Source organism: Burkholderia stagnalis (assembly GCF_039848545.1).
Lineage (GTDB): Bacteria > Pseudomonadota > Gammaproteobacteria > Burkholderiales > Burkholderiaceae > Burkholderia > Burkholderia stagnalis.
In genome coordinates this window covers 400,184-457,303 of record NZ_CP156686.1, presented here as the reverse complement: position 1 = coordinate 457,303, position 57,120 = coordinate 400,184, and the positions used below count along the sequence as shown (strand labels likewise).

47 protein-coding genes, 2 tRNA genes, 3 rRNA genes and 1 pseudogene (2 of these 53 only partly in view) are annotated in these 57,120 nt (G+C 67.2%); 23 read left to right on the top strand and 30 right to left on the bottom strand.

What is annotated here, in order from left to right; genetic code table 11:
* From ABFO07_RS18890 to ABFO07_RS18880, 3 genes are all read left to right on the top strand, one after another.
* Window positions 1-1,260 carry the 3' portion of an FAD-dependent oxidoreductase gene (locus ABFO07_RS18890; protein ID WP_347469394.1) on the top strand. It extends 357 nt beyond the left edge of the window, so the window shows 1,260 of its 1,617 coding nt (coding positions 358-1,617); its start codon lies off the left edge, out of view; its stop codon occupies window positions 1,258-1,260.
* 168 nt (window positions 1,261-1,428) lie between these two features.
* On the top strand, window positions 1,429-2,187 hold the full coding sequence (locus ABFO07_RS18885; RefSeq protein WP_059563095.1) for an N-acetylmuramoyl-L-alanine amidase family protein: 759 nt from the start codon (window positions 1,429-1,431) through the stop codon (window positions 2,185-2,187).
* A 50-nt stretch (window positions 2,188-2,237) separates the two neighbouring features.
* Entirely contained in the window at window positions 2,238-2,630 is a 393-nt protein-coding gene (locus ABFO07_RS18880; protein WP_059563096.1) for a lysozyme inhibitor LprI family protein, read from the top strand.
* A 125-nt stretch (window positions 2,631-2,755) separates the two neighbouring features.
* On the opposite strand, the gene ABFO07_RS18875 is transcribed toward ABFO07_RS18880, so the two are convergent.
* Together ABFO07_RS18875 and ABFO07_RS18870 are read right to left on the bottom strand one after the other, a co-directional pair.
* Window positions 2,756-3,694, bottom strand: a complete 939-nt coding sequence (locus tag ABFO07_RS18875) for an alpha/beta hydrolase (RefSeq protein WP_322237614.1) — start codon at window positions 3,692-3,694, stop codon at window positions 2,756-2,758.
* A gap of 87 nt (window positions 3,695-3,781) precedes the next feature.
* A complete protein-coding gene (locus ABFO07_RS18870; protein WP_059563123.1) occupies window positions 3,782-4,585 on the bottom strand; it encodes an AraC family transcriptional regulator in 804 nt (267 codons plus the stop codon).
* 240 nt (window positions 4,586-4,825) lie between these two features.
* Between ABFO07_RS18870 and ABFO07_RS18865 the strand changes: the two genes are divergently transcribed.
* The gene (locus tag ABFO07_RS18865; RefSeq protein WP_347469393.1) at window positions 4,826-5,551 is read left to right on the top strand and encodes a hypothetical protein; all 726 of its coding nucleotides are present in this window, start codon (window positions 4,826-4,828) and stop codon (window positions 5,549-5,551) included.
* Window positions 5,552-5,768: 217 nt separating this feature from the next.
* Window positions 5,769-6,242 (top strand): VOC family protein, encoded by a 474-nt coding sequence (locus ABFO07_RS18860; RefSeq protein ID WP_059957589.1) that lies wholly within the window; start codon window positions 5,769-5,771, stop codon window positions 6,240-6,242.
* 65 nt (window positions 6,243-6,307) lie between these two features.
* On the opposite strand, the gene ABFO07_RS18855 is transcribed toward ABFO07_RS18860, so the two are convergent.
* From ABFO07_RS18855 to ABFO07_RS18815, 9 genes and pseudogenes are all read right to left on the bottom strand, one after another.
* Window positions 6,308-7,654: a glutamine synthetase family protein gene (locus ABFO07_RS18855; RefSeq protein ID WP_059880184.1), complete on the bottom strand. Its 1,347-nt coding sequence runs from the start codon at window positions 7,652-7,654 to the stop codon at window positions 6,308-6,310.
* Window positions 7,655-7,803: 149 nt separating this feature from the next.
* On the bottom strand, window positions 7,804-8,361 hold the full coding sequence (locus ABFO07_RS18850; protein ID WP_059805024.1) for a helix-turn-helix domain-containing protein: 558 nt from the start codon (window positions 8,359-8,361) through the stop codon (window positions 7,804-7,806).
* Between the two features lie 18 nt (window positions 8,362-8,379).
* Window positions 8,380-9,669 carry an NAD(P)/FAD-dependent oxidoreductase gene (locus tag ABFO07_RS18845; protein WP_060015452.1) on the bottom strand — a complete coding sequence of 430 codons (1,290 nt, stop codon included), beginning with the start codon at window positions 9,667-9,669 and terminating at the stop codon, window positions 8,380-8,382.
* 186 nt (window positions 9,670-9,855) lie between these two features.
* A 5S ribosomal RNA gene (rrf, locus tag ABFO07_RS18840) occupies window positions 9,856-9,968 on the bottom strand.
* 187 nt (window positions 9,969-10,155) lie between these two features.
* Window positions 10,156-13,037 (bottom strand): 23S ribosomal RNA (locus ABFO07_RS18835).
* Between the two features lie 281 nt (window positions 13,038-13,318).
* Window positions 13,319-13,394, bottom strand: a tRNA-Ala gene (locus ABFO07_RS18830).
* A gap of 39 nt (window positions 13,395-13,433) precedes the next feature.
* A tRNA-Ile gene (locus tag ABFO07_RS18825) sits at window positions 13,434-13,510 on the bottom strand.
* A gap of 61 nt (window positions 13,511-13,571) precedes the next feature.
* Window positions 13,572-15,108: ribosomal RNA gene (locus tag ABFO07_RS18820) — 16S ribosomal RNA — on the bottom strand.
* Together the 16S, 23S and 5S rRNA genes with 2 tRNA genes alongside form the textbook arrangement of a ribosomal RNA operon.
* A gap of 451 nt (window positions 15,109-15,559) precedes the next feature.
* Window positions 15,560-16,336: pseudogene (locus tag ABFO07_RS18815) on the bottom strand (LysR substrate-binding domain-containing protein).
* Between ABFO07_RS18815 and ABFO07_RS18810 the strand changes: the two are divergent.
* The 7 genes from ABFO07_RS18810 (at window position 16,310) to ABFO07_RS18780 (ending at window position 22,772) form a co-directional block, all read left to right on the top strand.
* Window positions 16,310-16,570, top strand: a complete 261-nt coding sequence (locus ABFO07_RS18810) for a hypothetical protein (RefSeq protein ID WP_347469392.1) — start codon at window positions 16,310-16,312, stop codon at window positions 16,568-16,570. The pseudogene ABFO07_RS18815 and the gene ABFO07_RS18810 overlap by 27 nt on opposite strands.
* Before the next feature lie 424 nt (window positions 16,571-16,994).
* Window positions 16,995-17,204 (top strand): hypothetical protein, encoded by a 210-nt coding sequence (locus tag ABFO07_RS18805; RefSeq protein WP_059884757.1) that lies wholly within the window; start codon window positions 16,995-16,997, stop codon window positions 17,202-17,204.
* Window positions 17,205-17,280: 76 nt separating this feature from the next.
* Window positions 17,281-19,410 carry a hypothetical protein gene (locus ABFO07_RS18800; RefSeq protein ID WP_230948294.1) on the top strand — a complete coding sequence of 710 codons (2,130 nt, stop codon included), beginning with the start codon at window positions 17,281-17,283 and terminating at the stop codon, window positions 19,408-19,410.
* Window positions 19,411-19,540: 130 nt separating this feature from the next.
* Window positions 19,541-21,070 carry an FAD-dependent oxidoreductase gene (locus ABFO07_RS18795; protein ID WP_060148632.1) on the top strand — a complete coding sequence of 510 codons (1,530 nt, stop codon included), beginning with the start codon at window positions 19,541-19,543 and terminating at the stop codon, window positions 21,068-21,070.
* A 35-nt stretch (window positions 21,071-21,105) separates the two neighbouring features.
* Window positions 21,106-21,333 (top strand): DUF2945 domain-containing protein, encoded by a 228-nt coding sequence (locus ABFO07_RS18790; RefSeq protein ID WP_060148683.1) that lies wholly within the window; start codon window positions 21,106-21,108, stop codon window positions 21,331-21,333.
* Window positions 21,330-21,908 carry a DUF488 family protein gene (locus ABFO07_RS18785; RefSeq protein WP_059884751.1) on the top strand — a complete coding sequence of 193 codons (579 nt, stop codon included), beginning with the start codon at window positions 21,330-21,332 and terminating at the stop codon, window positions 21,906-21,908. The genes ABFO07_RS18790 and ABFO07_RS18785 overlap by 4 nt, the downstream gene beginning before the upstream one ends.
* Window positions 21,909-22,034: 126 nt before the next feature.
* Window positions 22,035-22,772, top strand: a complete 738-nt coding sequence (locus ABFO07_RS18780) for a sulfite exporter TauE/SafE family protein (protein WP_059803798.1) — start codon at window positions 22,035-22,037, stop codon at window positions 22,770-22,772.
* A gap of 39 nt (window positions 22,773-22,811) precedes the next feature.
* Here the strand turns inward: ABFO07_RS18780 and ABFO07_RS18775 are convergent, their stop codons facing one another.
* From ABFO07_RS18775 to ABFO07_RS18750, 6 genes are all read right to left on the bottom strand, one after another.
* The gene (locus tag ABFO07_RS18775) at window positions 22,812-23,390 is read right to left on the bottom strand and encodes an NnrU family protein (RefSeq protein WP_059562581.1); all 579 of its coding nucleotides are present in this window, start codon (window positions 23,388-23,390) and stop codon (window positions 22,812-22,814) included.
* 241 nt (window positions 23,391-23,631) lie between these two features.
* Window positions 23,632-24,012 (bottom strand): TfoX/Sxy family protein, encoded by a 381-nt coding sequence (locus tag ABFO07_RS18770; RefSeq protein WP_059562663.1) that lies wholly within the window; start codon window positions 24,010-24,012, stop codon window positions 23,632-23,634.
* Complete coding sequence (locus tag ABFO07_RS18765) at window positions 24,009-25,121, bottom strand: malate/lactate/ureidoglycolate dehydrogenase (RefSeq protein WP_060148633.1); 1,113 nt, start codon at window positions 25,119-25,121, stop codon at window positions 24,009-24,011. Before ABFO07_RS18765 ends, ABFO07_RS18770 begins: the two co-directional genes overlap by 4 nt.
* Before the next feature lie 47 nt (window positions 25,122-25,168).
* A complete protein-coding gene (locus ABFO07_RS18760; RefSeq protein ID WP_059803804.1) occupies window positions 25,169-26,623 on the bottom strand; it encodes a M20 family metallopeptidase in 1,455 nt (484 codons plus the stop codon).
* A 76-nt stretch (window positions 26,624-26,699) separates the two neighbouring features.
* Window positions 26,700-27,818: an NAD(P)H-dependent flavin oxidoreductase gene (locus tag ABFO07_RS18755; RefSeq protein ID WP_059562572.1), complete on the bottom strand. Its 1,119-nt coding sequence runs from the start codon at window positions 27,816-27,818 to the stop codon at window positions 26,700-26,702.
* Between the two features lie 329 nt (window positions 27,819-28,147).
* Complete coding sequence (locus tag ABFO07_RS18750; RefSeq protein WP_230941833.1) at window positions 28,148-28,339, bottom strand: hypothetical protein; 192 nt, start codon at window positions 28,337-28,339, stop codon at window positions 28,148-28,150.
* On the opposite strand from ABFO07_RS18750, the gene ABFO07_RS18745 reads away from it, so the two are divergent.
* The 3 genes from ABFO07_RS18745 to ABFO07_RS18735 all read left to right on the top strand — a co-directional run bounded on the left by ABFO07_RS18745 (window position 28,338) and on the right by ABFO07_RS18735 (window position 33,322).
* Window positions 28,338-29,051 (top strand): DUF1460 domain-containing protein, encoded by a 714-nt coding sequence (locus ABFO07_RS18745; RefSeq protein WP_230948298.1) that lies wholly within the window; start codon window positions 28,338-28,340, stop codon window positions 29,049-29,051. The two genes, ABFO07_RS18750 and ABFO07_RS18745, sit on opposite strands and share 2 nt — an antisense overlap.
* A gap of 407 nt (window positions 29,052-29,458) precedes the next feature.
* A complete protein-coding gene (gene adiC, locus ABFO07_RS18740; protein WP_059987010.1) occupies window positions 29,459-30,979 on the top strand; it encodes an arginine/agmatine antiporter in 1,521 nt (506 codons plus the stop codon).
* Between the two features lie 3 nt (window positions 30,980-30,982).
* On the top strand, window positions 30,983-33,322 hold the full coding sequence (locus tag ABFO07_RS18735; RefSeq protein ID WP_059562562.1) for an Orn/Lys/Arg decarboxylase N-terminal domain-containing protein: 2,340 nt from the start codon (window positions 30,983-30,985) through the stop codon (window positions 33,320-33,322).
* A gap of 70 nt (window positions 33,323-33,392) precedes the next feature.
* Here ABFO07_RS18735 and ABFO07_RS18730 read toward each other — a convergent pair whose 3' ends face one another.
* Entirely contained in the window at window positions 33,393-34,133 is a 741-nt protein-coding gene (locus tag ABFO07_RS18730) for a hypothetical protein (protein WP_059884799.1), read from the bottom strand.
* 71 nt (window positions 34,134-34,204) lie between these two features.
* Window positions 34,205-35,170, bottom strand: a complete 966-nt coding sequence (ftrA, locus tag ABFO07_RS18725; RefSeq protein WP_059987016.1) for a transcriptional regulator FtrA — start codon at window positions 35,168-35,170, stop codon at window positions 34,205-34,207.
* A gap of 109 nt (window positions 35,171-35,279) precedes the next feature.
* On the opposite strand from ftrA, the gene ABFO07_RS18720 reads away from it, so the two are divergent.
* Both ABFO07_RS18720 and ABFO07_RS18715 read left to right on the top strand, forming a co-directional pair.
* Window positions 35,280-35,699, top strand: a complete 420-nt coding sequence (locus ABFO07_RS18720; protein ID WP_060148634.1) for a rhodanese-like domain-containing protein — start codon at window positions 35,280-35,282, stop codon at window positions 35,697-35,699.
* Between the two features lie 90 nt (window positions 35,700-35,789).
* Window positions 35,790-36,116 carry a superinfection immunity protein gene (locus tag ABFO07_RS18715; protein WP_059562551.1) on the top strand — a complete coding sequence of 109 codons (327 nt, stop codon included), beginning with the start codon at window positions 35,790-35,792 and terminating at the stop codon, window positions 36,114-36,116.
* A gap of 13 nt (window positions 36,117-36,129) precedes the next feature.
* Here the strand turns inward: ABFO07_RS18715 and ABFO07_RS18710 are convergent, their stop codons facing one another.
* The 6 genes from ABFO07_RS18710 to ABFO07_RS18685 all read right to left on the bottom strand — a co-directional run bounded on the left by ABFO07_RS18710 (window position 36,130) and on the right by ABFO07_RS18685 (window position 41,110).
* The gene (locus ABFO07_RS18710; RefSeq protein WP_060148635.1) at window positions 36,130-37,308 is read right to left on the bottom strand and encodes a cytochrome P450; all 1,179 of its coding nucleotides are present in this window, start codon (window positions 37,306-37,308) and stop codon (window positions 36,130-36,132) included.
* Between the two features lie 100 nt (window positions 37,309-37,408).
* On the bottom strand, window positions 37,409-37,675 hold the full coding sequence (locus ABFO07_RS18705; RefSeq protein ID WP_059562543.1) for a YodC family protein: 267 nt from the start codon (window positions 37,673-37,675) through the stop codon (window positions 37,409-37,411).
* A 330-nt stretch (window positions 37,676-38,005) separates the two neighbouring features.
* Entirely contained in the window at window positions 38,006-38,866 is an 861-nt protein-coding gene (locus ABFO07_RS18700; protein ID WP_059884740.1) for an isocitrate lyase/PEP mutase family protein, read from the bottom strand.
* A 174-nt stretch (window positions 38,867-39,040) separates the two neighbouring features.
* The gene (locus ABFO07_RS18695; protein ID WP_060028160.1) at window positions 39,041-39,901 is read right to left on the bottom strand and encodes a MurR/RpiR family transcriptional regulator; all 861 of its coding nucleotides are present in this window, start codon (window positions 39,899-39,901) and stop codon (window positions 39,041-39,043) included.
* Window positions 39,902-39,956: 55 nt separating this feature from the next.
* Complete coding sequence (locus tag ABFO07_RS18690) at window positions 39,957-40,310, bottom strand: YgiW/YdeI family stress tolerance OB fold protein (RefSeq protein WP_059884738.1); 354 nt, start codon at window positions 40,308-40,310, stop codon at window positions 39,957-39,959.
* Window positions 40,311-40,480: 170 nt separating this feature from the next.
* Complete coding sequence (locus ABFO07_RS18685; RefSeq protein WP_081067734.1) at window positions 40,481-41,110, bottom strand: DJ-1/PfpI family protein; 630 nt, start codon at window positions 41,108-41,110, stop codon at window positions 40,481-40,483.
* Between the two features lie 99 nt (window positions 41,111-41,209).
* Here ABFO07_RS18685 and ABFO07_RS18680 point away from each other — a divergent pair, with 99 nt between their 5' ends.
* The 4 genes from ABFO07_RS18680 (at window position 41,210) to ABFO07_RS18665 (ending at window position 44,552) form a co-directional block, all read left to right on the top strand.
* Complete coding sequence (locus ABFO07_RS18680) at window positions 41,210-41,758, top strand: TetR/AcrR family transcriptional regulator (protein ID WP_059958965.1); 549 nt, start codon at window positions 41,210-41,212, stop codon at window positions 41,756-41,758.
* Between the two features lie 115 nt (window positions 41,759-41,873).
* Window positions 41,874-42,536 carry a response regulator gene (locus tag ABFO07_RS18675; protein WP_059562531.1) on the top strand — a complete coding sequence of 221 codons (663 nt, stop codon included), beginning with the start codon at window positions 41,874-41,876 and terminating at the stop codon, window positions 42,534-42,536.
* Window positions 42,533-43,915, top strand: a complete 1,383-nt coding sequence (locus ABFO07_RS18670) for an ATP-binding protein (protein WP_060148636.1) — start codon at window positions 42,533-42,535, stop codon at window positions 43,913-43,915. The genes ABFO07_RS18675 and ABFO07_RS18670 overlap by 4 nt, the downstream gene beginning before the upstream one ends.
* A gap of 436 nt (window positions 43,916-44,351) precedes the next feature.
* Entirely contained in the window at window positions 44,352-44,552 is a 201-nt protein-coding gene (locus tag ABFO07_RS18665; RefSeq protein WP_059801617.1) for a hypothetical protein, read from the top strand.
* A gap of 424 nt (window positions 44,553-44,976) precedes the next feature.
* On the opposite strand, the gene blaPEN-bcc is transcribed toward ABFO07_RS18665, so the two are convergent.
* Entirely contained in the window at window positions 44,977-45,870 is an 894-nt protein-coding gene (gene blaPEN-bcc, locus ABFO07_RS18660) for a PEN family class A beta-lactamase, Bcc-type (protein ID WP_060148637.1), read from the bottom strand.
* 114 nt (window positions 45,871-45,984) lie between these two features.
* Here blaPEN-bcc and penR point away from each other — a divergent pair, with 114 nt between their 5' ends.
* Window positions 45,985-46,875, top strand: coding sequence for a beta-lactamase transcriptional regulator PenR (gene penR, locus ABFO07_RS18655; protein ID WP_347469391.1), 891 nt, complete (start codon window positions 45,985-45,987; stop codon window positions 46,873-46,875).
* Window positions 46,876-47,367: 492 nt separating this feature from the next.
* Here penR and ABFO07_RS18650 read toward each other — a convergent pair whose 3' ends face one another.
* From ABFO07_RS18650 to ABFO07_RS18640, 3 genes are all read right to left on the bottom strand, one after another.
* On the bottom strand, window positions 47,368-47,619 hold the full coding sequence (locus ABFO07_RS18650) for a hypothetical protein (RefSeq protein WP_059562515.1): 252 nt from the start codon (window positions 47,617-47,619) through the stop codon (window positions 47,368-47,370).
* Window positions 47,620-47,713: 94 nt separating this feature from the next.
* Window positions 47,714-49,933, bottom strand: a complete 2,220-nt coding sequence (locus ABFO07_RS18645) for an amylo-alpha-1,6-glucosidase (protein ID WP_060028158.1) — start codon at window positions 49,931-49,933, stop codon at window positions 47,714-47,716.
* Window positions 49,934-50,104: 171 nt separating this feature from the next.
* Entirely contained in the window at window positions 50,105-55,702 is a 5,598-nt protein-coding gene (locus ABFO07_RS18640) for an autotransporter domain-containing protein (protein WP_060148639.1), read from the bottom strand.
* 139 nt (window positions 55,703-55,841) lie between these two features.
* Between ABFO07_RS18640 and ABFO07_RS18635 the strand changes: the two genes are divergently transcribed.
* The gene (locus tag ABFO07_RS18635) at window positions 55,842-56,015 is read left to right on the top strand and encodes a hypothetical protein (protein ID WP_155628691.1); all 174 of its coding nucleotides are present in this window, start codon (window positions 55,842-55,844) and stop codon (window positions 56,013-56,015) included.
* Window positions 56,016-56,448: 433 nt separating this feature from the next.
* On the opposite strand, the gene ABFO07_RS18630 is transcribed toward ABFO07_RS18635, so the two are convergent.
* A protein-coding gene (locus ABFO07_RS18630; protein WP_059562509.1) for a rod shape-determining protein crosses the window boundary here: on the bottom strand, window positions 56,449-57,120 show its 3' portion. Its footprint extends 363 nt past the window's final position; the window shows 672 of its 1,035 coding nt (coding positions 364-1,035); the start codon falls outside the window, past its right edge; its stop codon occupies window positions 56,449-56,451.

Sequence of the window (57,120 nt, the reverse complement as noted above, 5' to 3'; positions counted from 1 at the left end):
CACCTGCGCGACATGCTCGCCGATCTCGGCGTGATCGAATCCGCGCCGTATGCCGCGCGGCCCGTCTACGACGAGCGCGCGCTCGTGCACGCGCCCGACGAGCGGCTCTTCATCGCGGGCCAGTGGCAGGACGGCCTCGTGCCGGCGGCCGGCATCGGCACGGACGAACTCGCGCAGCACGCGCGCTTCTTCGCATACATGGACACGCTGCGCACCGCGCGCGGCGCCGACGGCCGCAAGGCGTTCTGCATCCCGCTTGCGGAATCGTCGCGCGATCCACGCTGGCGCGCGCTCGACACGCACACGTTCCGGCACTGGCTGCTCGACAACGGCTATACGGCGCCGTCGCTGCACTGGTATCTGAACTACTGCTGCCGCGACGATTACGGTGCAGGTTACGAGCATGTGTCCGCATGGGCCGGGCTGCACTACTTCTCGTCGCGCGCCGGCCATGCGAGCGACGCCGGCGACGGCGCGGTGCTGACCTGGCCCGATGGGCTGCATACGATGGTGACGAAGCTGTCAGCGTCGATCTCCGCGCGCACCGGCTCGAACGGCTGGTCGCAAGCCGGCTTCGCGGTGCGCGCGACCGAACGCGCGGGCGGCGTCGACGTGCTGTGTGCGCGCGTCGACAACGGCACGCTCGCCACCTTCACGGTGCGGGCGCGGCGCGTCGTCAGCGCGATGCCGCTGTTCGTCGCCGCGCGCGTGTTTCCGCAACTGCATGCGTACGGCTTCGAGCCCGCGCGCGACCTGCCGCCGCGCGCGCCGTGGCTCGTGTCGAACTTCCTGCTCGACGGCATGCCGGACGAAGCGGCCGGCGTGCCGCTCACGTGGGACAACGTCGTCTACGGCGGCGCGGGGCTCGGCTACGTCGTGTCGACGCATCAACTGATCCGGATGTCGCCGCCGACGCGCTCGGTGTTTTCCGCATACCAGGCGCTGGACACGCGCACGCCCGACGACACGCGCCGCTGGCTGGCCGCCGCAAAACCCGACGAACTGCGCGAACAGGCGGCGACCGACCTGCGCGCCGTGTACGGGCGCGAGCTGTGGAAGCATGCACGCGCGCTCGAGATCACCGTGCGCGGCCACGCGATGGCGACGCCCGACGTCGGCTTCCTGAGCCGGCCGGGGCTGCTCGCGCTGCGCGATGCCGACGGCCCGGTCGTGTTCGCGCATGCGGACCTGTCCGGGTTGTCGCTGTTCGAGGAAGCATCGTACTGGGGCGTGCGCGCCGCGCAGCGCGTACTCGCGTGACGTTCGGAATCGCGATGGCTTACGCGTTGCTTTCACGTGATGCGCCGCCCGCTGTTTCGTCGTTGCCGCACGGCCGGCAGCCGCTATAATCGCGCCACATTCCGACTGCATCATGCAGGCCGGCCGCGCCGCATCATCGCGCGGGCCCGCACCACTGCGACAACAACAATGAACCGAACCATCCGACGCCTTCGCCCGCACGCGAGCGCCATCGTCCGCGTGCTCGCCTGTGCGGCGCTGCTCGGCGCCCCGCTCGCGCTGCGCGCCGCCGACGGCACGAAAGCCATGCCCGCCAGCGCGCCCGCGCGCTACATCGTCGTCGATACCGGCCACACGCCCGCGCGCCCGGGCGCGACCGGCGCCAGCGGCCGCGTCGAATACCTGTACAACCTCGACCTGTCGGGCGCCGTCGCCGAACGGCTCGGCGCGCACGGCGACCGCGTGCTGCGCACGTCGGCGGACGGCCGCGAGATCGCGCTCGACCAGCGCGCGACGCAGGCAACGGATGCCAGCCTGTTCGTGTCGATCCATCACGACTCGATGCAGCAGCAGTTCATCGACGCCGGCCGGCAGCGCGAATTCCACGGCTTCGCGGTGTTCGTGTCGGAGCGCAACCCGCATTACGCGGAGAGCCTGCGCTGCGCGAAGGCGATCGCCGAGCGGCTGATCGCGTCCGGCGAGACGCCGTCGCTGTATCACGCGCAGCCGATCCGCGGCGAGAACCGCCCGCTGATCGATCCGCGCCTCGGCATCCATCGTTTCGACGATCTCGTCGTGCTGCGCACCGCGCCGGTTCCGGCCGTGCTCGTCGAAGCGGGCGTGATCGTCAATCCCGACGAAGAGAAGCGGCTCGCGCGGCCCGACACGATCCGGCGCCTGTCCGCCGCGATCGCGGGCGGGATCGATGCGTGCACCGCGCCCGCGTGAGCGCGCACCGTTTCGTCGTCCAAGGTTTTCACCCAGCCAGGAGCTTCCACATGAAAAAGAAAACGCTCGTCGCATCGTGCGCGCTGTTCGCGGCGCTCGCCGTTCCATTTGCCGCGCACGCCGCGGGCTGCTCGAAGCCGCGCAGCGCGTTCGACCAGGTGTACTGCAGCAGCACGCAGTTCTCGCAGCTCGACCGCGAGCTGAACGACCAGTACGGCCGCCTGCGCAAGCAGTTGAGCGGCGACCAGCAAGGCACGCTGAAGACCGGGCAGCTCGCGTGGCTGAAGCAGCGCGACGACAAGTGCAGCTATACGCGCGACGACGGCTACTACGTGAACCTCGAATGCGCGATCGACATGACGCAGTCGCGCCTGTCGTTCCTGCGCGAGCGCGATCGCGAGTGTTCGAGCACGGGGTGCGTGTCGTCGAAGCTCGGGCAGTAATGTGTCACCTTTCCGTTGCGATGACGGTCGGCATGCGGCCTGCATCGAGGGCAACGCAATTCAGGCCCGGCCGGTCTCATTGCAACGGATTCCCGGCGCCGGGGGCTCCCTCCCGGCGCTCGTGTTCAGCGAACCCTCGCATGGCCAGGCCGGCGCGCGCCTGACAGATGCCGCTCGAACCATTGCGCTGCCGCCCGGCTGGTTGCTTCGAAGTGCTCGACATACGGCGTGAAGTGCCCGCCGTTAATCATCAGCAGTTGCTTCGGCTCGAGAGCGGTTTGCCACGCTTGCAGACAAAGATCGGTTGGCGTCAGCCAATCCTGGTCGGCCACGATCATCAGCAGCGGGGCCGGCGAGATGCGGGCGACGTATTGGCCCGGTTCATTCTCACGCGCCATTTCCGCACTGCGCAGCGTGACTTCGTTTTTCCAGTTCGGCGCGAACCGGGCCGCGGATTCCGTGAAGAATCGAAAGGCGTCCGCGCCGGCCATCGCGCAGGCAACCTGCGGGTCGTCACTGACCGCGGGCAGCATGGCCGGCGTGCCGCCGGCAAATCGGTGCGCGCGGTCTTCGTCGAAGCGCGCCAGCAACGCCGGCACGAGGTCGGAGCGCGTGCGACGCAAGGCCGACTGATAGCCGCTGATCGTCGGCACCTGCGACACGACGCATTTGACCCGCCGGTCGATCGCGGCGACTTCGAGCACGTGGCCGCCGCTGTAGCTGGTGCCCCAGATGCCGATGCGTGCCGCATCGACATCCGGACGTGTCAGCAGGTAGCTGATCGCATCGCGATAGCCGCGCCTCTGCAGCACCGGGTCGACTTCCTGACGGGGATGTCCATCGCTTGCGCCGAACCCCCGGTGGTCGTACACGAGCACCGCAAAGCCGCTCGCGGCAAACACTTCGGCGTAGCGGTCCAGATATTGTTCCTTTACGGCCGAGAACCCGTGAGCCATCACGATGGCGGGGTGTGTTGCCGTGCCCGTGCCTTGTGGATCCGGCTCGTAGAACCAGCCGCGCAGTATCGTGCCTTCGGACAGGAATTCGATGTCGTAACGTGCCATGTCGCCCTACCTTGATCGGTCAGTTGTCTCGATGAGCGTCACGATAAGCGAGTGCGTCGCGTCCCGCATCTTCCGGCGAGACATTCCCTACGCGGAATCGGACAACCTCGCGTAGGCGCTTGGCGTCATGCCGGTCAAGCGGCGGAACACGGTCGAGAAGGCACTCGTCGTTTCATACCCGAGCTCCGCCGCGACCGCGATGACGGAACGCCCCGACGCCAGCAACGGGCGCGCGGCTGAAATCCTGGCTTGCTGCCGCCATTGGCTGAAAGACAAGCCGGTTTCGGCGTTGAACAGCCGGGATAGCGTTCTGCTCGATGCGCCGACTTCGTGCGCCCATTCGACCAGCGTGCGCCCATCGGCCGGATCGGCAAGAATCGCATCGCACACGCGGGCAAGACGCCGGTCCTGTCCGGACGGCAGCCGCAGCGGTTGCTCCGGAGCCCATTCGATTTCGGCGAGCATGAGCCGGATCACCAAAGCGTCGCGTCCGCCTGGCGTGCCATCGAGCGCAAAAGACGATGCGCGGACGATCAATTCGCGCAGCAACGGCGAGACGTCCACCAGTCTCGGTTGATTCGGGTATCCCGACGGATAGGCCCGCGGGTGGACATACGCGGTTCGCAATTCGAGGTGTCCGCGTGCGCGCATGGCATGCGCCAGTTCAGGCGGTATCCACAGGGCGCGGTGAGGCGGAACCCGCCAGAGCGACTGATTTGCGATGACGTCGGCGATACCCGCCGTGGCGTAGACGAGTTGCGCCCGCGCATGTCGATGCTCGGCGACGACGAAGCCATCCGGAAATGTTTTCGGCATCACGGCAGCGATGCCGGGCGCATCCTGGTAATCACGCGGATCGATGCTCTTTCTGGCGGGCTTGTCGCGGTGCATGTTCTTCCGGTTGTCGATCACGTTCAGCGTGAGGCGGTTGCATGCCGATCGTGCTGCAGAAAACCGTCGCACCCTCGCATTGCAAACACGTCGTTGATGTAGCCAGCGGCCACAAACGCGAAAAGTCTACCAACAATGGCGAGTCGCGACGTTGCCGACGCGCTCCGATGCATGCCGTAAAATGCCGCGGGATCGCGATGGCCCTTTGATCAGGCTGCAAGTCTTCAATGGAAATCGAGCGTGTCGAAAACGGAAAATCAATTGCAGGACACCGCCTCGCAAGACGCGCTTCCGGGGCCGAACGAGTTGCGCTTCACCATCGGTCCGGAACAGAGCCAGGCACTGGTGCGACGTGCCGTCGACGCGCATCTCGCGCGGGACGCGGCGAAACGCGAAGCCATGCTGCAGCGTATCGAGCGTGTCATGCAGTACGTATTGAAACCGGCGCTACTGATTGCGCCATTGATAGGGCTGGCGCTTTGGCACCTGACGCAGGAAACCGGGCATCCTGCCGAGCGAGTGATCGGATCGATCATCGTCGCGCTGGCCTATGTTCTGGTTTGGCGACGCTTCGGCAGCCGGCTGACCGATCTGATACTTTCAGTGCGTCGCGCACGGCGTTCGAGCATGATCGCCCTTGGCGCCCCTGTCGTTTCGAGGCTTGTCGAGCAGCGCGCACGCCGCAGTATCGCCCGGCTCGAGGGCACGCATCGATGGCTGATCCTGCCTGACGGCCTATCCGTGACGATCCCGTCCGGGGCAAGCAGCCTCGTTCGATGGCCCGACATCGTGCGCCTGCATGATGCAGGCGACTACTATCAATTGTTCACGCGGCGATCGGCGCGTTTCGGATTGGCGCATTACCTCGCGAAGCGCAGCGACGACATGGAGGCCTCCGATTATGACGAGCGTGTTCAGCGCATTCTCGAACGCGTCGCGGTGATCACTGGCTCGCCAGCTGCATAATCCGCATCGCAGCAAAATCACGCCAGTCAGCTTTTCGGACCCCTGATCGCAAGCCGGACTAGCCGGTCAACCAGGGCCGCATTCGCATCGCCGAATCTCGCAAGAAAGCATGATTCTTCTCGTCCCGACGTGTTAATTTCAATGGCCGTCCGCCGCTGCCTCAGTGGCGGCACGCAGCTTGCTCCCGCCTTTGGCCCACACTGACAGGAGATTTGCCATGACGATTCAGAAGATCACGCCGTTCCTCTGGTACTCAGCGGAAGCCGAAGAAGCCGCGGCTTTCTACGCAGGCATCTTTCCCGACTCGCGCGTGACGCGTGTCACGTCGGTGCAGGGCGCCGGCGGCACGAAGGTGGTCGAGTTCGTTCTGTTCGGGCAGCCATTCATCGCGATGAGCCACGAACGCACCGAGTCGTTCAATCATGCGATCTCCCTGATGGTCAACTGCAGCGACCAGGCGGAGCTCGACCGCTACTGGAGCGCGCTGCTCGAAGGCGGCGGCTCGACCGACGGCTGCGGCTGGCTGCGGGATCGCTTCGGCGTGTCGTGGCAGATCGTCCCCGGCGATCTCATTGCGATGATGGCCGACCCCGACCCGGTCAAGGCCGCGCGCGTTGCTGGCGCGATGATGCAAATGACGAAGTTCGACTGCGCCGCGCTGAAAGCGGCTTATGCGCGAACGACGGATTAACGGATGCGCGCGTGAGCGTCGGCCCTGCGTGCCCGCCTCCACCGACGCTCATCCCGCCGAGTGCGTCAAAGAAACCATCGATACTCGCGCGCCCCGATCTCGTTCATGAAGTCGAGCTGCTCCTGCCGCTTGTTCTCGCAGTAGACCATCACGAACTCCCCGCCGAGCCCTTCGCGCACCGCAGCATGATCCTGCATCGCGGCGACCGCCGACAGCATGTCCTTCGGGAAATCGATCCCGCTTCCGCGATCGTCGTTGAGCGGCGCGATCGGCTCCCGGCCCGCATCGAGCCCGTATTCCATCCCGGTCAGAATGGCCGCGAGCACGAGATACGGATTCGCATCCGCACTCGCGAGGCGATGCTCGATCCGCAGATTTCGTGCGTCCGATTCGGGAATCCGGATGCACGCATCCCGATCCTCGAATCCCCAGCTTGCTCGGCTTGCCGCATTCACCATCGACCCATAGCGCCGAAACGCATTGTGATTCGGCGCAAACACCGGCATGCAATGCGGCAACAGCGCGAGACAGCCCGCCACCGCATGACGCAATGGCCGCTGCCCGTCCGAGGCCAACAGGTTGCGCCCCGCTTCGTCGTACAGGCTCACATGCACGTGCATGCCGCTGCCCGGCGCGTGCAGGTACGGCTTGCCCATGAAGCTCGCGCGGTAACCATGCCGCAGCGCAACACCGCGTGTGCTGCGGCAGAACAGCGCCGACCAGTCGGCCGCGCGCAGCCCGTCGTCGGTATGCCCGAAATTGATTTCGAACTGGCCGGGCCCGAGTTCGGCAGTGATCACCGTCGCGTCGACGCCCTGCTCGCACGCTGCCTCGACCATCTCGTGCAACACGTCGGAGAAGCGCGACAGACGCTCGATATGCATGTTCGGCTGATCGTCGCGATCGTCGCTCAGGCGGTCGCGCGGGTATTGCGGCAGGCCTTCGGCAAGCTGCGCGGCGAACAGGTAAAACTCGAGCTCGAACGCGACGACCGGGCGAATCCCCCGCTTCACGAAACGCCGCAGCACACGCGCGAGCACTTCACGCGGTTCGAACTCGATCGGCGCATCGGTGCCGTCGGAGCTGATCAGCATCTGCGCAAGCGGCTGGCTCTCCCAGCGCACCGGCTTCAGCGTGCCGGGAATCAGCCGGCGCGGCGCATCCGGGTCGCCGTCGTTGAAGCAGTAGTCGCCGATCTTGTACAGGCCGCCCTGCGTGCCGAGCAGCACACAATTCTGGGGCAACTTCAGCATCGAGCCAGACGCGACTTTCTCGAGCGCATCGATCGGGTAACGCTTGCCGTAAAAATGACCGGGCAGGTCGAGGCAGATCAGGTCGACATAGCGGATCTCGGGATGCGTGGCACGAAATGCCCGGACTTCATCGACCAGCGCGGAAACGACGTCAGCCATGATTCATCCTTCCGTTCGAGTGTGACGATGCCGCATCGCGGCGAGCCGGAACCGGGCGGTACTTACGGTACCGCATGCCCCGGTCGTTCAGTACTCCAGACAACGCACGCCGGACGGCAGCCCGCTACAGCCGCCCGCCCCGGCCAATCTCAGGTGAACACCCAGATGACCCGTGTCTGCTCGTCCGTCAGGTTCGCGTAGCGAAACCGCCGGTGCGCGGGCAACTGGAACGCGTCGTTCGGGCCGAGCGTGACGGGCGTATCATCGCCGTCGAGCCAGATCGTCAGCTCGCCTTCGAGGACGAAGCCGCCCTGCTCGTCGCTGTCGTCGACGGGGCGCTCGCCGCTGCTCGCACCCGGCGCGAGATGGCTTTCGAGGATCGAGAAGCGCGCGCGCATGCTCGGCGACACGAGGATATCCGTGATGCCCGCCGCGTAATACACGGTGCGCCGTTCATCGGGCCGCGTGACCCACGGCACGGCGCGCGGCTTGCTCAGGCTGTAGAAATACGTGGTCGGCACGCCGAGCGCCTCGCCGATCGCGGTCAGGTCCGCCACCGTCGGCCGCGACAGCCCGCGCTCCACCTGCGACAGGAAGCCGACCGAGCGGCCGATCTTGTCAGCCAGCTCATTCAGCGTGACCTTGCGGTGCTTGCGAAGATCGCGGATCAGGATCGCGAGGCTTTCGATCTCTTCCTGTTCGTTCATCGTGGGTTCCATAGACAATCAGACGGTGTCGCGCAGACGGTACCAGGCCTTGCCGATCGCCTCGAGCGGCGCGGCGAGCCGGTCACCGCCCGGAAAACGCGGGTTGCGGATGCGCTGGTAGAGCGCCAGCAGGCGATCGTCGCCGAGCACGGCGTCCGCGACGGCGCGCGCACCCGCAAGCGTCGGCAGCACGCCGTGGCCGGAGAAGCCCTGCAGCCAGTAGCGTTGCCCATGGCGGCCGACGTCGGGCGTGCGGCGCATGCTGATGTCGATATGCCCACCCCACGCGAAATCGAGCGGCACGTCGCGCAGCTGCGGAAATACGCGTTCGAGGTGCGGACGCGTCGCGGCCGCGATGTCCGCGGGGATGCCGCCAAGATACGTACAGCCGCCACCGAACAACAACCGTCCGTCCGGGCTCAGGCGGAAATAATCGGGCACGAACTGGTTGTCGATCACGCAGTTGTCATGCGGCAGCAGTGCGCGTGCGACGTCGGGATCTAGAGGCGCGGTCGCGACCTGGTAGGTGCCGACCGGCAACAGCCGGCGCGCGAGTTCGGCATCGAGCCGGTCGACGTAAGCGTTGCACGCGAGCACCAGCACGTCCGCGCGCACCTCGCCTCCAGCGGTGCGTGCGACGTAGCCGCCGTTCGTCTCGCGGTAGTCGAGCACTCGGCTCTGTTCGAAGATGCGACCGCCGGCGCGCTCGATCGTCTGCGCGAGACCAAGCGCGAGCTTCAGCGGGTTCAGGTGGCCGGCTTCCGGATCGTAGAGCGCAGCCACGTAGCGCGCGCTGCCAATCCATTCGGGCATCTCGGTGCGCGGTATCACGCGCAGCCGCTCATAGCCCCAGCGCTCGGCCGCTTCGTCGCGCGCCTGCGTGAGCATCGCGACGCGGCGCGGCCGCACGGCTGCCCACAGGCTGCCTGGCCGGTAGTCGATGTCGAAGCCGTGCCGTGTCGGCAGTTCGCGCACCTCGGCCGCGGCCCAGCGCATGCTGTCCCACAGCTCACGCGCGCCGTCGCGGCCGAGCGCAGCCTCGATCGGCGGCATGTCGCACGACCAGCCGAGCAGTGCCTGACCACCGTTGCGCCCCGACGCGGCCCACGCGACCCGGCTCGCTTCGAGCACGACGACGCGCTTGCCTGCGAGCGCGAGGCGCAATGCCGTGTGCAGCCCGCTGAAGCCCGCGCCGACTACCAGCACGTCGGCGTCGACGCGCACGTCCAGCGGCGGGTGATGCGGAATCGGCTCCGGGTGGGTGCCGGTGTAGTAACTGGCGACGTGGCGGTCCGACTGCAGGAACATGCGCGCTCCCATGAAATTTACAGCGGGAAATTTCATGAAAAACTAGCACGTCAATTTCACGCGGACAAGTGGAGCGGGATGGTGCTGGAATGTGCGGTGCACAACGCGCATCGAAGTGCCATGCACGTCTCGACGCCGCAAATGCAAAAACCCCCGCCGGTTAGGCGGGGGTTCTTGGCTTAGGGAGCCTGACGATTACCTACTTTCACACGGGAATCCGCACTATCATCGGCGTAGAGTCGTTTCACGGTCCTGTTCGGGATGGGAAGGGGTGGGACCGACTCGCTATGGTCATCAGGCAAAGAGGGTTGTCGCGCGGCTTCGCAGCGCGACCAATCCGGGAAGAAGCAGTAATCTTGGTTGGGTTGTGAGTTGTACTCACACACATACGCGGTACTTCAACCGCAGTACGTCGAGTGCCTCGCACTCGACGCTCGATATCCGTAAGCGCTGAAGCGCTAACGGCTATCGAGACAGACTTGTTATAGGATCAAGCCTTACGGGCAATTAGTATCAGTTAGCTGAACGCATTACTGCGCTTACACACCTGACCTATCAACGTCCTGGTCTCGAACGACCCTTCAAGGGGATCAAGTCCCCAGGGATATCTCATCTTAAGGCGAGTTTCCCGCTTAGATGCTTTCAGCGGTTATCTCTTCCGAACATAGCTACCCGGCGATGCGACTGGCGTCACAACCGGTACACCAGAGGTTCGTCCACTCCGGTCCTCTCGTACTAGGAGCAGCCCCCTTCAAATATCCAACGCCCACGGCAGATAGGGACCAAACTGTCTCACGACGTTTTAAACCCAGCTCACGTACCTCTTTAAATGGCGAACAGCCATACCCTTGGGACCGGCTACAGCCCCAGGATGAGATGAGCCGACATCGAGGTGCCAAACACCGCCGTCGATATGAACTCTTGGGCGGTATCAGCCTGTTATCCCCAGAGTACCTTTTATCCGTTGAGCGATGGCCCTTCCATACAGAACCACCGGATCACTATGACCTGCTTTCGCACCTGCTCGACTTGTCGGTCTCGCAGTTAAGCACGCTTATGCCATTGCACTATCAGCACGATTTCCGACCGTACCTAGCGTACCTTCGTACTCCTCCGTTACGCTTTGGGAGGAGACCGCCCCAGTCAAACTGCCTACCATGCACTGTCCCCGACCCGGATCACGGGCCAAGGTTAGAACCTCAAACAAACCAGGGTGGTATTTCAAGGACGGCTCCACCGAAACTAGCGTTCCGGTTTCATAGCCTCCCACCTATCCTACACAGATCGGTTCAAAGTCCAATGCAAAGCTACAGTAAAGGTTCATGGGGTCTTTCCGTCTAGCCGCGGGTAGATTGCATCATCACAAACACTTCAACTTCGCTGAGTCTCGGGAGGAGACAGTGTGGCCATCGTTACGCCATTCGTGCAGGTCGGAACTTACCCGACAAGGAATTTCGCTACCTTAGGACCGTTATAGTTACGGCCGCCGTTTACCGGGACTTCAATCAAGAGCTTGCACCCCATCATTTAATCTTCCGGCACCGGGCAGGCGTCACACCCTATACGTCCACTTTCGTGTTTGCAGAGTGCTGTGTTTTTATTAAACAGTCGCAGCCACCAGTTTATTGCAACCCCTTCACCCTCCTGGCGCAGGCCAGTCAAGCTACAAGGGCGTACCTTATCCCGAAGTTACGGTACCAATTTGCCGAGTTCCTTCTCCCGAGTTCTCTCAAGCGCCTTAGAATACTCATCTCGCCCACCTGTGTCGGTTTGCGGTACGGTCACTGTTAAACTGAAGCTTAGAGGCTTTTCTTGGAACCACTTCCAATTGCTTCGCTTCCTAAGAAGCTCGCGCCACACCCTTGAATCCTGCGCCCGGATTTGCCTAAGCGCCTTCTCCAATGCAGCGACCGGGACTTCCAACACCCGGACAACCTTCCGCGATCCGTCCCCCCATCGCATTTAACAATGGTGCAGGAATATTGACCTGCTTCCCATCAGCTACGCATTTCTGCCTCGCCTTAGGGGCCGACTCACCCTACGCCGATGAACGTTGCGTAGGAAACCTTGGGCTTACGGCGAGGGGGCCTTTCACCCCCTTTATCGCTACTCATGTCAGCATTCGCACTTCCGATACCTCCAGCACCCTTTACAAGGCACCTTCGCAGGCTTACGGAACGCTCTCCTACCATGCGTGCAAAGCACGCATCCGCAGCTTCGGTATATAGCTTAGCCCCGTTACATCTTCCGCGCAGGACGACTCGATCAGTGAGCTATTACGCTTTCTTTAAAGGGTGGCTGCTTCTAAGCCAACCTCCTGACTGTTTTAGCCTTCCCACTTCGTTTCCCACTTAGCTATATTTGGGGACCTTAGCTGGCGGTCTGGGTTGTTTCCCTCTTGACACCGGACGTTAGCACCCGATGTCTGTCTCCCGTGATTGCACTCTTCGGTATTCGGAGTTTGCTATGGCGGGGTAATCTGCAATAGACCCCCCAACCATGACAGTGCTCTACCCCCGAAGGTGAGACACGAGGCACTACCTAAATAGTTTTCGGAGAGAACCAGCTATTTCCAGGTTTGTTTAGCCTTTCACCCCTATCCACAGCTCATCCCCTAACTTTTCAACGTTAGTGGGTTCGGACCTCCAGTACGTGTTACCGCACCTTCATCCTGGCCATGGATAGATCACCTGGTTTCGGGTCTACGCCCAGCAACTGAACGCCCTATTCGGACTCGCTTTCGCTACGCCTGCCCTATATGGTTAAGCTTGCTACTGAACGTAAGTCGCTGACCCATTATACAAAAGGTACGCCGTCACCCCTTACGAGGCTCCGACTGTTTGTATGCATGCGGTTTCAGGATCTATTTCACTCCCCTCCCGGGGTTCTTTTCGCCTTTCCCTCACGGTACTGGTTCACTATCGGTCGATCACGAGTATTTAGCCTTGGAGGATGGTCCCCCCATCTTCAGACAGGATTTCACGTGTCCCGCCCTACTTGTCGTACACCTAGTTCTTTCATACTGTTTTCGCCTACAGGGCTATCACCTGCTATGGCCGCACTTTCCAGAGCGTTCGGCTAACAATACAAATAAAGAGTACAAGGCTCATCCCATTTCGCTCGCCACTACTTTGGGAATCTCGGTTGATTTCTTTTCCTGCGGTTACTTAGATGTTTCAGTTCACCGCGTTCGCTTCACTGGACCTATGTATTCAGTCCAGGATGACCCAAAAGGGCCGGGTTTCCCCATTCGGACATCTACGGATCAAAGCTCGTTTGCCAGCTCCCCGTAGCTTTTCGCAGGCTACCGCGTCCTTCATCGCCTGTGATCGCCAAGGCATCCACCACATGCACTTGTTCGCTTGACCCTATAACGAGTCTGTCTCGTTACAGGTTGAGTTCTCGCGTTGTGCCGTATTCCAATTGAGCCGAACATTAAGTTCGAATCATCTTGAGATACATCGATACAATCACAACCCGGATAGTTTCCACGTCCATCTCAAGACGCTTCCGCTATCCAAATTACTTACTTCTTCCAGATTGTTAAAGAACGACAGCCGATATGGTGTTACTCATATCACTCTGACTGGCTCAATCGCCAATGCAAAGCGCTCGCTGATTGTTTCAGCAAACTCTTGGCATTGAAGATTGGTGGAGGCAGACGGGATCGAACCGACGACCCCCTGCTTGCAAAGCAGGTGCTCTCCCAGCTGAGCTATGCCCCCATGTACAGAGACTTCCTCAGGTATGTTCCGCCAGACAATTGGTGGGTCTGGTTGGATTCGAACCAACGACCCCCGCCTTATCAAGACGGTGCTCTAACCGACTGAGCTACAGACCCCTGAGTCTGTCTTAATTTACAGCCGATAAGCGTGAGCGCTCAACTTTGCGAATAGCTCTGGAAAGGAGGTGATCCAGCCGCACCTTCCGATACGGCTACCTTGTTACGACTTCACCCCAGTCATGAATCCTACCGTGGTGACCGTCCTCCTTGCGGTTAGACTAGCCACTTCTGGTAAAACCCACTCCCATGGTGTGACGGGCGGTGTGTACAAGACCCGGGAACGTATTCACCGCGGCATGCTGATCCGCGATTACTAGCGATTCCAGCTTCATGCACTCGAGTTGCAGAGTGCAATCCGGACTACGATCGGTTTTCTGGGATTAGCTCCCCCTCGCGGGTTGGCAACCCTCTGTTCCGACCATTGTATGACGTGTGAAGCCCTACCCATAAGGGCCATGAGGACTTGACGTCATCCCCACCTTCCTCCGGTTTGTCACCGGCAGTCTCCCTAGAGTGCTCTTGCGTAGCAACTAAGGACAAGGGTTGCGCTCGTTGCGGGACTTAACCCAACATCTCACGACACGAGCTGACGACAGCCATGCAGCACCTGTGTATCGGTTCTCTTTCGAGCACTCCCGCCTCTCGGCAGGATTCCGACCATGTCAAGGGTAGGTAAGGTTTTTCGCGTTGCATCGAATTAATCCACATCATCCACCGCTTGTGCGGGTCCCCGTCAATTCCTTTGAGTTTTAATCTTGCGACCGTACTCCCCAGGCGGTCAACTTCACGCGTTAGCTACGTTACTAAGGAAATGAATCCCCAACAACTAGTTGACATCGTTTAGGGCGTGGACTACCAGGGTATCTAATCCTGTTTGCTCCCCACGCTTTCGTGCATGAGCGTCAGTATTGGCCCAGGGGGCTGCCTTCGCCATCGGTATTCCTCCACATCTCTACGCATTTCACTGCTACACGTGGAATTCTACCCCCCTCTGCCATACTCTAGCCTGCCAGTCACCAATGCAGTTCCCAGGTTGAGCCCGGGGATTTCACATCGGTCTTAGCAAACCGCCTGCGCACGCTTTACGCCCAGTAATTCCGATTAACGCTCGCACCCTACGTATTACCGCGGCTGCTGGCACGTAGTTAGCCGGTGCTTATTCTTCCGGTACCGTCATCCCCCGGCCATATTAGGACCAAGGATTTCTTTCCGGACAAAAGTGCTTTACAACCCGAAGGCCTTCTTCACACACGCGGCATTGCTTGCTGGATCAGGCTTTCGCCCATTGTCCAAAATTCCCCACTGCTGCCTCCCGTAGGAGTCTGGGCCGTGTCTCAGTCCCAGTGTGGCTGGTCGTCCTCTCAGACCAGCTACTGATCGTCGCCTTGGTAGGCCTTTACCCCACCAACTAGCTAATCAGCCATCGGCCAACCCTATAGCGCGAGGCCCGAAGGTCCCCCGCTTTCATCCTTAGATCGTATGCGGTATTAATCCGGCTTTCGCCGGGCTATCCCCCACTACAGGACATGTTCCGATGTATTACTCACCCGTTCGCCACTCGCCACCAGGTGCAAGCACCCGTGCTGCCGTTCGACTTGCATGTGTAAGGCATGCCGCCAGCGTTCAATCTGAGCCAGGATCAAACTCTTCAGTTCAAACCTGTTACTGTTTTCGGTTCCGTTAAGAACCGGTCGCTCACTCAAAGCTGACAGGTATATGAATTGCTTCATAAACCTGACTTACTTTAGTGTGAGACTCTTGATACTTTTGCTATCCGATCCGAGGATCGGTTCGCTACCATCAAGCGCCCACACTTATCGGCTGTTAATTTTTAAAGAACGTTTCTGCGAGAAATTCTTCCTTCTCAGCAGCGCTGCGTTGTCAGCAGCAGAGAAACGAGATTATGAACACTGTTTCGCAGTTCGTCAACAACTTTTTTAACTACTTCGTTGCGACTGCGGGGTTCATCTTCCTGCGCCGGCCGGCCGCCCAACAGGGCATCCAACCAACTTCGCTTCCCCCTTCCGCGCCGCGTTGCCGTTAGCGCGAAAGAGGCGTGATTCTAGGCATCCCGCGCCGCCAGCGCAAGGGGGTTTGCGAAAATATTTAAGAGGCCTCGCACGCCCCCGCCGCCTCAACCAAATGATCAATGAACGCCCGCGCGGTCGCCGGCAAGTGCCGGCGCTGCGGATACGCAGCATAGAGTTGTAGCGGCGCGGCCGGCCGGTCGAGCGCAACCCGCACCAGTTCCCCGCGTTCGATCAGGTCGCGGCACGCGGCCTCGACGACGATCGCAAAGCCGACCCCGCACCGCGCGGCCGCCAACGCGAGCGTGCCACTATCTACTCGCAACCGCTCCTGCACACGCAAACAGGTCGGATGCCCGCCCGCGCCGACGAATCGCTACGGCCGCCCCTCGAGCACACCGACGGTCGTGATGCACGGTAGTGCCTCGAGCGCCTCGATACGCACGGGGCTGCCATGCGCGGCAATCACCGACGGCGCCGCGACAACCACGCTCGGCAGGCTCAACATCGGCTTCACGACGCACGCGCTGTCCGGCAGGTCGCCGCGGCCGACAACGACTGCCAGGTCGAGATCCTCGAGCCCTGTTTCCGGCCCGGCGAGACTCGTCGAGCAGCGCAGGTCCACGGCCGGATGCCGGCACGCGAAGTCGGCCACGGCCGCGCCGAACAGCTGCGGACCGATTTCGCTCGGCAGGCTCACGCGCAGCCGGCCCTGCAAGCGGGACTGCTCGGACGCAAGCGCATCGAGCGTTTCGTCGAGCACATCGAGCATCGGCCCGCACCGCTCGAACAGCAGCCGGCCCGCGTCGGTCAGCGTCAGGCCGCGCGCGTGCCGCTCGATCAGGCGCGTCTGCAGGCTCGCCTCCAGTTGCGCGACATGCCGGCTGACATTGGCATGGCATCGACCTACATCCGCCTCGTCGCGGCGTCCTCCGTGAGCGCAGCCTTCCCCGCTCCGGACCGTCGCACCGGTTTCAGCGCGCTGCAAACGGCCGCAACCCATTTCGGCACGACGCTCGCGTTCGCGCTGGGCGCCTGGATGCTCGACGGCCACGCGGTGATCCGGGCCGGCATCGCCCCGCTGCTGTGAGCCTGCCTCGTCGGCTCGCTTGCGTTGCCGGCCTATCTTTGGTGGTTGCGCGCGCACGCGTAACGGCGCATCGCGCCATGTCACATCGATGAAACGATTCTCCACCGCATTCCGGCCCGGTCGATCAAAACTGAAACGTTTTTGGCGGCCAAGCTTTCATTACGTCAAGTTACTTCTTGGAAATCAGGCGTTTGCGGCACCTGGCACGGTGTTCGCATGATCCGCCCTCGGCAGGGCTGCGCGCGGGTCATGGCGATCGTTGCATGCGCAGCCGGTCCATCGTGCGCTGCCGTCCCGCTCCCGCAAGCCGGGCCGGCAACGCCCCCGTTCGATCCATTCTGTCACGCGCCGCATGACGCGGCCGCGTCGGGAGGACACCATGCATCCCCCTGGATTCAAACGCTCGTCACGCTGGCCACGCGTCATGCTCTGCAGCCTGTTCCCGGCACTGATCGCCGCCACGGCGATCGCGCCGCCGAACGCACTCGCGGGCGGCAAGGTCGCGCCGCGCGGCCACGCCCAGGCACCGTCGGGCAAGGAAGGCTGGGGCAAGCCCCAATACCCGCCATCGGGCCCGCACCCGGGCGACACCGTCAACAAGTCGGCGACGAACAATCGGATACCGAAGCAATAAAGACAGGCGCCACACCATTTTTTCGAATTGTCGGGGGACTCGTCCGAATCATCGGACACGATGCGTGAGGTTTGACATGAGCGCTTTGCGAACCCTATTCCGCCAGTTCAGGCATGTGGCGCGCTGTATCGTCGCGGCAGCACTCCTGGCCGCGGCCGGCGCCAGCCATGCAGTGCCGAGCGATGCCCAGATCGACCTGAAGATCCTGATCATCGCGAGCCAGCAGGCCGGCAGTTCGCCCGAGCTGGCAGCCGCCCGATCGATCCTCGATCGCGTGGGCATTCCGTATACGATCTACACGTACGACACGAACAACCCGACGCTGCCGCCGCTCGAAACCGGCAACCACGCGCTGTACCAGGGGATCGTCCTGCCGGTCAGCGACTACCGCTACATGAACCCGTTCGCCGGCGGCGCGCTTGCGCAGACGCTCGCGCGCTACCAGTTCAAGTACAACGTCCGGCTTGCGAGCTTCTATACGTGGCCGGGCGACAGCGCCTGCCTGCAGTACGTGAACTACCAGGACACGACCGCGACGCCGCTGTCGTCGCTGCTGACGTCGTCGGGGCAGGCACTGTTCCCGTACATGAACGCCGGCACGTCCACGAGCAGTCCGCTCACGATCTCGAACGCGTGGACGTACTTCGCATCGCCGGCCAGCCCGCTGCCGACCGGCACGACCGTCACGCCGATCGTGCAGGCCACGGGCCCGGGCAACGCGACGTACTCGATCGGCGCCACCTGCCTGTTCGCGAACACGACGCCGCTCACGGGCGACAGCACGACGCGCGAGACGATGTCGCTGATGTTCGACAACAGCCAGTACCTGACGCACTCGATCACGCTGTCGTACGGGATCGCGAACTGGCTCACGCGCGGCCTGTTCCTCGGCAGCCGGCACGTCTACATCGATCCGCAGGTGGATGACAACGGCATTCCCGACGAGATCTATCCGTACGCGCAATCCGACTCCACCGGCCTGTGGTACGACGTCCGGACCGGCGCCACGACCAGCACGAGCCCGCCCGGCCAATGCCCGCTCGGCTCGACGAGCCCGGCGACGGGCCTCACCGGCTGCGAATACCGCACCACCGGCGCGGACTTCACCAACATCGTGAACTGGCAGTCGCTCGTGAACCTGACGACGCCGAACGCGTCCGCGGTCAAGCTTACGCTCGCGTACAACGGCGAAGGCTACGGCAAGGCGTTCGGCGGCCAGGGTTTCTACCCGCCGAGCGGCACGGATTCGCTGTCGCTGCAGACCGCGCTGCTGCAACGCAATTTCAAGTGGATCAGCCACACCTACGACCACGAACTGCTGGATCCGCCGTACACGACCACCGCCGCGCAGGTCACGGCCGAGATGCAGAAGAATCTGACCGTCGCGAACCGGTTCGGCTTCACGACCTTCAGCGCAAGCACGCTGGTGACGCCGGAAATTTCCGGCCTGTACAACCCGACGACGCTCGGCGCACTCGCATCGTTCGGCACGCGCGTGCTCGTCTCCGACAGCTCGAAGCCGACGCCGCCCGTCGGCACGGCCGGCTGTCCGGTGAACAACGGCGGGGTGGCGTGGCCGCTGCCGGCGTTCAACGCGGGCAAGTACAGCTGCGTGAACCAGACGATCTTCGAGGTGCCGCGCTATGCGACCGCGCTGTTCTACAACGTGTCGCAGCCATCGGAATGGGTTGCCGAATACAACTACTTCTACGGCGCGAACGGGATCGACCCGACCCGCTGGGGCTATGACCTGACCTACGCTCAGGTGCTCGACAAGGTGTCCGACCAGCTCGTCGTCTACCTGCTCACGTACGACAACCGGCCGATGATGTTCCACCAGTCGAACCTGCGCGCATACAGCGGCACGAGCACGCTGCTCGGCGACCTGCTCAACGCGACGTTCACGAAGTACAACAAGTACTACAAGAACCTGCCGATCCAGAGCCCGTACCTGTCGACGATCGGCACGCTCGCGAACCAGCGGATGGTCTACAACGCGTCGAACGTGGCGGCAACGCTCACGCCCGGCAAGTCGATCGTCGTCAGCGCATCGCGCTCCGACGGGCAATCGGTGGTCGTGCCGGTGACGGGCGTCACGTTCGGCACGTCGACCGAGGTATACGGCGGCCAGAACATTTCGAACCTCACGCTGCTGCCGGCCACCGCCTATACGACGCAGATCACGCCGGCGCCCGCGTGGCAGTAGCCGCGCGATCGGCGCATCGCAGCGCAGCACGGACGCCCGCCGCCACGCGGGCGTCCCGCTGACTGTATCTTTCCCCCCGCGAAATCGAGGTCGATAATGTCGGTGTCCCCGCTCCGGAAGGAGAGCTGCCATGACCGACCACGCTTCGTCGCCGGGCGACCCCGATCTCGCTCAAGGCATCCCGCTGGCCGACCTTCCCGACGGCGGCATGGTGACCGGCCATGTCGGCGATGCGCCGGTCCTGCTGGTGCGCCGGGCAGGCACGTGCTTTGCGGTCGGCGCGACCTGCACGCATTACGGTGCGCCGCTCGCGGACGGGCTCGTGGTCGACGACACGATCCGCTGCCCGTGGCATCACGCTTGCTTCAGCCTGCGTACCGGCGAGGCGCTCCGCGCGCCGGCGCTGTCCGGTCTGACGTGCTGGCGCGTCGAGCAGCGCGACGGCAAGGTCTTCGTGCGCGACGCGTTGCCTGCCGCCGCACCGCCCGTCTCGCCGGCCGCCTCGCATCCCGCATCGGTGGTGATCGTCGGCGGCGGCGCGGCCGGCAACGCCGCGGCACAGACATTGCGGCAGCAAGGGTATCAAGGCCCCGTCACGCTGCTGAGCGCCGATCCTGCATTGCCGTACGACCGGCCGAACCTGTCGAAGGACTACCTCGCCGGCACCGCGCAGGCCGACTGGCTCCCGCTGCATGCGCCGGAGTTTTACGCGGAGCGGCAGATCGACGTGCGCTGCGGCGCGCGTGCGGTCAAGCTCGACCCCCGACAGAAAATCGTCACGCTCGCCGATGGCGGCCAGCTTGCGTACGACGCGCTGCTGCTCGCCACCGGCGCTGATCCGATCCGCCTCGCGGCGCCCGGCGCGACGCTGCCGCACGTGGCCGTGCTGCGCACGCTCGCCGATTGCGATGCGCTGATCGCGCGCGCCGGCAGCGCGCGCCGATGCGTCGTAGTGGGCGCCAGCTTCATCGGGCTCGAGGTCGCGGCCGCGCTGCGCACGCGCGGCGTGGAAATCCATGTGGTCGCGCCCGAAGCGCGCCCGATGGAGCGCGTGCTCGGCGCCGCGCTCGGCGACATGGTCAAGGCGCTGCATGAAGCGCACGGCGTGACGTTCCATCTCGGCGCGACGGTCGCGGCGATCGACGCGGATCGCGTGACCCTGTCGACCGGCGCCTCGCTGGCCGCCGAGCTGGTCGTGACCGGCATCGGCGTGCGCCCCGATATCGCACTCGCGCAGGACGCGGGCCTCGCGATCGATCGCGGCGTGACGGTCGACGCGTTCCTGCAAACGAGCGCGCCGGGCATCTACGCCGCGGGCGACATCGCACGATGGCCGGACCCGAGAACCGGCGAGCGCATCCGCGTCGAGCACTGGGTGGTCGCCGAGCGCCAGGGCGCTGCAGCCGCGCTGAATATCCTCGGCCAGCGCAAGCCGTTCGCGGCGGTCCCGTTCTTCTGGAGCCAGCACTACGACGTGGCGATCAACTACGTCGGGCACGCGGAGCACTGGGATCGCATCGATGTCGACGGCGATCCGGCCGCGCACGACTGCACCGTCACGTATTGGCGCGACGGCAAGCCGCTCGCGGTCGCGACGGTCGGGCGCGACCGCGCGAGCCTCGATGCGGAAGCCGCATTCGAACGACAGACACCGGCGTGACGCGCGCGCGTGCCGAAAGCGGGAGGATCTGCAACATGACGACGAGGTTCAAGACGGGCGACCGGGTCACGTGGAATTCCGCGGCCGGCCACGTGACGGGTACGATCATCGAGATTCATACGCCAGATTTCGATTGCAAGGGCCATCGGCACCACGCGTCGCCGGGCGATCCGCAGTACGAGACCAGGAGCGACAGGCCCGACCCCGTCGCCGCGCATCGCGGCCGCGTGCTCCCGCGCGTTTCCGGAAAGGGGGACGCGTGAAGCTGCCATTCTTCACGATCGGTCATTCCGACCGCACGCTCGACGACTTCATCGGCATGCTGACCGACGCCGACATCGCGCTGCTCGCGGATGTCCGCAAGATGCCGCGCTCCCGAACCAACCCGCAATACAACGAAACGACGCTCCCGGTCGCGCTCGCCGCATTCGACATCGCGTACGAACACGTCGCCGCGCTCGGCGGCCTGCGCGGCAAGACGCGGAGCGTGTCCGACGACGTCAACGGCTTCTGGACCAACGACAGCTTTCATCGCTACGCCGATTACGCGCTCACCGAGGCGTTTCGCGCGGGCCTCGACCACCTGATCGAGCAAGGGCGCCGGCAGCGCTGTGCGGTCATGTGCGCGGAAGCCGTGTGGTGGCGCTGTCACCGGCGCATCGTTGCCGACTACCTGATCGCGCGCGGCGAGACCGTCTTCCATATCATCGGGCCGAACCGTCTCGAGCCTGCCCGCCTCACGCCGGGCGCCGTCGCTCAGCCCGACGGCACGATCGTGTATCCGCGCGCGGCCGACCACACCGGCGAGCCGGATCCCGGCGAACTCCCTCACGGTTGAATCCGGGATGCGGCGACGCGAACGGCCCACGCTTCCGGCGCCCGCGATCCTGCATTACCATCTTGCGTCCGCCGCGACTGCCCGCCCCCGGCATGCCGGCCTCGTCCACCACCCGCTCCCGCACCGATGCTCACGCTCGTCATCCTCGCCGGCCTCTGGGCCGGCCTGCAGAACTCCCTCGCCGGCGGCGGCTCGTTCGTCACGCTGCCCGCGCTGATCGTGTCGGGCATGTCGCCGCTGGCCGCGAACATCACGTCGACGGTCGCGCTGTTTCCCGCGCAGGTCACGACCGGCTGGGCCAGCCGCCAGATGGTGCGCGGCGCGGGCAAGCTGCCGTTTCGCGCGCTGTTCATGATCAGCATCGTCGGCGGCGCGCTCGGCGGCCTGCTGCTGCTGAAGACCCCGTCGTCGATCTTCTCCCGGCTCGTGCCGTGGCTCGTGCTGTTTGCGACGGCCGTGTTCGCGTGGGGCAGCTTCTTTCGCAAGCCGAGCCAGGAAACCGTCCATCTCGGCCCGGTGACGACGGCAATCGCGCAGTTCGCGATCGCGATCTACGGCGGCTACTTCGGCGGGGGGATCGGCTTCCTGATGATGGCCGCGCTGACGATGGCGGGCCTGTCGCCGCGTCACGCGGCATCGACGAAGAACGCGCTCGCGGGCGTGATGAACGCGTCGGCGGTCGTGCTGTTCCTGACCTCGCCGCTGCTGCACTGGCCCGCCGCGCTCGCACTCGGCGGCGGCGCGATCGTCGGCGGCCTGCTCGGCTCGTGGGCGCTGCACCGCGTCAACGAGCGGATTCTGCGGATCGGCATCGTGTGCATCGGCGTCGCGCTGACGATCGGGCTGTTCGCCAAGCCGTTCTGACCGGCGAAGTCACAGGCCGGCGCCGGGGCCCGCCCCCGCTCAGCCGAACGGCCGCACGCCGATCAGCCAGCCGTGCAGGAACAGCGCGAACACGGCCCAGATCACGAGGCCGGCGACGATCGCGATCGCGTCGCCGGACGTCTTGCCGGCCGGGTAGCGCACGCCGTCCCGGCGATCGCGCGCGCGCGACACCACGAAGCTCGCGAGCGACCAGACGAAGAACGCGCCGAACAGCACGACCGCATGCAGCGTGCCGTTCGCGAGCAGGTGCGCGACCGCCCACACCATCACGCCGGCCACCATCGGATGCCCGACGAGCGCCTTGATGCGGTTCGCCGGCACGTGCGACGCCGCGATCAGCACGAACGCGATCGCGGTCAGCATCCCGGTCAGGTGCCGCACGCCGGCCGGCGACACCCACAGCAGCGTCGCGCCGCCGCGCGCGATGCCGTAGCCCCAGACGATCAGCACGAAACCGACGAGCGACGCGACCGAATAGCGCGCCTTCCAGCCCTTCTCGCCGAGACGGGCGATCTGCTCGGATCGCCAGCCGTCCGCGACGAGGCGAATCGAATGCACACCGAGGAAGATCGCCAAACCGAGAATCAGCACGAGCATCGGTTGTCTCCATCTGGATGGATGATGAGTGGGGAAGCGTGCCGCGTGGCGTTCTGCGCGCCGTCTGCGGGGCACGACCGCGCCGATCATAAACGCCGTGCCGCCGGTTGTGAAGCGCGGGCGTCGGTGAAACCGGACCGCGGACAAGGTGTCGGGCATGCCGGGCAAACCGGCACGCGCGATGCGCTGAAACGGAATGCGGATAAATGGCCGGCCGCGACGCCCTCCGCGGCCTGCGCTGTCATGTCGCGCGCTTGGGCTTCGGCTTGCGCTTCGCCGGCCGCGGGCCGGCCAGCAGCGCGGCGCGATATGCGCCGCGGCACCAGTCGAACAGCGCGCCCGCGTCCTCGAGCACGTCGGCCGGCGTTTCGTAATAGCCCTCGAGCGCGACGGTGCGCGTGCGCCCCGGATAGGAGAACGGCCCCATCCCCGCCGCGACGAACGCCGGGCGGTTGACGTCGTCGACACGCAGGAACAGCGACCCGCGCGACATGAAGCCGAACATCACGCCGTCGATCCGCAGCGATGCGCCGCTGAAGAACCGCGCGACCTCGACCGCGCCGAGGCTCGCGAGCTGATACGCGATCTCCTCGCCGTGCGCCTTCTCCGACTGCCAGCTCACGCGCGCTCCGTGCAGCGCTGCGTCCACGCGTCGAGTTCCGCGTCGGCGAAACCAACGGCCGCCGCGCTGTCGCGGATCTGCCGCCAGGTCGCCGGGTCGACCGGAATCCCGTCCGCGCCGCGCACGGCGCGGCTTGCCTCTTCCGGCTCGCCGGGCATCCGCACCGGCGCGTCGCCCACCTGCGGCGACGCCTTCGCCCACGCGACGAACGCGTCGGCTTCGCGCTGCGCATCGGCCGCGTCGAACGCCTGCGGATCGATCAGCACCGACAGCATCCCGTTGACGATCGCGCTCGTCTTCTGCAGCGTGCCATCGTGCGTCGTGTGCCCGCCGACCAGCGCGCCGCCGAAGATCTCGCACATCGCCGCGAGCGCATAGCCCTTGTGCAGGCCGAACGGCAGCAGCGCGCCGAACGGCTGCTCGTGCATCACGGCCGGATCGTCGGTCGGCCGGCCGCGATGGTCGATCAGCGACCCGGCCGGCACGCGCTTGTGCTGGTTGTACGCGACGCGCGTCTTGCCGTACGCGATCGCGCTCGTCGCGAAGTCGAGCAGCAGCGGCGGCTTGCCCGCGCGCGGATAGGCCGCGCAGAAAGGATTCGTGCCGAAACGCGGATCGGCGCCGTTCAGCGGCGCGACCAGCAGGTCGCCCGGCACGTTGACGAAATGGAACGACACGAGGCCCGCGCGCGCGCATTGCTCGGCCCAGTGGCCGATGCGGCCGAGGTGATGGACGTCGCGCAGGCCGACCGCGCAGATGCCTATCCGCCGCGCCCGCTCGATGCCCCCGACCATCGCCTCGAACGCGATCACCTGGCCGAAGCCGCGCCCGCCGTCGATCGTCAGCACCGCGCCCGCGTCGCGCACGATCGCCGCATGCGCGTTCAGCGCGAGCTGCCCTTCCCGCCACGACGCCACGTAGTTCGGGATCATGCCGATCCCGTGCGAATCGTGGCCCGCGAGGTTCGCGCCGACCAGATGATCGGCGACGAGCCGCGCCTCGCGCTCGCTGCTGCCCGCCCGCGCCCAGATCGCGGCAACGAACGCGTGCAGCTGATCGGCACGCATGCGCAGCGGGTCGGTGGCGGGCGGCTGGTGCGGTTCGCTCATCGGCGTGTTTCCTCGCGGGTGGGATCGGTGCTCGGGCGGTCAGCCGCTCAGCGCGCGGAAGCGATCACGTCGGCGACGGCCGCCGTGAGCTTCTTCGCATACGGCACGTGCAGGAACTCGTTCGGGCCGTGCGCGTTCGACTTCGGCCCGAGCACGCCGCACACCATGAACTGCGCGGCCGGGAAGCCGGCCTGCAGCACGTTCATCAGCGGGATCGTGCCGCCGAGGCCCATGTATGCGCAGTCCGCGCCGAAGTGGCGGCGCGACGCGGCGTCGAGCGACGACGCGAGCCACGGTGCGAGATCGGGCGCCGCCCAGCCGGTCGCCGCGCCCGCGTCGGGCTTGAACGTGACCTTCGCGTTGTACGGCGGATCGAGCTCGAGCAATGCCTTCAGCTGCTGCACGGCCTGCGCGGCGTCGACGAGCGGCGGCAGGCGCAGCGACAGCTTGAACGCGGTGCGCGGGCGCAGCACGTTGCCCGCGTCGGCGAGCGGCGGCAGGCCGGCCGCGCCGGTCACCGACAGCGACGGCCGCCAGGTCGAGTTCAGCAGCGCCTCGCGCGGGTCGGTCGTGGTCGGCAGCACCGGCTTGCCGTCCGCGCCGCACGCCCACGGCAGCCCCTTCCACACGGCATCGCCGAGGATCGCGGCGGTGGCGTCCGCTTCCTGCAGGCGGCTCGCGGGAATCTCGCAATGGAACGCGCCCGGCAGCAGGTTGCCGTTCTTCGCATCCTCGAGCCGTTCGAACAACTGGCGCATCACGCGGAAGCTCGACGGCGCGATGCCGCCGAACACGCCCGAATGCACGCCCTCTTCGAGCACCTCGACCTGCAGGTCGCCGGACACGAGCCCGCGCAGCGACGTCGTCAGCCACATCTGGTCGTAGTTGCCGGCGCCGGAATCGAGGCACACGACGAGCGACACCTGGCCGAGCCGGTCGCGCAGCGCGTCGACGTACGGCAGCAGGTCGTAGCTGCCCGACTCCTCGCAAGTCTCGATCAGGCCGACGCAGCGCGGCCGCTCGACACCCTGCTCGTCGAGCGCACCGAGCGCCGCGAGGCTCGCGTAGATCGCGTAGCCGTCGTCCGCGCCGCCGCGGCCGTACAGCTTGCCGTTCTCGTACTTCGGGGTCCACGGGCCGAGATCCGCGCGCCAGCCGTCGAATTCGGGCTGCTTGTCGAGGTGGCCGTACAGCAGGATCGTGTCCGTGCTGCCCGAGCGCGTCGCGGGCGTCTCGAAGAAGATCACCGGCGTGCGGCCCGGCAGGCGCACGATCTCGAGCTTCAGGCCCTTGACCGGCTGGCGTTCGGCCCATTGCGCGGCATCGGTGACGACGCGCTCGAGATAGCCGCGCTTCGCCCAGTCGGGGTCGAACGCGGGGCTTTTCGCGGGGATCGCGATGTAGTCGGTCAGGGCATGGAGGATTTCATCGTTCCACTTGCGCTCGACGAAGGTCACGAGCTTGTCATGGTCGAGGACGGGGGTAGTGTCGACGGAAGTCATGGTGGGGTGCCTGGATCGGGCTGACGAAAACCAGGATGATACGCCGACGGCCGCGCCCCGCTCCTTCAGCCGGCGTTCAGCGCGCCGCCGGGAACGCCGCGCCGAGCCCCGCGGCGCACGCGAGTGCGTCGTCCCACAGGCGGCGCGTCAGCGCGCCGGCATCCTCGTCGCGCGCGAGCGCCGCCGCCTCGCCCGACCACAGCAGCGAGAAGTCGTCGCGGCCCTGCCGCTCGAGCGCGCCGCGCAGCGGATCGACCGCCGCCGTCGCGAGCGGAAACGCGGGCGCGAGCGCGCTCATCGGCCCCTGCTCGCGCATGAAGCGCGTCATCAGGCCGCGCGCGGGGCGGCCGGTATACAGATTGGTCACGCGCGTGCCGTCGTCGCGCGCCGCGCGCACCGCCGCCTGATGCAGCGCGGAACGGCCGGCCTGCGGCGTCAGCAGGTAGCCGGTGCCGATCTGCACGGCCCGCGCGCCGAGCGCGAACGCGGCCGCGATGCCGCGGCCGTCGGCGATCGCGCCCGCCGCGATCACCGGCGCACGCACCGCATCGACGACCTGCGGCAGCAGCGCGAACAGGCCCGGCTGCGCATGAATGTCGTCGGTCAGGAACATGCCGCGATGGCCGCCCGCTTCCGCACCTTGCGCGACGATCGCGTCGACGCCGCGCGCATCGAGCCAGCGTGCCTCCTCGACCGTCGTCGCCGACGACACGACCCGCGCCCCGGTGCGCCGCACCCGCTCGAGCAGCGCGTCGTCCGGCAACCCGAAGTGAAAGCTCACGACGGCCGGCCGCAGATCCTCGACCACCGCGCACATCGCGTCGTCGAACGGCGCGCGGCCGGGGCCGCCCCGCACGTCCGCCGGATCGAGGCCGGCCTCCGCGTAGTAGCCGGCGAGCGCCGCGCGCCAGCGTGCCTCGACCGCATCGTCCGGGGCGGGCGGCGTGTGACAGAAGAAATTGACGTTGAACGGCGCCGCCGTGCGAGCGCGAATCGCCGCGATCTCATCGCGCAGTTGCTGCGGGCCGAGCGCCGCGCAAGCGAGCGAACCGAGGCCGCCGGCTTCGCACACGGCAATCGCAAGCGGGCTGAACGAACCGACCATCGGAGCCTGTATCAACGGCAGGCGGGAAGGCAGCGGCGCGCCGCATGCCGTGTGCGTGTCGTGGTCGGGAGCAGGATCGATGAGGGTCATGGCGGGCCGGATTCGATGGTCAAGGAATTTTCGATCATACGCCGCTGGCGGCGTTTCGCGGCCGGCAAGGCCGGCTGTGCAAGCGCTGCGCCGGCGTGCGCGGTCGGCCGCCCGTCGCGCCCGTGCGGCGGCCGCTATCGCCGCGCGCAGCGGCGCCACGCACCCCGGCGCCATCGCGGCATTCCCCGGGAATTCACACTTCGTTCAGATTTCGTTGAGATTTCATTTAGATTTCTTGAGGTTCGTTCGTCCATTAAATATCGTGCAGCGCCGGCCTCATCCGGCAATTCGTACCGCAAGTGACTTCCTTGGAATCCGATTTGATCAATTCACGACAACCGCTGACGATGGACAGCATTTTTCGGCGCCAGCCGGCTCAAGGTAATTGAAATGAATTTCAGAAAATTGGCACCGCTCGTCGTCGCACTGGCATTGGCCGGTTGCGGCGGCGACGCAACCGTTTCGTCTTCGCTGCCGCCGGACGAAACGACAACGCAGCAACAAGCCGCGTTGGCGAACATGAACGAAGCGACCTCCAGCAAGCTCGACGCGTTGCTGGCGATACGCGCCGCGCATCCGGACGGCGACGTCGGCCAGCTCGTCGAAGCGTTGTCGCGCGAATTCCTTGGCACGCCTTACCGAGGCGACATGTTGAAAGGGTCCGCGACCACGCCGGAACAACTGGTGATCGACTTCAGCGGACTCGATTGCTTCACCTATCTCGACTACGTCGAGGCCGCAAGAAAGGCGACGACGAAAGCCGATTACGCCAGCCGTCTCGTCCGCACGCGCTACGTGAACGGCGACATCGGCTTCACGCACCGCCGCCATTTCTTCACCGACTGGGCCAACCAGCCGCAGCTGCTGGCCGACGACGTCACCGCCTCGATCAGCGTCCACGCCGTCACGGTCCCGAAGCAGCTCAACAGGAAGGCCGACGGCGGCACCTACCTGCCGGGATTGCCGGTCGTCTCGCGCGATATCGTCCATATCCCGAGCGAATTCGTCGATGACTACGTCGTCAGCCGGCTGCGCACCGGCGACTTCATCGGCTTTTACGCGAAAGCGGACGGTCTCGACGTCACGCACGTCGGCTTCTTCATCGAGACGCGCGACGGGCCGATGCTGCGCAATGCGTCGTCGAAGAAAGCCAATATGAAAGTCGTCGATACGCCGTTTCTCGAATACGTGAAGAATACGCCCGGCATCGTGGTGCTGCGACCACGCGCCTGAGCGATGCCGCCGCCGCGACCGGCGCGCCGACTGGCGGCGCTCGCGGCGGCGCTCGCGATGCGGATCTGTTACGGATCGATTCGCACTTGCGGCGGCGGCCCGCGCCCTCGACCCTCCCCTCTCCTTCCGAAGACGCCCGACATCCGGCATCGAGGCGACCGCGCCCCGGCACGCGTGTCCCGGGCGAACCTTCCGCTCTTCAAATCCCCGCATCTCAACGAAACGTCAATTCGTTTCGATTTATTGAATGATCGCCGTCAAACGTCCTTTGAATAGGACGTCAGGCGTCACTTTTATTGACAGCAAGGCGATAACATCCGGGCAAACAAACTCACTGGCCGCGCGTCATTGCACGGCCGCCGGCGTCATTCCCGCCGTTCCCTGCCGCCCAACCCACGGAGGCTCGCATGTCCGAGGCCACATCTTCTCCCGCTGTCACCACCGACACGTCCGCGCCGAAAATCGGCGTGATCCCCGCCACACTGATGGTCGCCGGCAACATGATGGGCTCCGGCGTCTTCATGCTGCCCGCGAACCTCGCCGCGACCGGCGGCATCGCGATCTTCGGCTGGCTGATCACCGTGGTCGGCGCGGTGTCGCTCGCGCTGGTGTTCGCGAAACTCGCGGCGATCGACCCTGTCGCAGGCGGCCCGTACGCGTATGCGCGCAAGTCGTTCGGCCCGTACATGGGCTACCAGACCAACCTGATCTACTGGCTCGCGAACGTGCTCGGCAACGTCGGCCTCGCGGTCGCGGGCCTCGGCTACCTCACGCACTTCTTCCCGGTGCTGAAGGATCCGCTCGTGTTCGCGCTCGCGCAGATCTTCGTGATCTGGCTGTTCACGTACGCGAACATCCTCGGGCCGAACGTCGTCGGCAAGGTGCAGTCGGTCACGACGATCTTCGCGCTGGTGCCGATCCTCGGCATGGCCGTGTTCGGCTGGTTCTGGTTCAGCAAGGACGTCTATTTCGCGGGCTGGAACGTGTCCGGCGCGAGCAGCTTCAGCGCGATCGGCGCGACGCTGAACTTCACGCTGTGGGCGTTCATCGGCGTCGAGAGCGCGTCGGTGTCGGCGGGCGTGGTCGAGAACCCGTCGCGCAACGTGCCGATCGCGACCGTCGGCGGCGTCGTGCTGGCGGCCGTCTGCTACGTGCTCAGCTCGACGGTGATCATGGGGATGATCCCGAACAAGGCGCTGCTCGCGTCGAGCGCGCCGTTCGCGGACGCCGCGCGCCTCGCGCTCGGCAACACCGCCGCGAACGCGGTCGCGCTGTGCGCGGCGCTCGGCTGCCTCGGCTCGCTCGCGGGCTGGACGCTGCTCGTCGGCCAGACCGCGAAGGCGGCCGCCGACGACGGCCTGTTCGCCGGCGTGTTCGCGCGTGTCAACTCGAAGAACGTGCCGTCGGCGGGCCTCGCGATCGTCGCGGTGATCATGTCGGTTCAGGTGCTCGCGACGATGTCGCCGAGCGCGAGCGAGCAGTTCGGCAAGATCGCGTCGATCGCGGTGATCATGACGCTGCTGCCGTACATCTACTCGTGCATCGCGATCAAGGTGCTCGGCTACGGCAAGATGCCGTCGCACCAGTTCACGTTCTACACGATCGTCGGGCTGATCGGCGCGCTCTACGCGCTGTGGGCGATGGTCGGCTCCGACGGCCAGCAGACGCGCTGGTCGCTGATCTTCGTCGTCGCGACGATCGTGTTCTACGAGCTGTCGATCAACCGCCAGCGCGAGATCGAGGAAACCCACGTGCATCCGGGCGGCCGCTCGCCGCGCTGGGTGCGCTACGTCGCGCTGTCCGTCACCATCGCCGCGCTTGCCGCGACCTTCTGGATCTCCGTGGGCCGCCATCAGGCCGACGTCCTTCACGCCCGTTCGCCGATCGCCGCGGCGGGCGCCCAAGCAACCCAGCAAACGGGGGAATAACACATGACCGCTTCCTTGACCCAACAGTCATTCCGCCGCCTCGGCATGAAGGCGCTGCTGGTGCAGCACGACATCGACGAGCGCACCGCCACCGGACGCGCCGCGACCGCGCTCGCCGAGGAGCTGCGCGAACGGCTCGTCGACGTCGTGATCGCGACATCCGCCGACGATGCGCGCGCGGTCGTCAACGCCGACCCGGCGATCCAGTGCCTGCTGCTGAACTGGGAGCTCGGCGGCGACGCGACCCACGCGCCGGCGCAGTCGGTGCTCGACGCGATGCGCGCGCGCAATGCGACCGTGCCGGTGTTCCTGCTCGCGAGCCGCGCGAGCGCGGCGGCGGTGCCGGTCGAAGCGATGCGCAAGGCCGACGACTTCATCTGGATGCTCGAGGACACCACCGCGTTCATCGGCGGGCGCATCGTCGCGGCGATCGAACGCTACCGCGAAACCGTGCTGCCGCCGATGTTCCGCGCGCTCGCGAAGTTCTCGCGCGTATACGAGTATTCGTGGCATACGCCGGGCCACACGGGCGGCACCGCGTTCCTGAAATCGCCGGTCGGCCGCGCGTATTTCGAATTCTTCGGCGAGGCGCTGCTGCGCTCCGACCTGTCGATCTCGGTCGGCGAGCTCGGTTCGCTGCTCGACCACTCGGGCCCGATCGGCGAAAGCGAACGCTATGCGGCGCGCGTGTTCGGCGCGCATCGCTCGTACCACGTGACCAACGGCTCGTCGATGTCGAACCGCGTGATCCTGATGGCGAGCGTCACGCGCAACCAGGTCGCGCTGTGCGACCGCAACTGCCACAAGTCGGCCGAGCACGCGATGACGATGTCGGGCGCGATCCCGACCTACCTCGTGCCGTCGCGCAACCATTACGGGATCATCGGGCCGATCATGCCCGAGCGCCTGACCGCCGCCGCCGTGCGGCTGTCGATCGAGCACAACCCGCTCGTGAAGGGCCGCGACGGCATCGACCCGACGCCCGTGCACGCGCTGATCACGAACTCGACGTACGACGGCCTGTGCTACAACGTCGCGCGCATCGAGGATCTGCTCGGCCAGAGCGTCGACCGCCTGCATTTCGACGAAGCGTGGTATGGCTACGCGCGCTTCAACCCGCTGTACCGCGACCGCCACGCGATGCACGGCGACCCCGCGCGGCACGACGCGAGCAAGCCGACCGTGTTCGCGACGCAATCGACGCACAAGCTGCTCGCCGCGCTGTCGCAGGCGTCGTTCATCCACATCCGCGACGGCCGCAACCCGATCGAGCATGCGCGCTTCAACGAGGCGTACATGATGCATGCGTCGACGTCGCCGCAGTACGCGATCATCGCGTCGAACGACGTGAGCGCCGCGATGATGGACGGCCCCGGCGGCGAGGCGCTGACCACCGACGCGATCCGCGAGGCGGTCGCGTTCCGGCAGATGCTCGGCCGCCTGCATGCGGAATGCGAGGAAAACGACGACTGGTTCTTCAACGGCTGGCAGCCCGACACGGTGGTCGACCGCAAGACGGGCCGGCGCATGCGCTTCCATGAAGCAGACGAGGCGCTGCTGGTCGCCGATCCGTCGTGCTGGGTGCTGCATCCGGGCGACGCGTGGCACGGCTTCGGCGACATCGAGGACGACTACTGCATGCTCGACCCGATCAAGGTGTCGATCGTCACGCCGGGCGTGTCGCCGAACGGCGGGCTGATGCCGGTCGGCATCCCGGCGACGATAGTCACCGCGTATCTCGACCGGCACGGGATCGTCGTCGAGAAGACGACCGACTTCACGATCCTGTTCCTGTTCTCGCTCGGCGTGACGAAGGGCAAGTGGGGCACGCTCGTCAACACGCTGCTCGACTTCAAGCGCGACTACGACGCGAACGCGCCGCTCGAGCAGGTGCTGCCCGATCTCGTCGCGCGTTATCCCGACCGCTATCGCAAGCTCGGCCTGCGCGATCTGTGCGACCTGATGTTCAACGCGATGAGCGACCTGAAGACGACCGAGATGATGTCGCGCGGCTTCTCGACGCTGCCGACGCCGGACTTCAGCCCGGCGGAAGCGTTCGAGCGCCTCGTGCACAACGAGATCGAGATGCTCGAGCTGTCGGAGATGGAAGGCCGCACCGTCGCGACCGGCGTCGTGCCGTATCCGCCGGGCATCCCGCTGCTGATGCCGGGCGAGAACGCGGGGCCGTCGGACGGGCCGCTGCTCGGCTACCTGAAGGCGCTCGAGCAGTTCGACCTGCGCTTCCCCGGCTTCACGCACGATACGCATGGCGTGGAAGTCGAGGACGGCGTGTATCGGATCGCGTGCATCAAGCGCAAGGCAGGCGACGCCAACACGCGCTGATCGCGCAGCGCGAGCGACGCCCCGCCGGCTTGCGGCAGGGCGTCGCGATCATCGCGACCCCGGCCGGCCGTCAGCCGGCCGGTTTCTCCTGCAGTTGCCCGATCCACGCATCGAGTTGCGCGTCGCCGTCGTCGTCGAGCTTGCCCTTGAGTGCGCCGTACCACGCTTCGACTGCCTCGGCCGGTTGCGTGGCTTTCAGGATGCCGAGACTGTTCTCCAGAAACGCCGAAAAGAACGGAATCCCGCGCATGTAGAGGAACGTCGAATCGGTGATGCGCACGTGGCCATAAACGTCGCGCACCCAGGTCAGGTGCGGCAGCGCTTCCGCGAAATGGCCGCTCTGCGTCAGCGCGGAAATGAAGTGAGTGCGCGCGGTGACGTCGGATTGCTCGTGCGTTTCGTGGTTGACCTCCGCGGCCTTCTGCAGCCACGCCTCGCCGCGCTTCACTTCGCCGCACATCACCGACGTGGTCGCCAGTTGCACCGCGTTGTGCGCGCTCGGCTCCTTGTCGAACAGCGAGAGCCAGTACGGAAACGCTTCCGGGTAGCGGTGCATCGCAGAATAGGCCAGCGCGCACAGGCGGCTTGCGTCCGCGATGCGCTCGGCGTGCGGCGCGGCGGCGGCGATTGCTGCCTCGTGCCTCCCGGCCTGGAAGGCCGCCAGCGCGGGCGCCAGTTCGGGCGCGATGTCGGGTTCGTCGCGCGCGGCTTCGGGTGGCGTCTGCGGCGCGGGCGGTTCCGATGACGTCGACGCGGACGCCGCTTCCGCTTCGCGAGATTTCTTGCCGAACAGTTTTCCCAACAGGCCCATCAGGTGTTTTCCTTTTTTGTCGTGGTGCGTGCGCATCCGGCAAGGCGGGCCCTCCGCCTCGTGCCGGGCCGTCAGCATCTTACGCCACGATCCATCCCCTTCCGGTAAGCGGCCGGGCTCGTCGCCGCGATGCGCCGGAAGTGCCGGCGCAGCGACTCCTCCGATCCGAAGCCCGCGCGCATCGCCACCTGCGCGAGCGGCAGTGCCGGATTCGCCTCGAGCAAGTCCTTCGCGACGTTCACGCGCTCGCGGATCAGCCACGTGACCGGCGACATCCCGGTGGCGTCGGCAAACTGCCGCTGCAGCGTGCGCGGGCTCATCGCGGCGTGCGCGGCCAGCGACGCGAGCGTATGCGGCTCGGCCGCATGCGCGCGCATCCAGTCGATCAGCCTGGCGAGCCGGTCGCTGCCGCCCGGCGCGACCGGGCGCGGCACGAACTGCGCCTGGCCGCCGTCGCGATGCGGCGGCAGCACGAGCCGCTGCGCGACACGGTTGGCGATCGCGCCGCCGTGATCGCGGCGCACGAGATGCAGCAGCATGTCGAGCCCGGCCGCCGAGCCGGCCGACGTGATCACCTGCCCCGCGTCGACGTACAGCGCGTCCGGATTCACCGTCAGCGCCGGATAGCGCGCCTGCAGCCGCTCCGCGTAACGCCAGTGCGTCGTCACGGTCAGCCCGTCGAGCACGCCCGCCGCCGCGAGCACGAACACGCCCGAGCAGATCGAGCACAACCGCGCGCCGCGCCGGTGCGCGGCGCGCAGCTTCTTCAGCAGCGGCTCGGGCGGCAACTCGTCGGGGTCGCGCCAGCCGGGAATCACGATGGTGTCCGCGCGATCGAGCATTGCAAGCCGGTACGGCGCGGCCACCGTGATGCCGCCCGCCGCGCGCACGGGGCCCGGCTCGCTCGCGCACACCGCGAAGCGATACCAGTCGACGCCCAGCTCCGGGCGCTCGAGCGCGAACAGTTCGACCACGCAGCCGAATTCGAAGGTGCAGAGGCGATCGTAGGCGAGCGCGACGACGAGATGGTTTTGCATGGCGCAATGTTACCGGAACTTGTCGATTGCGCCACTGCCGCGCGGCACGCCGAACCGCGATACTGACCCCATGTTCATCGCGTCCCGCGCCCTTCAGGAGAAACCCCGCATGTCTTACGTCACCGACGTTCCCGCCGCCGACAGCCCCGCCGCCCTCGCGCATTTCGAAGCGTCGCTGCGCTTCGAGACCGATTGCTGGGACGTGCACGACGCGCTCGCATCCGGCGCGCCCGATTTCGTGCTGCTCGACGTGCGCAGCCCCGCCCAATACGCCGCCGGCCACGTGCCCGGCGCGCGCAACCTGCCGCACCGCAAGATCGTCGCGGGCAAGCTGGCCGATTATCCGGCCGATATGCTGTTCGTCGTCTACTGCGCCGGGCCGCACTGCAACGGCGCGGCCCGCGCCGCGATCCGCCTCGCGCGGCTCGGCCGGCCGGTCAAGCTGATGATCGGCGGCGTCACGGGCTGGTGCGACGAGGGTTTCGCGCTGGCCAGCGAAGCCGGTCCGACGGACAGCCTGGCCGCCTGATCGTCACCAAAAGCGCAACAATCAATTGTCTGCACGTCAACGGGAAAAGCGCGACAATCGGTCCCATTGCAGTCCGGATGGAGCAGCAACATGCAGACCGAAGTCCTGATTCAAGTCGCCGGCTCAGTCGCCGCGATCGCGCTCTACTTCCTGCCGGCGATCATCGCCGACCGGCGCCGCCGCCACGACAAGCTGACGATCGCGCTGTTCAACGCGCTGTTCGCGTGGACCGGAATCGGCTGGCTGATGACCCTCTACTGGGCCTGCCAGCCGAACCCGCACGCCGACGTCGTGCAGGACATCCTCGCGAAGCGCCGCGGCATCAGCATGCGGACCTTCTCGACCGGCCTCGTCGAACGCGTGCAGCGCCGCGTCGCCGCCCAGGAACAGTGGGCGCAGAAGCAGGGCTGCCGCTGAGTCTCCTTTCCCTTTAGCGCGCCGCCTCGAACTTCGGCATCCTGACGTTGGTCGAGGCCCGGTAGCGCCAGCTCAATGCGTCGCGCGGCGGCAAGCCGCCGGCGCGCAGCAACGCCCCCACCGCCCCTGCCGTCACCGCCCGCGCGATCCGTTCGCCCGGGCAGCCGTGCGGCCCCGCGCCGAAGCCGAATGCCGGCCCCGGCGGCCGGCCCGGCACGAAACGGTGCGGATCGCGGTGCACGGCCGGATCGCGGTTCGCCGCCGCGAGCACCACCAGGATCGCGTCGCCCGCATCGACCGTCACGCCGGCCAGCGTCGTGCGCGCCGCGACGAAGCGCCGGGTGTTCTGCACCGGCGCGTCGAAGCGCGCGACTTCCGCGACGAATGCGTCGAGCGCCGCGTCGTCGTCCACTGGAATGCTGCCGCCATCGGGATGGTGGCCGGGGTCGAGCCACGCAGCCAGCGTATTGCCGAGCCACGCCGCCGTCGCCTCACAGGTTTGCGACAGCAGCCCGACCAGGTTCGCGATCAGCGCGCCGCTCGCGTGCCAGCCGACGTCCCGCGCCGCGTGCTGCACCGCCGCGACCAGGCTGCGGCCGTCCGTGCGCGACGCGGCGACGAGCGCGGTCATCCGCTCGAGCAGGTGCACGGCCGCGTCGCTCGCACGGGCCAGTTGCGCATCCGTCGACAGCGGCGACAGCGCCGCGACGAAGTCGGTCACCCATGCGGCGACGCCGTCGAGCCGCGCGTCGTCGAAGCCGAGCAGGTCGGCCACCGCGCAGACCGGCACCGTCATGCACCAGGCGTCCAGCGCGTCGGGCCCACGCGCCGGCCGGCGCTGCGCGGCCAGCACGGACGCGCGACGGCGCAGCGCCTCCGTGTCGACCGCCGCCAGCGCGGCCTGCATCGCGCGTTTCGGCACGTCGTGCCGCAGCGCGCCGTCGTTCATCCGGATCAGCTGCGCGAACAGCTCGCCCGCCGTCGTGCCGCACAGCGCGGGCGGCACGGGGGCGGCGAGCGGCCGGACGCGGCACGCGGGATGGCCGAGCACGGCGCTCACGCTCGCGGCGCTGCTCGCGACCCACAGGCCGAGCGTGGCATCGAACACGAGCGGCGGCCCGTCGACGAGCGCCGCATAGTAGGGGTAAGGATCGCGGTGCGTGACCGCGGCAATCGGATCGGTCGGGTTCATGCGTGCAGTATCGGCCTCGCCGCGCGCCCGATGTTTCGGGCCCGCATGAAACGTCGATGCGGCCGGCGCCGCAGCCGCCCAACCAGCCGGCAAGCCTCTCCTAGGCGGCGGACCGGCAGCGATGGGCCTGCATCCGCACGCGCACCCGCCCGGCCGAGATCGCGCGCGGTTCCGCGACGCACGTCTCGTGGTGGAACATTTCCTGCCGGAAGTGCCCGCTTTCGTCGAACCACTGGCAAATCAGCCAGTCGGCCTCGTCGAAGACGACCGGCCCGGCATAAATGACCGTCATGCGCGGCCCACCCGTTTTCAGCGTCACGACGTCGCCGACGCGAAACCGGGTACGGAGAATATCTCGGATCGTCATGGCTCTCTCATTACTTTTATATTGATTTTCCGGCATCGTCGAGCCGGCATTTTTTAGGCTGCCGTGAAGATTATCAATCCACAAAAAAACCGGCAACTCCCATTCGAGCCAAATTACAAAAAAATGCCGGAAACGCCCGCCCTGCGGGCGATTTCCGGAATCTTTCCATCAAATTGATGCGATACGATTAAAAACACCTGATCGAAAATACAGGGTTCGGCGAATTTGCCGGGCGCCCGGCCCATCGTCACTTAATTAATCGAGCGCGGATGCACTTGATTGGTGTCAATCAATGTTTCAACTGGAAACGATCCCACATTCTTTTCGGCATCAGTTTTCGAACGAGCGCGGTGAATTATTCTCTGCAGCGAACCAATGATCGAGCCGGGCGCCCGATACGGCTGCTTGAGCGAACGTAAACGTGCCGTCCTGCACCATTTCGGTGACCCCGCGCAGGAACGCGCCAAGAGCGGCCCGCGCGAGCGCGCTGCCGACGCTCACGCGCTTCACGCCAAGCGCCGCGAGCGCATCGAGGCTCAGCAACGGGCCCGACAGCCCCATCACGACGTTCACCGGCGCGTCCACCGCGCGCGTGAGCGCGGCGATCTCGTCGGGATCGGTCACGCCCGGTGCATACAGCACGTCGGCGCCGGCGTCGCGATACGCGACGAGACGCGCGATCGTGTCGGCCAGGTCACGCCGCCCGTTCAGGTAGTTCTCGCAGCGCGCGGTCAGCGTGAACGGGAACGGCAGCGCACGCGCCGCGTCGACGGCCGCCGCGATGCGCGCCACCGCGGCGTCGCGCGGATAGATCGGCGCGTCGGGGCGGCCCGTCGCATCCTCGATCGAACCGCCGACCGCGCCGGCGCCGGCGGCGAGCCGGATCGTCTCGGCCACCGTCCGCGGATCGTCGCCGAAGCCGTTCTCGAGGTCGGCGCTGACCGGCAGGCCGCCGGCCGCGACGATCTCGGCAATGTGCGCGAGCATCGCGTCGCGGCCGATCGCATTGTCGGGCAGGCCGCGCGAATGCGCGTAACCGGCGCCCGTCGTCGCGAGCGCGCGAAAGCCGGCCATCGCGAGCAGGCGCGCGGTGCCGGCATCCCACGGGTTCGGCAGGATGAACGCGCCGGGCTGCGCATGCAGCGCGCGCAATGCGTGCGCGTGGCGGATCTGAAGGTCGGAAGGGATCATCGCGGGGCTCCGTTGGAACGTGGAAAGCCCCAGCGTACGCGCGCGGCGTGCAACGACGCTTCGGCGTGCGCTGAAATGTCGACGCGCGCGACGGCGGTGGCAACGGCAACGGCGGCGACGGCGGTGGCGACGGCCGTGGCGACGGCGGCGGCGCGCCCCGCGATCCGCGATCCGTCAGACCACGTACGCGCCCTTCGCGTGCAATTCGGCTTCCGCGTGTTCGAGCGCGGCGATCGCGTCGCTGCCCTCGAGCGCGAGCAGCTGCGCGACGAGCGCCTCGGCCAGCGCGTGCGCGGCGACCAGCGACGGAAAGAACGACGGACTGTCGTGCGTGAAGATCAGTTGCGCGTCCGCATGCAGCGCGATCGGCGACACCGCGCTGTCGGTGATCGCGACGATCCGGCTGCCCTGCGCCTTCGCGGCCTGCGCGACGCGCGTCGCTTCCGCCGAATACGGCGCGAAACTGACGACCACCGTCGCGCTGTGCTTCGCGATCGTGCGCAGCTCCATCTCGAGCGAGCCGGCCACGCCGGCGAGCAGCGACACGGTCGGCCGGAACAGCCGGTAGCCGTATACGAGCCCGAACGCGACCGGATAGCACGAGCGGAACCCGGCGACATGCACGTGCGACGCCTTGCGGATCAGCTTCGCGGCCTCCGCGAGCGCGTGCGCATTCTGCGCGGCGGTCGCGGAGAGATTGTGCTGCTGGGCGGCGAGCAGGTCGTGCGCGAGCGATGCCTTCGCATCGGGCCGCACCAGCGAGCGCGCCCGCTGCGTGAGCGGCTCGGGGCGCGTGCGCACGCGCGCGACGCACAGGTCGCGCAGCTCGTTCCAGCCGGGAAAACCGAATTGCTGCGCAAGCCGCACGAGCGACGCGGGCTGCACCTGCGCGCGCTGCGCGACCTTGCGCATCGACGACACGGCGACTTCGTCGGGATGATCGAGGAGAAAAGCCGCGCCCGCCTGGAATTGCGGGCTCAGCTCGGAAAATTGCGCCCGGATCCGGGACGCGAGTTCATCGAAATTGGCGGCCATCTTGGTGAAAGCGGAAACCGGTCACCCATGGTATCACCGGCCCCGCGCGCACCGGTCAGCGCAGCACGTCGATCCGCTCGGCATCGACCTTCACGCGGCCCGACCACTTGCGCTCGAACTCGCCGGTCAGCTTCACCTCGTTGCGTTCGCTGACGGGCTGGCCGCCGGCCCACAGCTTGTCGTCGATCTCCACGCGGATCGTGCCGGTCGCATCGGCGAATTCGTAATCCTCGCCGCCGACGTGCTTGACGATGCGCCCCTGCAGCAGCACGTGCTGGTCGTCCTTGCCGTTGGCGAGCAGTTCCTTCACGGTGGTCGCCGCCACGGTGGACGGCCCCGTGTATTGCGCGTGTGCAGCGGCCGGCAGCACGGCGAGCGCGATCGTCAGAATGGTGGCCAGTTGCTTCATGATGTCGTTCCTTTTCTTTGCATGACGCGCGTTCCCGATGAACGCGACACCCGAATATTACGAAACGTAAGATTAAGCAAAGCTGAAGATTGTGACGACGTGACGCAACGCCGCATTGGACGAGTACGAAGAAACCTGCTCGCGAGCGCCAGGCTTCCGTCGTCGGCCGCTCAGGCGACACCGCTCACGCCGGCACCCTGCGCGATGCTCGACGCGACCAACTGCTGATAGATGTCCTGCTGGCCGGCCGGAAGCACGGGGCACAGCGTGTCGCGGCGCATCGCGTCGCCGAACAGGCGCTCGACCACCCAGCCGACCAGGTACAGCGCGGCCAGGCAGCCGCCGGCCGTCGCGACATTGCCGACGCTGGCGAACGGCCGGTCGTCCGGCATCACGCCGGCCTCGCGCAGCGCGTGCCGCGCATCGGGGTGGGTGGCGGCCCGCCGCCCGGGCAGCAGGCCCAGCCGATCGAGAATGAACGAACCGGCGCAGATCGAGCCGATCAACTGCCGCTCCGGCTGCAGCCGGAAGGCGCCGGTGAAGGCCGGATCGGCCAGCGCGGCCGGCACGCCCTCCCGGCCGCTCGAAAACAGCACGACGTCGGCCCGGTTCGCCTCGGCCAGCGCGCCGTGGGTGTCGACGGCGAGGCCGTGGGCCGATCGCAACGTCGGTTGCAGGCCGAGGATCCGGACGTCCCAGTCGCGGCGATTGCGGCCCAGGATGTCCCACATCAGGAACAGGTCGATGTCGGTGAATTGGTCGAAAGCGACAAGGGCGATTTGCTTCATCGGCGGCTCCATGGATTGACGGTTATCCGTCGCGCATCACAAAAAGGAAGCCGCAGCTTAGCGACGCAGGCGATACCATACACAGCCTGTATGTTTCTCGGGATACACCGCATGTTGACGCGTGACCACTGGATCGCCGCCGGCTTCGACGCCCTCGATCGCGAGGGCTATCCGGGCGTGTCCGTCGAGCGCCTGGCACGGCGCCTGAACGTGACGCGCGGCTCGTTCTACCACCACTTCCGCAGCCGCGATGCGTTCGTCCATGCGCTGCTCGCGCAATGGGAAGCGGACTACACGGCGCGCATGCTCGCGCACGCGGCGCAGGGCCACAGCCTCGAAGACGTCCTCGCGCGCTACCTCGCGATCGCCGCGGAAAAGCAGCCCGGCCGGGAAATCGCGATTCGCGCGTGGGCGCGCCGCGATCCGCTCGCCGCCGAATACCAGGACCGCGTCGACCGCACGCGGCTGGCGTTCGCGATCGACACGTGCCGCACGCGCCTCGCGGATCCCGGTCATGCCGAGCTCGTCGGCCGCGTCGCCCACCTGTGCCTGATCGGCGGCCAGCAATCCGGCGACCGGCACCAAGCCACATCGTTCTCACAATTCATCCGCACAGCGCTGACGCAGTTGCACGATGCACCGCGACCGAACCGCGCGTGAACGATCGCCGCGGCGCGCATCGCGCCGGCGCGCCTTAAGCCTCCGCTAACGCGCCCGCGCCTATCATCACGCCAACCGGCGCCCTGTCGCGCCGCCACGGAGAAACACGAAAGCCATGCGCGTACTGCTCGTCGAAGACGATCCGCTGATCGGCAGCGGGCTCGAACAGGGTCTGAAACAGGAAGGCTTCGCGGTCGACTGGGCCAGGGACGGCGATGCCGCGTCGCTCGCGCTGCGCACGACCCGCTACGGCCTGCTGCTGCTCGATCTCGGGCTGCCGAACCGCGACGGCCTGTCGGTGCTCGCCGCGCTGCGCCGCCGCGACGAGAACGTGCCGGCGATCATCATCACTGCGCGCGACGGGCTGTCCGACCGCATCGCCGGCCTCGACAGCGGCGCCGACGACTATCTCGTGAAGCCGTTCGCGCTCGAGGAACTGCTCGCGCGCATCCGCGCGGTGAACCGCCGGCACGCGGGGCGCGCGCAGACCCTGCTCGCGATCGGGCCGCTGCGGCTCGACCCGGTCAAGCACCAGGTCTGGCTCGGCGACGACGAAGTGGCGCTGTCGCCGAAGGAATTCGTGCTGCTGCACGAACTGATGCGCGAGCCGGGCGCGGTGATCTCCCGCGAGCAGTTCGAGGAGCGCCTGTACAGCTGGGGTGAGGAAATCGAAAGCAACGCGGTGCAAGTCCACATCCACAACCTGCGCAAGAAGCTCGGCCACGACACGATCCGCACGGTGCGCGGCGTCGGCTACCGGATCGGTGACGTCGCATGACGGGCCTGCGGCAGGCGATCGCGCGCTGGCGCGGCGCATCGCTGCGCCGGCGGCTGCTGTGCTGGCTGCTGCCGGCCGCCTGCGCGATCGGCGTGCTGGCGAGCGCCGGTACCTACTGGGCCGCGCTGCGCGAGCTCGACGACCTGCTCAACGACCAGATGCGCAGCATGTCGAAGCAGATCGTCGTCGGCCCGAACGGCGAGCTGTCGTTCAGCCGGCGCGGCGGCGGCGGCGACGACGACGAGCACCATTTCAAGACTGACGATCCGGATGCAGTGCTGCTACAGGTGTGGCGCAAGGGCGCGCTCGTCTATTCGACCGACCGCGATTCGAAGCTGCCGCCGCCCGCGCAGGCCGGCTTCGCAAGCGTCGACGTCGATGGCCAGATGTGGCGCACTTACGTGACCGAACGCGGCGGCACGACGATTCGCGTCGCGCAGGCGCGCTACGCGCGCCGCGAGGCGATCGCCGGCATCGCCGTGCACCTGCTGTGGCCGGTGCTCTCGATGCTGCCGGTGCTCGCGATCGGGCTGTGGTTCGGCATCGGCGCGGGGCTGCGGCCGCTGCGCACGATCGCCGCCGGGCTCAAGCGCCGCAACGCGAACAACCTCGAGCCGGTCGACGTCGCGTCGATGCCGAACGAGATGCGTCCGCTCGCCGAGGCGATCAACGACCTGCTCGCCCGCCTCGATCGTTCGTTCACGCTGCAGCGTCACTTCATCGCCGACGCCGCGCACGAGCTGCGCACGCCGATCATGGGGCTGTCGATCCAGTCGCAGCTGCTGCAGCGCGCGGCGACGCCCGGCGAACGCGAGCACGTCCTCGCGCAGATCCACGCGGGCACGACCCGGCTCAGCCACCTCGCCGAGCAGTTGCTGACGCTCGCGCGCGTCGAACCGGATGCGCAGGCGGCCGCCTTCGCGCCGGTCGATCTCGCCGCGCTGTGCCGTGCGGTGGTGGCCGACCGCGCGCGCGTGGCCGACGCGCACCACGTCGACCTCGGCGCGACCGGCGCGTCGCGCGTGATGGTCGCCGGCCACGCCGACACCTTGCGCGTGCTGCTGAACAACCTCGTCGACAATGCGATCCGCTATGCGGGCGACGGTGCACGCGTCGACGTCGGCGCGCGCGTCGACGGCGCGACGCCGGTGCTCGAAGTCTCGGACGACGGCCCCGGCATCCCGGACGCGGAACGCGCGGACGTGTGGGAACGGTTCTATCGCGGCGCGGGTTCCCAGGCGGCGACGACGTCGGGCAGCGGCCTGGGCCTGTCGATCGTCAAGCGGATCGCCGAGCAGCATCGGGCGACGGTCGCACTCGGCACGAGCGCGGGCGGCCACGGCCTCACCGTCACGGTGCGCTTCGATGCACCAGCATGAATCCGTGCGGATGCCCGGTTTGTCCACAGATTTTGTTGGCAAGCTTGTGGATATCCTGCGCAACATCGCGCTAAACCCTTGATCCGACGGGCTTTGGCATGCGTGATGCAGACGGGGCTCGCGAGCGCGGCACACTGCACGCCATTTTTTCGGAATTCGCACCACGGCCCCGCGGGCGATGCACCGGGAAGCGTCGCGGCTGCGTGGGCGCCGACCCCGCCAGTTACCCACAGTTTTTGTTGGCAAGCTTGTGGATATCCTGCGCACGCCTGCGCTAACCCGTTGATCGGACGGCGAATCGTGCGGCGCGTCAGCGATGCGGCACCGCGGCGGGCCGCAACGGCTTGACGCTCGCGCACGCGACGCGTCACCATCACGCCAGCCGGCATCCTGTCCACGCAGTACAACGACAATCAACTCGCTCGAGGGGAAGGCCATGCATCATTTCAGCGCGCTGAAGCTGCTCGTCATGCTCGTCATCATCGCGATCTGCATCTATCCGTATGTCCGCATCGTCCGGCGCACCGGCCACTCCGGCTGGTGGGTGCTGACGATGGCCGTACCGATCCTGAACTTCATCATGCTCTGGGTGTTCGCGTTCGTGCGCTGGCCGGCCGTCGACGACCAGCGCGGCTGAGCGCCGCCGCCTCTCGGCGGCCCGGCTTTTCCACAGATTTTGTTGGCAAGCATGTGGATAGCCTGCGCATACCGCGGTCAACTGCCTGATCCGAAAGGCTTTCCTTGCGCCGTCGCGAATGAGGCACGCGGCGCGCCGGGAGGCCGGCGCGCGCGCCCTGCTTGTCCACAATTTTTGTTGGCAAGCATGTGGATAGCCTGCGCATACCCCGCTCAAGCGCTTGATCCGAAAGGCTTTCCCGGCATCGCCTCGAATGAGGCACATGGGATGCCGGGAGCAGAGCGCCCCGCCAGGCGCACCCCGCTATCCACAGATTTTGTTGGCAAGCATGTGGATATCCTGAGCATGTGCGAGCTAAGTGGTTGATCGCACAACATTTCAGGTCGCGCGTCGAATTCGCGTCACGCCCGGCGCGCCGCGCCGATCAGCCGAGCGCCGCGATCGCGATGCGCGTCGCCGCCGCGATCACGTCGTCCTTCGCCTGCGCATCGGCGCGCGCCTGCGTGTAGTACACGGCCAGCGCGACCGGCCCGCGCGCGGGCGGCCACAGCACGCCGACGTCGTTGGTCGTCCCGTAATCCCCGGTACCGGTCTTGTCGCCGACCTGCCAGCCCGCCGGCACGCCCGCGCGAATCCGCTTGTCGCCCGTCTTGTTGCCACGCAGCCATGCCGCGAACTGCGCGCGCTGCGGCGCGGGCAATGCGTCGCCGAGCGCGAGCACGCGCAGGCTGGCGGCCATCGCGGCGGGCGTCGTCGTATCGCGCGTGTCACCTGGCAGCGCGGTATTCAGTTCGGTTTCCCAACGATCGAGCCGGAACGTGTCGTCGCCGATCGTGCGCGCGAACGCGGTCACCGCCGACGGCCCGCCGAGCACCTTCATCAGCAGGTTCGCGGCCGAGTTGTCGCTGTACTGCGCGGTCGCCTCGCACAGCTCGCCGACCGTCATGCCCGCGCCGACGTGCTGCTCCGTCACCGGCGAATAGCGCACGAGATCGGCCTGGCGATACGTCACGCGTTGCGCAAGCAGCGCCGGACGCGCGACGCTCTGCGCGAGCACCGCGGCGATCAGCATCGCCTTGAACGTGCTGCAGAACGGGAAGCGCTCGTCGGCGCGATGCTGCACGCGCCGGCCGGTCGCGGTGTCGATCGCGCACACGCCGAGGCGGCCGCCCGCCGCGTGTTCGAGCGCATCGAACGACGTCGCGGAAGCAACGGACGGCGCGCCCGCCTGCGACGATGCGCATGCGTTCACGGTCAGGACGAGCGGCGCCGTCGCGGCGGCCAGCAGCAGGGTTCGGCGTTGCGATGAGTAGGTCATGGGGGTGTCTCGTAGTGGAAGGGAAGCGTGATGCCGGCCCGGCGAGACGAACTATCGTCAGTTTACGGTTCACTGACAAGCAACGATAATTGAGCGCTGACAAAAGAATTTCTTATGACCAAGCTCCGCCCCCATCTTCCGCTCAACGCCCTGCGCGCGTTCGAATCGTCCGCGCGCCACCTGAACTTCACGCGCGCCGGCCTCGAGCTGAGCGTGACCCAGGCCGCGGTCAGCCAGCAGGTCCGGATGCTCGAGGAGCGGCTCGGCTGCACGCTGTTCACGCGCCTGCCGCGCGGGCTCGGGCTCACCGACGAGGGCCGCGCGCTGCTGCCGGTGCTGAGCGACGCGTTCAGCCGCATCGAGACGGTGCTCAAGCAGTTCGACGGCGGGCGTTTCCACGAGGTGCTGTCGCTCGGGGTCGTCGGCACGTTTGCCCTAGGCTGGCTAATGCCACGCCTGAAACACTTCCGCGACACCCATCCGTTCGTCGAGCTGCGGCTGCGTACCAACAACAACGTCGTCGATCTCGCCGCCGAGGGGCTCGACTTCGCGATCCGGTTTGGCGTCGGCAACTGGCCGGCCACGCGCAACCAGCCGCTGCTCGACGCGCCGCTCAGCGCGCTGTGCGCGCCGGAGATCGCCGAACGCCTCGCGCAGCCGGCCGATCTCGCGAACGAAACGCTGCTGCGCTCGTACCGCACCGACGAATGGCTCGGCTGGTTCGCGGCCGCGCAGCTCGAGCCGTGGCCGGTCGGCGGGCCCGTGTTCGATTCGTCGCGGCTGATGATCGAGGCAGCGATGCAAGGCGCCGGCGTCGCGCTCGCGCCGGCCTGCATGTTCGCGCGCGAGCTGCAGCTCGGCCTGCTCGCGCGGCCGTTCGACATCGACGTGCGGGCAGGCGGCTACTGGCTCACGTCGCTGAAGTCGAAGCCGCTCACGCCGGCGATGACGCTCTTTCGCGACTGGATCGTCGACGAGGCGGCCGGCTCGACGCCGGCAGCATGAGCCTCGCGAGCGGCGCCGCTTGTCCACAGATTTTGTTGGCAAGGATGTGAATATCCTGGGTACCCGGCGCCTAACCCGTTGATCCGGCACGATTTCCCGCCGCGACACCCGCTTCGGGCAGGCCGCCCGCGCGAGGCAGCCGTCACCCGCGCGACGCCCCGGCATTACCAACCATCGCGACGCAATGGCGCACGAGTTATCCACAGATTATGTTGGCAACCCTGTGGATATCGTGCCGATGCGGCATGTAAGCATTTGATACAACGGGAGATTCGCTCCGGCGCCACCTCGGTGGCGCAGACTAGGCACGCGCGATCCGATCGCCGCGCCTCCTTCCGGCGGCAGGCAGGTTCTCCACAATTTTTGTTGGCAAGCTTGTGGATATCCTGCGCACGCGATGCCTAACCCATTGAGCGCACGGCATTTTGTGCGCGTGCGCAATCGGTCGGCCGGCGGGTACGCGTGGCGGCGCGCGCACCGCCACGCGGGGAGTCAGCGCTTCTCGAGCGAGCCGCGCAAGTCGCGCGCCTTGTCGCGCAGCGCCTCGTAGCCGGAGCGCGCATGTTCGGGCAGGTCGGGGTCGCCGATCAGCGCGCCGAGGGTTTCGATCAGGCTGAAGAGGATGCCTTTTGCCGCGCCGACGGCGATGCTCTGCGATTCGATCGACTCGTGCAGGTGGTTGACCGCCGCTTCGAGATGCTCGAGCTTCTGCTCGCCGTCGTCGGGCCGCTTGTCGGTCGTCATCGTGTGCCTCCGGAAAGTTCGAGGGTCATGTCGCGATTCTATGCCTGCGTGCGCGAACGTGGCGCGACATCGCTCAACGTTCGCGCATGCCGCGCTACAGCACCGCGACGACCTTCACGCGCCCCGGCTCCGCCGCCGCGACCACCTGGCCGTCGACGCGCCGGAACGTCAGCGACACGCTGTCGTCACCCACCCGCAGGCCGTCGATCCGCAGCCAGTCGACGCCTTCCGGCAGCGTCGGCCGCTCGACCCGCACTTCGTGGCGCATGGCGTCGACGCTCACGCCGAGGCAGGCCTGCAGCATCATGAACGGCGCGCCTGCCGCCCACGCCTGCGGCAGGCACGCGACCGGATAGGCGGTCGGCGGCTCGCCGCGCCGGCGCGGGAACCCGCAGAACAGCTCCGGCAGCCGCATCTCGAAGCTCACCGCGGCCTCGAACAGCGCGCGCAGCAGGTTCAGCACGGCGGCCTTGTCGCCGTAGCGCGCGAGCCCGCGCGCGGCAAGCGCATTGTCGTGCGGCCACACCGAGCCGTTGTGGTACGCCATCGGGTTGAAGCGCGGCTGGCCGGCAGCCAGCGTGCGCACGCCCCAGCCGGTCTGGAACAGCGTCGAGCCGAGCACGTCCGCGACCGCCGCGCCGCGCGCCCGATCGGGCAGGCCGAACGCGAGCAGATGGCCGGCATTCGACGCGAGCACGCGACACAGCTCGCCGTGGCCGTCGAGCGCGATCCCGTAGAAATTCGACTCCGGCATCCAGAACAGCGCCTCGACCTGCTCGCGCAACTGCTTCGCGCGCAGCGCATAGCGCGTCGCGTCGGCCGCGTGGCCGCGCCGCTGCGAGCATGCCGACATCGCGTCGAATGCCGCGCACGCATACGCCTGCACTTCGACGAGCGCGATCGGCCCGTCGGGGAAGCGGCCGTCCGCGTGGAACACCGAGTCGTGGCTGTCCTTCCAGCCCTGGTTCGCGAGGCCGCGCTCCGACGTGCGCTGGTAGTCAAGCAGTCCGTAGGGATTACGGTCGCACTTGTCGGTCACCCACTGGATCGCGCGTTCGAGCGCGGGCCACAGCTCGTCGAGCAGCGCGTCGTCGCCGGTGTGCTCGACGTACGCGCCCGCCAGCACGACGAACAGCGGCGTGGTGTCGACGCCGCCGTAGTACAGCTCGAACGGCACCTCGCCCGTCGCCGCCATCTCGCTCTTGCGGCATTCGTGCATGATCTTGCCCGGCTCGGCATCGCGAAACGCGGACGTCTCGCGCGCCTGGCGCGACGCGAGAAACCGCAGCACGCCGCGCGCGAGCGACGGCTGCAGCCACAGCATCTGCAGCGACGTGATCACCGCGTCGCGGCCGAACGGCGTCGAGAACCACGGAATGCCCGCATACGGATACGGGCCCGTGTCGAGCTGCGTCGTCAGCAGGCCGAGATCCGCGAGCGATCGGTCGAGCCATGCATTGAACAGCGGGTTGCCGGTGCGCACGCGGGCCATCGTCGCGCGCCGCGCGCGCATCGCGCGGTGCACCGCGACGAGCGCCGTGCGCAACGCGGGGCGATCGCACGCAGGCGCTTCGCCCGGCACATCGCCGACCGTCGCCTCGACGGTCAGGTAGATCGACACGCACGCCTGCGCGGCGATCGTCAGCGTGTAGTCGGCGCGATCGACCGACAGCACGTCGGGCGCCGGCGAGAAATTGAGCGTCACCGCGCGTTCGACGCCGTCGAGCCCGTCGTAGCGCAGGCGAACCGCGCCCGCTTCGATGCGCGGCGCGGCGACCGTGCCGCGGCGCACGCGCTGCGTGCCGCGCACCTCGAACATGTCCTTGAAATCGGCCGAGAACGACAGCGACAGCGGCACCTCGGCCTCGCTCGCGCCGTAGTTCGTCAACATCAGCGCCTCGTAGAGCACGTTGTTCGCGAGCACGCGCATCCGCTCGATGTGGATCACGCCCTCGGGCGTCTCGCGGCCGCCGAGCGGCGGCAGCGGCCGGTTCGTCAGGTGCGCGGTGAACGATGCGTTGTCGGCGCTCGTCGCGCCCGACAGCAGCGACGGCGCGCGGCCGCCGAACGTCAGGCGCCAGTTCGACAGCACGCGCATGTCGTCGACGAACAGGCCGTCGTCGTGGCCGCCGATGTCGCCGAGGGCATCGCTGACCACGAACGCGTCGTCGGCCTTCAGCACGTACTGGTTGTTGCGCGCGGCCGCCAGCGGATCGGCTTCCGGCGCGATGAATGCGGGGCCCGACGCCTTGGTCGGAGGAAGGGGCGCGACCTGCGGCGCTTGCGTGGTCGTTGCGTCGGCTTGATTCGGCATCGATGCTCCTGGGTCGGACAGCACGCGCGGCGCGCGTCGCCGGTTCCGCACAGGATAGGCCAGATTGCGCCGGGCGCGCAGCGAGCCGGATGCGCGGCGGCCCCGCGCGGCGTCGATGCCGGGCGGGGCCGCTTGTGTGTGCCGCCGTGTCGGCGGCCGGTCAGAGGTGGCTCAGAAGCGCCACAGGATGTTGCCGAGCACCGCGTTGTCGCGCGCGCCGCTGCCGAACTGGCCGCTGTACGACACGCCGAGCGTCAGGTTCTTCGTCACGCTCGCGTCGAGCCCGACCTCGAGCACCGCGCTGTCGCGCGCGATCGGCACGCCCGCGACCTGGAACGACGAACTGCCGCTCGCAAACGCGAACGTCGACTTCGGCCGCGCGTTGCCGAACGCGTGCCGCCAGCCGACCGTCCCGCGCGCCGTCAGCGCGCCCTTCGCGAGCAAGCCGAGCTCCGTCGCCGCGCGCACGCCGAGGGTCGAGAAGCCGACGTGGCTCGTGTCCGAATCGGCGTGCAGCGCGGCCGCGCCGCCGGTTTCCGTGTAGCCGCTCGTATGCAGCCGCACGTACGCGATCCCGGCGAACGGCTCGAGCGCGACGCGCCCCACGGGAATCGCGTAGCCGACCTCGCCGAACACCTGCGCGGTGTTCGCGTTGTAGCCGGCCGAGTTGCTGTCGCTGAAGCCCGCGTACGACGGATGGCGGTCGCTGTTGATCCGGTGCCACGTGTACGCCGCGCCGCCGCGCACGCCGAGCGCGTCGAACTGCGTGCCGCCGTACAGCACGACCGAGTAGCTGTTCAGCGACGCCGACGCGCTCTGGTCGTTGTCGAGCGAGCTGTGCGTGACGCTGCCCGCGAGGCCGACGCGCGTGCGCTCGTCGAGCGCCATGTCGGCGCCGGCGATGAAGCCCGTCATGCTGCGGTTGATCGTCGACGCGTTGCCGTCGCCGGCCAGCCGGCTGCGGCCGCCGAAGCCCTGCCCCCACACGACCGGCCGGTACGGCACGTTGCTGACGCAGCCGGCGTGCGAGCCGAGCCGCCGCTCGGGCGCCAGCGTGTTGCCGCGCGCCGCGGCCGCGCCCGTGTCGTCGCACAGCGCCGAGCCGCCCGACGACAGCGCCGCGAGCGGCCCCGAGCCCGCCGCGAGCCCCTGGCGCACGCGATCCGACACCGCGTCGCGCACGTAGCGGCTGTCGGTCATCAGCATGCTCTTCGCGCTCGCCTGGAACTCGCCGCCGAGCTGCCGGAACGCGGTGCGTGCGGTCGGCGCGTCGGCGACGAGCACCGAGTCGTACACCGGGTTGCCGTCGCCCAGCGTGCCGATCGCCGTGGCGACGGCCACTTCGTTCGGCGTCTTCGCGACCGACGCGAACGACGTGCCGTTCGCCCCCAGCTGCAGGTACACGTGAGTCGGGTCATAGCTGAGCGTCGGCGTGACGAACGCATAGTTCGAGCTCACGCCCGTGAACTGCCCCTGCACGCCGCCGACCGCGCTCAGGATCGTGTACGGCTGGTTGGCCTGATACGACGCCTGGCTCGCGATCACCTGCACATTGCCGCCGTTCAACGTCGCGCTGCCCGTCGCCGCGAGGCTGCCGCCTTGCTGCGGCGTCGTGGCGACCTGCATCGTCGAGCCCGGCTGGAACGTCACGTTGCCCGCGACGTTCAGCGCCTGCCCCGGCTGTGACAGCGACGCGGTGCCGCCGCTCGCGACGACGAGGCCGCCGATCGTGCCGGTGCCCGTGACCGTCGCGCCGCCCTGCACGGTCACGGCCGATGCGGCCAGCGAGCCGTTGACGGCCAGCGTGCCGGCCGCGACCGTCGTCGGCCCGGACAGCGTGCTCGTGCCGGTGAGCGTCAGCTGGCCGCTGCCCGCCTGCGTGAGCGAGCCGCTGCCGGACAGGATGCTGGCGACCGCGACGTTGCCGGACTGGTTGAAGACGAGCGCGCCGTTGTTGGCGATGTCGCCCGCGACGCTGCCCGACGTGCCGCCGTTGCCGAGCTGCAGCGTGCCGCCGGCCGCGATCGTGGTGCCGCCCGTGTACGTGTTGCTGCCGGTCAGCACCTGGGTGCCGCTCGCCACCGTGACGCCGCCCGCGCCCGCGATCGTGCCGCCGAACGCGGTGCCGCCACCGTTCAGCGCCAGCGCGTTGCCGCCGAGATTCACGTTGGTGCCGGCCGCGCCCGACAGCGCGCCGATCGTCTGCGCGCCCGTCGCGCCGCTCACGTCGAGCGTCGCGCCCGTGCCGGCGAGGTTCACCGCGCCCGTCGACGCGAGGCTGCCGCCCGCGCCGAGCGCGAGCGTGCCGGCGTTGATCGTCGTGCCGCCGGTGTAGCCGGCCGCGCTCGCCAGCGTCACCGTCGCTGCGCCGGTCTTCACGAGCGCGCCCCCGCCGGTGATGCTGCCGCTCAGCGTGAGCGCGTTGCTGCCGCCGAGCGTCAGCGCCGCACCCGTCCCGAGGTTGACCGCGTTGCCGAACGTCATGCCGGCGCTCGTATCGAGCGTCGCGGCGCCGCCGACGTTCAGCGCGCCGTTGCCGAGCGCCCCGCTGTTGCCGAGCACCACGCTGCCGCTGTTCAGGTTCGTGCCGCCCGTATACACGTTCACGCCGGTCAGCGTCTGCGTGCCGGTGCCGGCCAGCGTCAGGCTGCCGGCGCCGCCGATCGTGCCGCCGAAGGTGCCGCTGGCGGTTCCGCCCAGCGTCAGCGCGTTGCCGCCCAGATTGACGCTCGTGCCCGCGCCGCCCGACAGCGCGCCGAGCGACTGGGCACCCGTCGCTGCGCTCAGGTCGAGCGTCGCCCCCGCGCCGGCCAGGCTCACCGCGCCGGTCGACCCGAAACTGCCGCCCGCGCCGAGCGCCAGCGTGCCGTCGTTGATCGTCGTGGTGCCGGTGTACGTGTTCGCGCCCGTCAGCGTCGTGGTCGCCGGGCCGTTCTTGACGAGACCGCCCCCGCCGGAAATCGGGCCGCTCAGCCCGAGGGCATTGCTGCCGCCGAGCGTCAGCGCCGCGCCCGTCGCGAGGTTGACGGCATTGGTGAGCGTCAGGCTCGCGTTCGTATCCAGCGTGGCCGCACCGCCCACGTTCACCGCGCCGAAGCCGAGCGCCTGGTTATTGCCGAGCACGAGGGTGCCGCTGTTCAGGTTCGTGCCGCCCGTGTACGTGCTCGCGCCGTTCAGCGTCTGCGTGCCGCTGCCGGCCAGCGTCAAGGCGCCCGTGCCGCCGATCGCGCCGTTGTACGTCGCGCTGCCGCTGCCGCCCAGCGTCAGCGTGCTGCCGCCGAGGCTCACGTTCGTGCCTGCCACGCCCGTCAACGCGCCGATCCTCTGCGCGCCGCCCGCGCTGATGTCGAATGCGGCGCCCGCGTTCGACAGATTCACCGTGCCGTCCGCCGACAAGCTGCCGCCCGCGCCGATTGCCAGCGTGCCGGCGTTGATCGTCGTGCCGCCCGAGAAATTGCTCGCGCCCGTCAAAGTCGTCGTCGCCGCGCCGTTCTTCACGAGCGCGCCGCCACCGGTAATCTGGCCGCTCAGCCCGAGGGCGTTGCTGCCGCCGAGCGTCAGCGTCTTGCCCGTCCCGAGGTTGATGGCGTTGGCGACCGTCATGCTCGTGGTCGTATCGAGCGTCGCGGTACCGGCTACGTTCAGCGCGCCGTTGCCGAGCGCGTTGCCATTGCCGAGCACGAGGCTGCCGGCGTTCAGCGTCGTGCCTCCCGTGAAGTTGTTCGCACCGGACACCGTCAGCGTCCCCGCGCCGTTCTTCACGAGGCCGCCCGCGCCGGAGATCGTGCCGCCCAGGCCGAGATCGGTGCTGCCGGCGAGCGTCAGCGTCGTGCCCGTGGCGAGGTTGACGGCGTTCGCGAGCGACACGTTGGTGGTCGCGTCGAGCGTGGACGAACCGCTGACGTTCACCGCGCCGATGCCGAGCGCCGTATTGCTGCCGACGACGAGATTGCCGCCATTCAGGTTCGTGCCGCCCGTATACACGTTCGTGCCGGTCAGCGATTGCGTGCCGGCGCCTGACAGCGTCAGGCTGCCCGAGCCGCTGATCGTGCCAGCGTAGGTCGCGTTGATGCTGCCGCCGAGCGTCAGCGAATTGCCGCCGAGGGTCACGTTCGTGCCGGCCGAGCCCGCCAGCGCGCCGATCGTCCGCGCGCCCGACGCGGTGCTCAGGTCGAACGTCGCGCCCGCGCCGGTCAGGTTGACCGTGCCCGTCGTCGCCAGGCTGCCGGCGCCGCTCAGCGCGAGCGTGCCGCTGTTGATCGTCGTGTCGCCCGTATACGTGTTCACGCCGCTCAGCGTCGTCCTCCCCGCACCGTTCTTCACGAGGCCGCCGTCGCCGCTGATCGTGCCGGACAGCCCGAGATCGTTGCTGCCGCCGATCGTCAGCGTCGAGCCGTTGTTGAGATTGACCGCGTTGTTGAGCGTGACGTTCGTGCTCGTGTCGAGCGTCGCCGCGGCATTGACGTTCAGCGCGCCGACGCCGAGCGCCCCGTTGTTGCCGGCCACCAGGCCGCCGCCGTTCAGGTTCGTGCCACCCGTGAACGTGTTCGCGCCGGACAGCGTCAGCGTGCCGCCATCGTTCTTCGTCAGCGCGCCGCTGCCCGACACCGTGCCCGACAGCGTGATCCCGGTCGCGCCCTGCACCGTCAGCCCGCCCACGAGCGCCACGTTGTTGGACACGTTGAGCCCCGCCGTGCCCGCCTGCAGCGCGCCGCCGCCGCCGGTGATGGTACCGGTGCCGAGCGACGCGTTGTCGTTGATGATCGCGACGCCGCCCGACAGCGTCGCGTCCTGCGCGGTGGACGCGCCATTGATCGTCCAGGTGCCGTTCTCGACGCTCAGGTGATTGAAGTTGATGTAGTTGTTGACCGCGATCGTGCCGTTCGCAGGGACGCCCTGCTGCAGCTTGAGCGTGTTGTCGCCGCCCGCGCCGCCGTCGACGATGCCCGTCTGCGCCACGTTGAGCGTGTTCGGGCCGACCGTGATGTTGAACGCGGTGCCGGTGCCGCCCGCCGTGTTGACCGACGAGCCTGTCTTCGCGATGAACGTGTTGTTGCTGTTCGCGCCCATCGACACGCTGCCGTTGATCGTGCCCGAGTTGGTGAACGTATTGCCCTGCCCGGGCGTGCCGTTCGAACCGAGCGACACGCGGCCGTTGATCGTGCCGCTGTTCGTCATGTTGACCTTGCCGCCGCCGTACGCGGCGACCACGGGCGCATCCGCGCCGGACAGCGTCGCGCCGACCAGCGGGTTCGAGCCGATCGTGCCGGTGTTCGTGATGGTCGACGTGCCGCCCGTGCCGTTCTGGACCGACAGCGCCATGCCCGTCACGCCGCTGATCGCCACACCGGTCGAGCCGTTCATCGTGCCGTTGTTCGTGACGGTGGTCGAAACGCTCGCCGACGCATTGCCGACCACCGCGCCGCTCGACAGCACGCCGAGCCCCGAGCCGAGCGCCGACGGGTCGATCGTGCCGTTGTTGGTCAGCGTGGTGTTGTTGCCGGTCAGCGACATCGCCGTGCCGCCGACGCCGAGCAGCACGCCGACGCTCGCACCTGGGTTGACGGTCGCGTTGATGTTGTTCGCGCTGTTCGCGTAGCTCGGCGCGAGCGGGTTGGCGACGCCCGAGCAGGTCACGGTGGTGCCCGCCGTGCTGCAGGTCGCGTACGCCGGAACGATGCCGGCGCCGGAGAGCGCGAGGCAGACGCCGGTCGGCAGCAGGAAGCGCGGGAATGTCTCTTTGGTTTTTCTCGAACGCATGCGGTTCATGCTGATTCTCTCCTGTCAGCAGATACGGACGGCAAGGAACGGCTCGATGGCTCTTGATGGCAACGACGACGGCTGAAAATCGCGGGCAAACACGTACCCCTCCGACGCCGCGGAAAACGTTGTCGGCGGATGGATTCAGATGGTGAAGATTGAAATCGGCCCGGAAATGCGAACAGCGACGCTAGTCAAATGGCATGACGGCGACCCCTCTGGCAGCGACATTCTGGTTGATTTGATAACTGCCCTGCGTTTTGTCAGACAAGGCTATATCAAACCAACCCTATTTGCCAATCGATATGTCGAGATGAATTGACTTGGGTAGCCGGATATCGACTGGATTGCATGATTCAGTCATGCAAATCGCTGCGTGCGATCGCAGCGCCGGCGCGCAAAGGCTTTCCGGCAGGGCACGACGGCGTGAAACGTTTAGCACGGCGACGCGGGCGCATGCCGTCGCGCGCCACTCCCGGGAATGCCGCGGCGCAATAGTTTTCAAACTGAAAAAATTGCCGATTTTATTCGTTAATCGCCGAAATAATTAAGTATTCGATTAACGGCGAGAATCCCTTTTTTCGGGCCTTTCATTTCGGATTTCGATTCACCCGAACGAAGTGTGGCGTGAAATGTGCAATTTGATTCGATGACCGACGGGGGATCGTCGGGGGCGCGCGGGCTGCGCCGCAACAACCGTGGAGGAAGAGAAATGGGGCCGAATATTTGAACGGCGGCCCCGGCCGTGTCGCGCGTCAGGCTGCCGCGCGCACCGGGAACTGCCCCATCGCCGCGCCCGCGCCGCGCACCGCGCAGGTCAGCGGATCGTCCGCGACCCGTGCCGTGAGGCCGGTCTCGTCGTGCAGCCGCTTGGCGAGATTTGCGAGCAGCGATCCGCCGCCCGTCAGCACGATGCCGCGATCCGCGATGTCGGTGATCAGCTCGGGCGGCGCGTTCTCGAGCGTGCGCTTGACCGCGCTCACGACCGCGTTCAGCGGTGCGGCGAGCGCGTCGGCGATGTCGTGGTTGCTGAGCTCGATCGTGCGCGGCAGGCCGTCGACGACGCTGCGGCCAACCGCCCGCATCGTGTCGCGCGGCACGTTGGCGCTCGCGGTGCCGATCGTCTTCTTCACATGCTCGGCGGTCTGCTCGCCGAGCTGGACGCCGTACAGCGTGCGGATATGGTTGACGATCGCCGCGTCGAACTGCTCGCCGCCGACGCGGATCGCCTCGCGATAGACGATGCCGCCGAGCGCGATCACCGCGACCTCGGTCGTGCCGCCGCCGATGTCGACGACCAGCGAGCCGATCGCGTCGGTCACCGGCAGCCCCGCGCCGAACGCGGCGGCGAGCGTCTCGTCGACCAGCGTGACGCGCGCGGCGCCCGCCGCGAGCGCCGCCTCGGACAGCGCGTGCCGCTCGACCGC

Bases quoted from the DNA above. Each gene is read 5' to 3' on its own strand.
- ABFO07_RS18850 (WP_059805024.1), bottom strand. From the start codon at position 8,361: ATGAACGAACAGGAAGAGATCGAAAGCCTCGCGATCCTGATCCGCGAT.
- adiC (WP_059987010.1), top strand. From the start codon at position 29,459: ATGTCCGAGGCCACATCTTCTCCCGCTGTCACCACCGACACGTCCGCG.
- ABFO07_RS18715 (WP_059562551.1), top strand. From the start codon at position 35,790: ATGCAGACCGAAGTCCTGATTCAAGTCGCCGGCTCAGTCGCCGCGATC.
- ABFO07_RS18690 (WP_059884738.1), bottom strand. From the start codon at position 40,310: ATGAAGCAACTGGCCACCATTCTGACGATCGCGCTCGCCGTGCTGCCG.
- ABFO07_RS18780 (WP_059803798.1), top strand. From the start codon at position 22,035: ATGCTCACGCTCGTCATCCTCGCCGGCCTCTGGGCCGGCCTGCAGAAC.
- ABFO07_RS18860 (WP_059957589.1), top strand. From the start codon at position 5,769: ATGACGATTCAGAAGATCACGCCGTTCCTCTGGTACTCAGCGGAAGCC.
- ABFO07_RS18700 (WP_059884740.1), bottom strand. From the start codon at position 38,866: ATGATCCCTTCCGACCTTCAGATCCGCCACGCGCACGCATTGCGCGCG.
- ABFO07_RS18665 (WP_059801617.1), top strand. From the start codon at position 44,352: ATGCATCATTTCAGCGCGCTGAAGCTGCTCGTCATGCTCGTCATCATC.
- ftrA (WP_059987016.1), bottom strand. From the start codon at position 35,170: ATGCAAAACCATCTCGTCGTCGCGCTCGCCTACGATCGCCTCTGCACC.
- ABFO07_RS18695 (WP_060028160.1), bottom strand. From the start codon at position 39,901: ATGGCCGCCAATTTCGATGAACTCGCGTCCCGGATCCGGGCGCAATTT.
- ABFO07_RS18730 (WP_059884799.1), bottom strand. From the start codon at position 34,133: ATGGGCCTGTTGGGAAAACTGTTCGGCAAGAAATCTCGCGAAGCGGAA.
- ABFO07_RS18735 (WP_059562562.1), top strand. From the start codon at position 30,983: ATGACCGCTTCCTTGACCCAACAGTCATTCCGCCGCCTCGGCATGAAG.
- ABFO07_RS18795 (WP_060148632.1), top strand. From the start codon at position 19,541: ATGACCGACCACGCTTCGTCGCCGGGCGACCCCGATCTCGCTCAAGGC.
- ABFO07_RS18650 (WP_059562515.1), bottom strand. From the start codon at position 47,619: ATGACGACCGACAAGCGGCCCGACGACGGCGAGCAGAAGCTCGAGCAT.
- ABFO07_RS18640 (WP_060148639.1), bottom strand. From the start codon at position 55,702: ATGAACCGCATGCGTTCGAGAAAAACCAAAGAGACATTCCCGCGCTTC.
- blaPEN-bcc (WP_060148637.1), bottom strand. From the start codon at position 45,870: ATGACCTACTCATCGCAACGCCGAACCCTGCTGCTGGCCGCCGCGACG.
- ABFO07_RS18870 (WP_059563123.1), bottom strand. From the start codon at position 4,585: ATGCACCGCGACAAGCCCGCCAGAAAGAGCATCGATCCGCGTGATTAC.
- ABFO07_RS18765 (WP_060148633.1), bottom strand. From the start codon at position 25,121: ATGAGCGAACCGCACCAGCCGCCCGCCACCGACCCGCTGCGCATGCGT.
- ABFO07_RS18675 (WP_059562531.1), top strand. From the start codon at position 41,874: ATGCGCGTACTGCTCGTCGAAGACGATCCGCTGATCGGCAGCGGGCTC.
- ABFO07_RS18635 (WP_155628691.1), top strand. From the start codon at position 55,842: ATGGTGAAGATTGAAATCGGCCCGGAAATGCGAACAGCGACGCTAGTC.
- ABFO07_RS18710 (WP_060148635.1), bottom strand. From the start codon at position 37,308: ATGAACCCGACCGATCCGATTGCCGCGGTCACGCACCGCGATCCTTAC.
- ABFO07_RS18750 (WP_230941833.1), bottom strand. From the start codon at position 28,339: ATGTTCGCCAACGCGGCTTGTTGCTGCGTTGTCGTTTCGTCCGGCGGC.
- ABFO07_RS18745 (WP_230948298.1), top strand. From the start codon at position 28,338: ATGAACGAAGCGACCTCCAGCAAGCTCGACGCGTTGCTGGCGATACGC.
- ABFO07_RS18680 (WP_059958965.1), top strand. From the start codon at position 41,210: ATGTTGACGCGTGACCACTGGATCGCCGCCGGCTTCGACGCCCTCGAT.
- ABFO07_RS18875 (WP_322237614.1), bottom strand. From the start codon at position 3,694: ATGGCACGTTACGACATCGAATTCCTGTCCGAAGGCACGATACTGCGC.
- ABFO07_RS18855 (WP_059880184.1), bottom strand. From the start codon at position 7,654: ATGGCTGACGTCGTTTCCGCGCTGGTCGATGAAGTCCGGGCATTTCGT.
- ABFO07_RS18760 (WP_059803804.1), bottom strand. From the start codon at position 26,623: ATGACTTCCGTCGACACTACCCCCGTCCTCGACCATGACAAGCTCGTG.
- ABFO07_RS18645 (WP_060028158.1), bottom strand. From the start codon at position 49,933: ATGCCGAATCAAGCCGACGCAACGACCACGCAAGCGCCGCAGGTCGCG.
- ABFO07_RS18775 (WP_059562581.1), bottom strand. From the start codon at position 23,390: ATGCTCGTGCTGATTCTCGGTTTGGCGATCTTCCTCGGTGTGCATTCG.
- ABFO07_RS18685 (WP_081067734.1), bottom strand. From the start codon at position 41,110: ATGGAGCCGCCGATGAAGCAAATCGCCCTTGTCGCTTTCGACCAATTC.
- ABFO07_RS18720 (WP_060148634.1), top strand. From the start codon at position 35,280: ATGTCTTACGTCACCGACGTTCCCGCCGCCGACAGCCCCGCCGCCCTC.
- ABFO07_RS18885 (WP_059563095.1), top strand. From the start codon at position 1,429: ATGAACCGAACCATCCGACGCCTTCGCCCGCACGCGAGCGCCATCGTC.
- ABFO07_RS18790 (WP_060148683.1), top strand. From the start codon at position 21,106: ATGACGACGAGGTTCAAGACGGGCGACCGGGTCACGTGGAATTCCGCG.
- ABFO07_RS18755 (WP_059562572.1), bottom strand. From the start codon at position 27,818: ATGACCCTCATCGATCCTGCTCCCGACCACGACACGCACACGGCATGC.
- ABFO07_RS18880 (WP_059563096.1), top strand. From the start codon at position 2,238: ATGAAAAAGAAAACGCTCGTCGCATCGTGCGCGCTGTTCGCGGCGCTC.
- ABFO07_RS18805 (WP_059884757.1), top strand. From the start codon at position 16,995: ATGCTCTGCAGCCTGTTCCCGGCACTGATCGCCGCCACGGCGATCGCG.
- ABFO07_RS18705 (WP_059562543.1), bottom strand. From the start codon at position 37,675: ATGACGATCCGAGATATTCTCCGTACCCGGTTTCGCGTCGGCGACGTC.
- ABFO07_RS18845 (WP_060015452.1), bottom strand. From the start codon at position 9,669: ATGTTCCTGCAGTCGGACCGCCACGTCGCCAGTTACTACACCGGCACC.
- penR (WP_347469391.1), top strand. From the start codon at position 45,985: ATGACCAAGCTCCGCCCCCATCTTCCGCTCAACGCCCTGCGCGCGTTC.
- ABFO07_RS18800 (WP_230948294.1), top strand. From the start codon at position 17,281: ATGAGCGCTTTGCGAACCCTATTCCGCCAGTTCAGGCATGTGGCGCGC.
- ABFO07_RS18670 (WP_060148636.1), top strand. From the start codon at position 42,533: ATGACGGGCCTGCGGCAGGCGATCGCGCGCTGGCGCGGCGCATCGCTG.